Annotated in this window: 49 protein-coding genes (2 of these 49 only partly in view); 22 read left to right on the top strand and 27 right to left on the bottom strand. The window is 70.7% G+C overall.

Going from position 1 to position 55728, the window contains the following annotated elements; translation table 11 throughout:
• Positions 1-1071: the 3' portion of a PilT/PilU family type 4a pilus ATPase gene (locus NGK70_RS19680; protein ID WP_251970174.1), read on the top strand. The gene continues 66 nt to the left of window position 1, outside the view; the window shows 1071 of its 1137 coding nt (coding positions 67-1137); the start codon falls outside the window, past its left edge; it ends in the stop codon at positions 1069-1071.
• Positions 1072-1144: 73 nt separating this feature from the next.
• Positions 1145-2065 carry an NAD(P)-dependent oxidoreductase gene (locus NGK70_RS19675; RefSeq protein WP_251970173.1) on the top strand — a complete coding sequence of 307 codons (921 nt, stop codon included), beginning with the start codon at positions 1145-1147 and terminating at the stop codon, positions 2063-2065.
• Here the strand turns inward: NGK70_RS19675 and NGK70_RS19670 are convergent, their stop codons facing one another.
• The 3 genes from NGK70_RS19670 to NGK70_RS19660 all read right to left on the bottom strand — a co-directional run bounded on the left by NGK70_RS19670 (position 2066) and on the right by NGK70_RS19660 (position 3774).
• A complete protein-coding gene (locus NGK70_RS19670) occupies positions 2066-2725 on the bottom strand; it encodes a BON domain-containing protein (RefSeq protein WP_251970172.1) in 660 nt (219 codons plus the stop codon).
• A 2-nt stretch (positions 2726-2727) separates the two neighbouring features.
• Positions 2728-3315 carry an SIS domain-containing protein gene (locus NGK70_RS19665; RefSeq protein WP_251970171.1) on the bottom strand — a complete coding sequence of 196 codons (588 nt, stop codon included), beginning with the start codon at positions 3313-3315 and terminating at the stop codon, positions 2728-2730.
• A gap of 99 nt (positions 3316-3414) precedes the next feature.
• The gene (locus NGK70_RS19660; protein WP_251970170.1) at positions 3415-3774 is read right to left on the bottom strand and encodes a YraN family protein; all 360 of its coding nucleotides are present in this window, start codon (positions 3772-3774) and stop codon (positions 3415-3417) included.
• Between the two features lie 73 nt (positions 3775-3847).
• On the opposite strand from NGK70_RS19660, the gene rsmI reads away from it, so the two are divergent.
• From rsmI to NGK70_RS19635, 5 genes are all read left to right on the top strand, one after another.
• Positions 3848-4909 (top strand): 16S rRNA (cytidine(1402)-2'-O)-methyltransferase, encoded by a 1062-nt coding sequence (gene rsmI, locus NGK70_RS19655; RefSeq protein ID WP_428985536.1) that lies wholly within the window; start codon positions 3848-3850, stop codon positions 4907-4909.
• 238 nt (positions 4910-5147) lie between these two features.
• Complete coding sequence (locus tag NGK70_RS19650; protein WP_251970169.1) at positions 5148-6056, top strand: transporter substrate-binding domain-containing protein; 909 nt, start codon at positions 5148-5150, stop codon at positions 6054-6056.
• A 74-nt stretch (positions 6057-6130) separates the two neighbouring features.
• The gene (locus NGK70_RS19645; protein WP_251970168.1) at positions 6131-8404 is read left to right on the top strand and encodes a diguanylate cyclase domain-containing protein; all 2274 of its coding nucleotides are present in this window, start codon (positions 6131-6133) and stop codon (positions 8402-8404) included.
• A 165-nt stretch (positions 8405-8569) separates the two neighbouring features.
• On the top strand, positions 8570-10018 hold the full coding sequence (locus NGK70_RS19640) for a M16 family metallopeptidase (protein ID WP_251970167.1): 1449 nt from the start codon (positions 8570-8572) through the stop codon (positions 10016-10018).
• Positions 10018-11517: a M16 family metallopeptidase gene (locus tag NGK70_RS19635; RefSeq protein ID WP_251970166.1), complete on the top strand. Its 1500-nt coding sequence runs from the start codon at positions 10018-10020 to the stop codon at positions 11515-11517. Before NGK70_RS19640 ends, NGK70_RS19635 begins: the two co-directional genes overlap by 1 nt.
• A gap of 62 nt (positions 11518-11579) precedes the next feature.
• On the opposite strand, the gene NGK70_RS19630 is transcribed toward NGK70_RS19635, so the two are convergent.
• The 4 genes from NGK70_RS19630 to NGK70_RS19615 all read right to left on the bottom strand — a co-directional run bounded on the left by NGK70_RS19630 (position 11580) and on the right by NGK70_RS19615 (position 17727).
• Positions 11580-13655: a M3 family metallopeptidase gene (locus NGK70_RS19630; RefSeq protein ID WP_251970165.1), complete on the bottom strand. Its 2076-nt coding sequence runs from the start codon at positions 13653-13655 to the stop codon at positions 11580-11582.
• Complete coding sequence (gene folD / locus NGK70_RS19625) at positions 13652-14506, bottom strand: bifunctional methylenetetrahydrofolate dehydrogenase/methenyltetrahydrofolate cyclohydrolase FolD (protein ID WP_251970164.1); 855 nt, start codon at positions 14504-14506, stop codon at positions 13652-13654. Before folD ends, NGK70_RS19630 begins: the two co-directional genes overlap by 4 nt.
• A gap of 72 nt (positions 14507-14578) precedes the next feature.
• Positions 14579-15202 carry a response regulator transcription factor gene (locus NGK70_RS19620; RefSeq protein WP_251970163.1) on the bottom strand — a complete coding sequence of 208 codons (624 nt, stop codon included), beginning with the start codon at positions 15200-15202 and terminating at the stop codon, positions 14579-14581.
• Positions 15199-17727 (bottom strand): PAS domain S-box protein, encoded by a 2529-nt coding sequence (locus NGK70_RS19615; RefSeq protein WP_251970162.1) that lies wholly within the window; start codon positions 17725-17727, stop codon positions 15199-15201. The genes NGK70_RS19620 and NGK70_RS19615 overlap by 4 nt, the downstream gene beginning before the upstream one ends.
• A 260-nt stretch (positions 17728-17987) precedes the next feature.
• Between NGK70_RS19615 and aceE the strand changes: the two genes are divergently transcribed.
• From aceE to lpdA, 3 genes are read left to right on the top strand one after another with little or no spacing between them, the layout of a single operon-like run.
• Entirely contained in the window at positions 17988-20696 is a 2709-nt protein-coding gene (gene aceE, locus NGK70_RS19610; RefSeq protein ID WP_251970161.1) for a pyruvate dehydrogenase (acetyl-transferring), homodimeric type, read from the top strand.
• Between the two features lie 21 nt (positions 20697-20717).
• Positions 20718-22436 (top strand): dihydrolipoyllysine-residue acetyltransferase, encoded by a 1719-nt coding sequence (gene aceF, locus NGK70_RS19605; RefSeq protein ID WP_251970160.1) that lies wholly within the window; start codon positions 20718-20720, stop codon positions 22434-22436.
• 13 nt (positions 22437-22449) lie between these two features.
• Positions 22450-24321, top strand: a complete 1872-nt coding sequence (lpdA, locus tag NGK70_RS19590; RefSeq protein WP_256490695.1) for a dihydrolipoyl dehydrogenase — start codon at positions 22450-22452, stop codon at positions 24319-24321.
• Between the two features lie 92 nt (positions 24322-24413).
• Here lpdA and NGK70_RS19585 read toward each other — a convergent pair whose 3' ends face one another.
• The 4 genes from NGK70_RS19585 to NGK70_RS19570 all read right to left on the bottom strand — a co-directional run bounded on the left by NGK70_RS19585 (position 24414) and on the right by NGK70_RS19570 (position 28478).
• Entirely contained in the window at positions 24414-24821 is a 408-nt protein-coding gene (locus NGK70_RS19585) for a type II toxin-antitoxin system VapC family toxin (RefSeq protein WP_251970159.1), read from the bottom strand.
• Between the two features lie 38 nt (positions 24822-24859).
• Positions 24860-25108 (bottom strand): DUF2281 domain-containing protein, encoded by a 249-nt coding sequence (locus tag NGK70_RS19580; protein ID WP_251970158.1) that lies wholly within the window; start codon positions 25106-25108, stop codon positions 24860-24862.
• A gap of 109 nt (positions 25109-25217) precedes the next feature.
• Positions 25218-26180: a toll/interleukin-1 receptor domain-containing protein gene (locus NGK70_RS19575; protein WP_251970157.1), complete on the bottom strand. Its 963-nt coding sequence runs from the start codon at positions 26178-26180 to the stop codon at positions 25218-25220.
• A 9-nt stretch (positions 26181-26189) separates the two neighbouring features.
• A complete protein-coding gene (locus tag NGK70_RS19570) occupies positions 26190-28478 on the bottom strand; it encodes a tetratricopeptide repeat protein (protein WP_251970156.1) in 2289 nt (762 codons plus the stop codon).
• Positions 28479-28719: 241 nt separating this feature from the next.
• Here NGK70_RS19570 and NGK70_RS19565 point away from each other — a divergent pair, with 241 nt between their 5' ends.
• The 3 genes from NGK70_RS19565 to NGK70_RS19555 all read left to right on the top strand — a co-directional run bounded on the left by NGK70_RS19565 (position 28720) and on the right by NGK70_RS19555 (position 31495).
• Positions 28720-29355: a YbhB/YbcL family Raf kinase inhibitor-like protein gene (locus NGK70_RS19565; RefSeq protein WP_428985535.1), complete on the top strand. Its 636-nt coding sequence runs from the start codon at positions 28720-28722 to the stop codon at positions 29353-29355.
• A gap of 25 nt (positions 29356-29380) precedes the next feature.
• Positions 29381-29878, top strand: coding sequence for a rhodanese-like domain-containing protein (locus NGK70_RS19560; protein ID WP_251970155.1), 498 nt, complete (start codon positions 29381-29383; stop codon positions 29876-29878).
• Between the two features lie 108 nt (positions 29879-29986).
• Complete coding sequence (locus tag NGK70_RS19555) at positions 29987-31495, top strand: tetratricopeptide repeat protein (RefSeq protein ID WP_251970154.1); 1509 nt, start codon at positions 29987-29989, stop codon at positions 31493-31495.
• Positions 31496-31514: 19 nt separating this feature from the next.
• Here the strand turns inward: NGK70_RS19555 and NGK70_RS19550 are convergent, their stop codons facing one another.
• From NGK70_RS19550 to NGK70_RS19535, 4 genes are read right to left on the bottom strand one after another with little or no spacing between them, the layout of a single operon-like run.
• Positions 31515-32834: a hypothetical protein gene (locus NGK70_RS19550; protein ID WP_251970153.1), complete on the bottom strand. Its 1320-nt coding sequence runs from the start codon at positions 32832-32834 to the stop codon at positions 31515-31517.
• On the bottom strand, positions 32831-33661 hold the full coding sequence (locus NGK70_RS19545; RefSeq protein WP_428985534.1) for an outer membrane lipoprotein-sorting protein: 831 nt from the start codon (positions 33659-33661) through the stop codon (positions 32831-32833). Before NGK70_RS19545 ends, NGK70_RS19550 begins: the two co-directional genes overlap by 4 nt.
• Positions 33662-33670: 9 nt before the next feature.
• A complete protein-coding gene (locus tag NGK70_RS19540; protein WP_251970152.1) occupies positions 33671-35071 on the bottom strand; it encodes an ABC transporter permease in 1401 nt (466 codons plus the stop codon).
• Positions 35068-35799, bottom strand: a complete 732-nt coding sequence (locus NGK70_RS19535) for an ABC transporter ATP-binding protein (protein WP_251970151.1) — start codon at positions 35797-35799, stop codon at positions 35068-35070. The genes NGK70_RS19540 and NGK70_RS19535 overlap by 4 nt, the downstream gene beginning before the upstream one ends.
• Before the next feature lie 156 nt (positions 35800-35955).
• On the opposite strand from NGK70_RS19535, the gene NGK70_RS19530 reads away from it, so the two are divergent.
• Complete coding sequence (locus NGK70_RS19530; protein WP_251970150.1) at positions 35956-36864, top strand: helix-turn-helix domain-containing protein; 909 nt, start codon at positions 35956-35958, stop codon at positions 36862-36864.
• A 27-nt stretch (positions 36865-36891) separates the two neighbouring features.
• Here the strand turns inward: NGK70_RS19530 and NGK70_RS19525 are convergent, their stop codons facing one another.
• From NGK70_RS19525 to NGK70_RS19515, 3 genes are all read right to left on the bottom strand, one after another.
• On the bottom strand, positions 36892-37353 hold the full coding sequence (locus NGK70_RS19525; protein WP_251970149.1) for a DUF4231 domain-containing protein: 462 nt from the start codon (positions 37351-37353) through the stop codon (positions 36892-36894).
• Positions 37354-37478: 125 nt separating this feature from the next.
• A complete protein-coding gene (locus NGK70_RS19520) occupies positions 37479-37715 on the bottom strand; it encodes a hypothetical protein (protein WP_251970148.1) in 237 nt (78 codons plus the stop codon).
• Positions 37716-37800: 85 nt separating this feature from the next.
• A complete protein-coding gene (locus tag NGK70_RS19515) occupies positions 37801-38004 on the bottom strand; it encodes a hypothetical protein (protein ID WP_251970147.1) in 204 nt (67 codons plus the stop codon).
• A gap of 152 nt (positions 38005-38156) precedes the next feature.
• Here NGK70_RS19515 and NGK70_RS19510 point away from each other — a divergent pair, with 152 nt between their 5' ends.
• On the top strand, positions 38157-39254 hold the full coding sequence (locus tag NGK70_RS19510; protein ID WP_251970146.1) for a hypothetical protein: 1098 nt from the start codon (positions 38157-38159) through the stop codon (positions 39252-39254).
• Between the two features lie 33 nt (positions 39255-39287).
• Here the strand turns inward: NGK70_RS19510 and NGK70_RS19505 are convergent, their stop codons facing one another.
• From NGK70_RS19505 to NGK70_RS19490, 4 genes are all read right to left on the bottom strand, one after another.
• The gene (locus NGK70_RS19505; RefSeq protein WP_251970145.1) at positions 39288-39770 is read right to left on the bottom strand and encodes a glutathione peroxidase; all 483 of its coding nucleotides are present in this window, start codon (positions 39768-39770) and stop codon (positions 39288-39290) included.
• Positions 39771-39835: 65 nt separating this feature from the next.
• Positions 39836-40570, bottom strand: coding sequence for a PaeR7I family type II restriction endonuclease (locus NGK70_RS19500; protein WP_251970144.1), 735 nt, complete (start codon positions 40568-40570; stop codon positions 39836-39838).
• A gap of 44 nt (positions 40571-40614) precedes the next feature.
• On the bottom strand, positions 40615-42315 hold the full coding sequence (locus NGK70_RS19495) for an Eco57I restriction-modification methylase domain-containing protein (RefSeq protein WP_251970143.1): 1701 nt from the start codon (positions 42313-42315) through the stop codon (positions 40615-40617).
• A 139-nt stretch (positions 42316-42454) separates the two neighbouring features.
• A complete protein-coding gene (locus tag NGK70_RS19490; RefSeq protein ID WP_251970142.1) occupies positions 42455-43198 on the bottom strand; it encodes a hypothetical protein in 744 nt (247 codons plus the stop codon).
• A 220-nt stretch (positions 43199-43418) separates the two neighbouring features.
• Here NGK70_RS19490 and NGK70_RS19485 point away from each other — a divergent pair, with 220 nt between their 5' ends.
• The gene (locus tag NGK70_RS19485; RefSeq protein WP_251970141.1) at positions 43419-44441 is read left to right on the top strand and encodes a Bug family tripartite tricarboxylate transporter substrate binding protein; all 1023 of its coding nucleotides are present in this window, start codon (positions 43419-43421) and stop codon (positions 44439-44441) included.
• Between the two features lie 94 nt (positions 44442-44535).
• On the opposite strand, the gene NGK70_RS19480 is transcribed toward NGK70_RS19485, so the two are convergent.
• Together NGK70_RS19480 and NGK70_RS19475 are read right to left on the bottom strand one after the other, a co-directional pair.
• The gene (locus tag NGK70_RS19480; protein WP_251970140.1) at positions 44536-45498 is read right to left on the bottom strand and encodes a cation diffusion facilitator family transporter; all 963 of its coding nucleotides are present in this window, start codon (positions 45496-45498) and stop codon (positions 44536-44538) included.
• Between the two features lie 145 nt (positions 45499-45643).
• A complete protein-coding gene (locus NGK70_RS19475) occupies positions 45644-45925 on the bottom strand; it encodes a hypothetical protein (protein ID WP_251970139.1) in 282 nt (93 codons plus the stop codon).
• A 217-nt stretch (positions 45926-46142) separates the two neighbouring features.
• Here NGK70_RS19475 and NGK70_RS19470 point away from each other — a divergent pair, with 217 nt between their 5' ends.
• Both NGK70_RS19470 and NGK70_RS19465 read left to right on the top strand, forming a co-directional pair.
• Positions 46143-47153 carry a UDP-2,3-diacylglucosamine diphosphatase gene (locus NGK70_RS19470; RefSeq protein ID WP_251970138.1) on the top strand — a complete coding sequence of 337 codons (1011 nt, stop codon included), beginning with the start codon at positions 46143-46145 and terminating at the stop codon, positions 47151-47153.
• A gap of 14 nt (positions 47154-47167) precedes the next feature.
• Positions 47168-47845 (top strand): HD domain-containing protein, encoded by a 678-nt coding sequence (locus tag NGK70_RS19465; RefSeq protein WP_251970137.1) that lies wholly within the window; start codon positions 47168-47170, stop codon positions 47843-47845.
• A 57-nt stretch (positions 47846-47902) separates the two neighbouring features.
• Here the strand turns inward: NGK70_RS19465 and NGK70_RS19460 are convergent, their stop codons facing one another.
• Positions 47903-48547: a GNAT family N-acetyltransferase gene (locus NGK70_RS19460; RefSeq protein WP_251970136.1), complete on the bottom strand. Its 645-nt coding sequence runs from the start codon at positions 48545-48547 to the stop codon at positions 47903-47905.
• Between the two features lie 187 nt (positions 48548-48734).
• Here NGK70_RS19460 and lplT point away from each other — a divergent pair, with 187 nt between their 5' ends.
• A complete protein-coding gene (gene lplT / locus NGK70_RS19455) occupies positions 48735-49994 on the top strand; it encodes a lysophospholipid transporter LplT (RefSeq protein ID WP_251970135.1) in 1260 nt (419 codons plus the stop codon).
• Between the two features lie 6 nt (positions 49995-50000).
• Here lplT and NGK70_RS19450 read toward each other — a convergent pair whose 3' ends face one another.
• Positions 50001-51260, bottom strand: a complete 1260-nt coding sequence (locus tag NGK70_RS19450; RefSeq protein ID WP_251970134.1) for a glycosyltransferase family 4 protein — start codon at positions 51258-51260, stop codon at positions 50001-50003.
• 176 nt (positions 51261-51436) lie between these two features.
• On the opposite strand from NGK70_RS19450, the gene NGK70_RS19445 reads away from it, so the two are divergent.
• On the top strand, positions 51437-52063 hold the full coding sequence (locus NGK70_RS19445; RefSeq protein WP_251970133.1) for a hypothetical protein: 627 nt from the start codon (positions 51437-51439) through the stop codon (positions 52061-52063).
• 188 nt (positions 52064-52251) lie between these two features.
• On the opposite strand, the gene NGK70_RS19440 is transcribed toward NGK70_RS19445, so the two are convergent.
• Positions 52252-53904: an aminotransferase class III-fold pyridoxal phosphate-dependent enzyme gene (locus tag NGK70_RS19440; protein ID WP_251970132.1), complete on the bottom strand. Its 1653-nt coding sequence runs from the start codon at positions 53902-53904 to the stop codon at positions 52252-52254.
• 52 nt (positions 53905-53956) lie between these two features.
• Here NGK70_RS19440 and asd point away from each other — a divergent pair, with 52 nt between their 5' ends.
• Entirely contained in the window at positions 53957-54883 is a 927-nt protein-coding gene (asd, locus tag NGK70_RS19435; RefSeq protein WP_251970131.1) for an archaetidylserine decarboxylase, read from the top strand.
• A 212-nt stretch (positions 54884-55095) separates the two neighbouring features.
• A protein-coding gene (locus NGK70_RS19430) for a M1 family metallopeptidase (protein ID WP_251970130.1) crosses the window boundary here: on the top strand, positions 55096-55728 show its beginning. The gene runs 2082 nt beyond the window's last position; only the first 633 of its 2715 coding nucleotides appear in the window; it begins with the start codon at positions 55096-55098; the stop codon falls past the right edge of the window.

The raw sequence follows: 55728 nt of genomic DNA, 5'->3' as shown, positions 1-55728 counted from the left end.
TCGGACCTGTTCCTGACCTGTGACTTCCCGCCGGCGATCAAGGTGGACGGCAAGGTGACCAAGGTGTCGCCGCAGCCGCTGACCGGCCAGCACACGCTGGCGTTGGCCCGCTCGGTGATGAACGACAAGCAGGCGGCCGAGTTCGAGCGCACCAAGGAGTGCAATTTCGCCATCTCGCCGTCCGCGGTGGGGCGCTTCCGGGTCAATGCCTTCATGCAGCAGGGGCAGGTGGGCATGGTGTTCCGCACCATCCCGCGCGAGCTGCCGACGATCGACAAGCTCGGCCTGCCGACGGTGCTCAAGGACGTGACCATGTCCAAGCGCGGGCTGGTCATCATGGTGGGCGCCACCGGCTCGGGCAAGAGCACCTCGCTGGCGGCGATGGTGGACTACCGCAACGAAACCGCCTACGACCACATCATCACCATCGAGGATCCGGTCGAGTTCGTGCACCCGCACAAGAACTGCATCATCACTCAGCGCGAGGTCGGCATCGACACCCTGAACTGGGAGTCCGCGCTGAAGAACACCCTGCGCCAGGCGCCCGACGTGATCCTGATGGGCGAGATCCGCGACCGCGAGACGATGGAGCACGCGGTGGCCTTCGCCGAGACCGGTCACCTGTGCATGGCCACCCTGCATGCCAACAGCGCCAACCAGGCGCTGGACCGCATCGTCAACTTCTTTCCCGAAGAACGGCGCGACCAGCTGCTGATGGACCTGTCGTTGAACCTGCGCGCCATGATCTCGCAGCGCCTGCTGCCGCGCGAGGAAGGCGCCGGGCGCATCGCCGCGGTGGAGGTGCTGCTGAACACGCCGCTGGTGTCCGAGCTGATCTTCAAGGGTGAGGTCTCTGCCATCAAGGAGATCATGAAGAAGAGCCGCGAGCACGGCATGCAGACCTTCGACCAGTCGCTGTTCGACCTCTACGAAGGCCACTACATCGGCTACGCCGATGCCCTGCGCAACGCCGATTCGGTCAACGACCTGCGCCTGCAGATCAAGCTGCACAGCCGGCGCGCCCGCAACACCGACTTCGGCGCCGGTACCGAGCACCTGGCGATCGTCTGACCCTCGTCCGACCCGGGCCGCCCGGCCGGGACGCGCCTTGGTGACAATGCGCGGTCTTTCTTCGGAGCGAGCAATGAACACCAAGGTCTACGAACCCATCCCGGCGCGCCGCGTCGCCTTCCTCGGTCTGGGCGTGATGGGGGGGCCGATGGCGGGCCATCTGGCGCGTGCCGGCCACCAAGTCACGGTCTACAACCGCACGGCGGCCAAGGCGGCGCAGTGGGTGGCGCAGTACGGCGGCCAAGCGGCGGCCACGCCGCGCGAGGCGGCCCAGGGCGCGGAGTTCGTCTTCGCCTGCGTGGGCAACGACGACGACCTTCGTTCGGTCACGTTGGGTGCTGACCTGGGTGGCGGCCAGCGGGCCGCCGATGGCGCCTTCGCCGGCATGGCCGAAGGCGCGGTCTTCATCGACCACACCACCGCCTCGGCCGAGGTGGCGCGCGACCTGCACGCCGCCGCGCGTGAGCGGGGGCTGCACTTCGTCGATGCGCCGGTCTCCGGCGGCCAGGCCGGTGCCGTCAATGGCGTGCTGACGGTGATGTGCGGCGGCGATGCCGAGCCCTTCGCGGCGATGCAGCCGGTGGCGATGGCGTTCTCGCGTGCGGTGACGCTGCTGGGTGCCAGCGGGGCGGGTCAGCTGGCCAAGATGGTCAATCAGATCTGCATCGCCGGGCTGGTGCAGGGGCTATCGGAGGCCATCGCCTTCGGCCAGAAGGCCGGCCTGGACATGAAGCAGGTGCTGGACGTGATCGGCAAGGGCGCGGCGCAGAGCTGGCAGCTCGACAACCGCGGCCGGACGATGGTGGACGACCAGTTCAACTTCGGTTTCGCGGTCGACTGGATGCGCAAGGACCTGGGCCTGGTGATGGACGAGGCGCGCCGCAACGGTGCACGCCTGCCAGTCACCGCCCTGGTGGACCAGTTCTACGCCGATGTGCAGGCCGAGGGCGGCGGGCGCTGGGACACCTCCAGCCTCATCCGCCGCTTGCGGTGATCAACGTCCCTTGATGGCCGCGAGCTGCTCGGGCGTGATGATGTCGAGCACGCGCACCACCTTCTTCACGCCGGGCACGGTGCGCGCCACCTCGACGGCGATGCCGGCCTCTTCCTCGGTCACCTTGCCCATCAGGTAGACCACGCCCCGGTTGGTGACGACGCTGAAGGCGTTGGACTCCATGCCGCGGGTGTCGACGAACTTGGCCTTGACCTTGCTGGCCAGCATCAGGTCGCTGGACTGTTCGCCGCTGGTGCGCGGCCAGTCCACCACCAGCTCGTTGATGACCTTGACGTTGTCCAGCTTCGCCACGGCGGCTTCCACAGCGGCCCGGTCCTCTTCCTTGTGCACCTCGCCGGTGAGCAGGATCAGGCGGCTGTAGCTGTTGACGTTCACGCGCACGCGCTCGCCAACCGCCTCGCGGATGCGGTTGCCGGCCTTGACCTCCAGCGCCTGGTCGTCGAACTGGACGCCGGAGCTGCGCCGGTCCGTGACCACCAGCGCGCTGCCCAGTGCCGCGCCGCCGACGATCAACGGGGCGCAACCCGACAGTGCGGTGGCGCCAGCCACCAGGCCGAGCGCCAGGGCAAGCGCGCGCAGGGGGGCCGGGGTGGCAGGGGTGGCGGGGCGGGCGGTGGTGGGGGTGTTCGGCTGCGACATCTTCAGTGGTCTCCAAGCAATTGCAGATCGACGGTGTCGCACAGGCAGTGGATCACCAGCAGTTGGGCTTCGAGTACGCGCGCGGCCCGTTGGTTCGGCACGGCGATGCAGACATCGGTGTCCGTCAGCACGCCGGCCAGGTCGCCACCGGCTTCACCGGTGAGGGCGATCACGGCCATCTCCTTGTCATGCGCCACCTCGATGGCGGCAAGCACGTCCGGTGCGGAGTCGCCGGTGCTGATGGCCAGCAGCAGGTCGCCCGGGTGCCCCAGCGCCTGCACCTGGCGGGCCAGCATCTGCTCGCCCTGGCCGCTGCGTGCCAGCGCGTTCAACAGCGCTGCATCGGCGCCCAGCGCCACCGCGGCCAGCGAGGGCCGCTCGCGCTCGAACTGCCCAACCAGCTGCGCCGCCGCATGCTGGGCCAGCAGGACCGCGCCGCCGCTGCCGCAGGCCAGCACCTTGCCGCCCGAGGTGATGCAGCCCAGCAGGGCGTGGGCCGCATCGTGGATGGGCCGGCTGAGGACGTCCACCGCCGCGTACTTGAGGTCGGCGCTGTCGAAAAAATGCTGTTGAATGCGTTGTTCAAGCATGGGTCGATGATATTCGAGCCCCCTGGGTGTCCTGTTTCAGAGCCGTTTCTGCCAGATCCCGCGGCTTGCGGCGCGGGCCGCGGCGCGAGGGGGCGGGGTTCAGGCCGCGTCGAAGGCCGCTGGCAGCCACGCCAGCTCGTCGCCGTCGATGGCCACCACGTCGAAGCGGCAGGGCGGTAGCGGCCCGCGCCAGCGGGCGAGGTAGTGCTGCGCGGCGTAGACGATGCGCCGACGTTTGGCGGCGCCGATGCTGGCTGCGGCGCCACCCTGGCTGCGGCTGGCGCGCGCTCGCACCTCGACGAAGACCAGCGTGCCGTCGCCTGCGCGCATGATCAGGTCCACCTCGCCGCCGCGGGCGGACGGGCCGGCGGCCACTCGATAATTGCGCGTCAGCAGTCGCAGGCCCTGTGAGAGCAGGTGGGCCAGCGCCCGGGCCTCGCCGGCCTGGCCGGTTCGCATCCGCTGGGCCGCGGGGTCGTTGCCTGTCCCGTCCCGCTCGTTCCCCTTGTTCCCCTTGCCTTCGACCAAGCCCGTGAGTCTGGATACCACCGCCACCTCCCTCGTCCTGCAGCAAGCCGCCGCCCAGGTGGCCGGTGCGCAGCACCTGCCCCCGGGCACACTGTATGTGGTCGCCACGCCGATCGGCAACCTCGCCGACCTGACCCTGCGCGCGGTCCACGTGCTCGGCCAGGTCGATGCGGTGGCCTGCGAGGACACCCGCCTGAGCGGCACACTGCTGCAGCGCCTGGGCCTGCACCGGCCGCTGCTGGCGCTGCACGAGCACAACGAGGAGGCTGCCGCCGCCCAGGTGGTGCTGCGCCTGCAGCGTGGCGAGCGCATCGCTTACATCAGCGACGCCGGCACGCCCGCGGTGTCCGACCCCGGCGCCCGCCTGGTGGCCGCGGTGCAGGCCGCCGGCCTGCGTGCGGTGCCGGTGCCCGGTGCCAGCAGCGTGGTCACCGCACTGAGCGTGGCCGGCGATGCCCGCGCGGCGGGCTTCCGCTTCGAGGGTTTCCTGCCCCCGCAGGCCGCGGCGCGGCTGGCCCGGTTGGCCGAGCTGGCCGACGAGCGCGCCAGCGTGGTGCTGTTCGAGGCGCCCCACCGCATCGAGGCGCTGGCCGCCGCGCTGGCCGAGGCCCTGCCCGGGCGGCGCCTGACGGTCTGCCGCGAGTTGACGAAGCAGTTCGAGCAGGTGCAACCGCTGGACTGCGACGCGCTGCCCGGCTGGCTGGCGGCCGATGCCGACCACCGCCGCGGCGAGTTCGTGCTGGTGCTGCACGGGCGCAGCGCCGCCCAGGCCGACGAGGCCACCGGCGATGCCGCCACGGTGGGCGCGCGCCGGCTGCTGCACACGCTGCTGGCCGAGTTGCCGCTGAAGCAGGCGGTGGCGCTCACGGCCCAGGCCACCGGGCTGGCGCGCAACGCCCTGTACGAGCAGGCGCTGGCCTGGCGCGATGCCCAGGCGGGCGGTTCCGGCGAGCCGGGCGACCCTGTGCCGACGGCGCCCGCTGCGGCAGCGCCGCCAGCCGACTGGCCGGCCGACCCGCGGCGCGTTGCCGCCGCTGCCAAACCGGCTCGACGTCGGGGGCGCTGAACGCTTCACATCGGCGTCTGTGCGCCGACCCACGGGGGGTGGCTTGCCAAAGCGCGCCGGGCCCGCCATGCTTGGCGGCTGGATCCGGCCCGATCGACCGGGCGGGATTCGCCACTTTAAGTCTTCCCGGGGGACCTGCATGGCGATGTACGCGGCCTGCGACGGCGCACCCGACCGGCGAGATGCGGGGCGGCGGCTGAATCGCTGCGGCCCACCTCGGCCCCGGCCTTGGCTCGGCGTGGCTGGGTACGTTCCGTTCGCCGCCTTCGGCGCCTTGGCTGCCTGCGTCACCTTTGGCGCCTCGGGCGCCGAGGCGCCTGCGCTGCCGGTGGCTGCGGCCCAGCCCGCCACCGTCGTGCGCTTTGCTCCGGAGGCAGATTACGGCCCTTTCGTCTTTCGTGCCGAGGACGGCAGCATCCAGGGCCTGTCGATGGACCTGCTGCGGCGGCTCGCGCCTGCCACCGGCTGGCAGCTGGAGGTCCTGCCGGCGCGGCCGCTGGCCGAGCAGCTCGCGGCCGCCCAGCGTGGCGAGGTGGACCTGCTCTCCTCCCTACGACCGACCACGGAGCGGGCGGCCTACCTGGGCTTCACCTCGCCCTACCTGGTGGTGCCGGCGGTGCTGGTGCGCCGCGCCGGGCCGGGCAGCGATGACCTGTCGGCCTACACCGGCCAGCCGGTGGCGGTCGGTGCCGGCTACGCAGTGCAGGCCCATGTGCAGGCAGCGCACCCCCGCGTGCGCTGGCTCGCGGTGCCTGACGATGCCCGCGCGCTGAGGCTGCTGAGCGAGGGCCAGGTCGCCGGCGCGGTGATGGACGTGGCCAGTGCGCGCTTCCTGATGCGCCGGCTCGGACTGCCGGGGCTGCAGCTGGGGCCGCCAGTGGGCTTTGACTACCCGCTGAGCTTCGCCTGGCGGCGTGACCGGCCGGAGCTGGGCGCCACGTTGGAGCGTGCCCTGGCGGAGCTGCCGCTGGCCGAGCGCGATGCCCTGGTCGAGCGCTGGATGGCCGGCGGGCTGGCGGAGGCGCCCGATTCCCATCGGCAGCGCCTGGCCCGTGCCGGGGTCGTGGCCGTGTTGTTGGGGGCGGGCCTGTGGTCGTGGCTGCATTGGCGGCGCAGGCGACGCGCTCGCCCGGAGCTGCCGCGATGAGCCGCGTGCTGCCCTCGCCAGGGGATCCCGACCAGGCGCCAGCCACGGGGCAGGGAGGGAGACTGCACAGGGGCGTGCTCGAACCTGGGGCGCTGCCGCCACAGGTCCAATCCCGGTTCCAGCGTGGCGTGGTGCTGGAGGCGCGTGCCCTCGCCTGGCTGGCGCGCGCGCCGCTGCCGGCGCTGCTGCTGCAGTTCCTGGGCACCCTGGGGTTGGCCTGGCTGGCGCTGGAGCTGTCGCGTGCGCCCGGGCACATCGCGATGATGTGGTTCCCCAATGCCTGGGGCACCTGCTGGCTGCTGTTTGCCCCGCGGCGCTACTGGCCGGCCCTGCTGGTGCTGCAGGGCGCCGCGATCGGCCTGGCCAACGTCGGGCACGGTGATGGCTGGCTGGCCGCCTTTGCCTTCGTGCCGGCGAACGTGGCTGAATCGTGGGTGGCGGCCTGGGGGCTGTCGGCCAGCGGTGCCTACCGGCACATCGAGGCGGGCCCGCGGCGCTGCGGCCTGGTGCTGCTGCAGGGCGGGGTGCTGCCCGCGCTGGTCGGGGCGGTGCTGGGTTCGGCGGTGCTCTCGCTGCGGGGGCAGGGTGACTGGCTGGCCATCGGGCCGACCTGGTTCACCAGTTCGCTGCTGGGCAGCGTGTCGTTGCTGCCGCTCGGCCTGGCGCTGCTGGCGTCCACGGGCAGCGAGCTGCGCCGCCGGCTGCTGTCCTGGGAGCTGCTGCCGCTGGCGCTGCTCTCGGTGGGCACGGCGCTGGTGGCGCTGACGCAACTGCCCTTTCCCTTCGTCTACCTGGTGCTGCCGCTGGTGCTGGCGGCGCTGGCGCTGGACTTCGTCGCGGTGGCCGCGCTGGTGCTGCTGCTGTCCATGGCCGTGGGTGTGATGGTGGCCTTTGCGCTGCTGCCGCTGCCGGCCTGGACGGCGCAGTGGCAGGCAGTGCAGCTCTACCTGCCGCTGCTGGCCGCGCTGGTACCGCCGCTGCTGCTTTCGGCCGCCGTGGCCGAATCGCGTCGCCACAACGAGGTGCTCGACCGCAGCCGCAACCGCCTGCGCTCGCTCTACGAGGGCACCCCAGCGATGATGATGTCCTGCGAGCCCGATGGCCGCGTGCTGGGCGTCAGCGAGCTCTGGCTGGAGCGCCTGGACTGGCGGCGCGAGGAAGTGATCGGCCGGCGGGCCACGGATTTTTTCGATGAGCCCTCGCGCCAGCGGGCGATGCAGGTCCACTGGCCCGCCCTGCTGGCCAGCGGCGCCTGCCGCGACATCGAGTACGGGCTGTTGACCCGCGACGGGCGCCGGCTGGACGTGCTCTTCGCCGCCACCTGCGAGCGCGACGACGACGGCCAGGTGGTGCGCCTCCATGCGGTGCTGGAAGACGTGACGCGCAAGCGCCTGGCCGAGCAGCTGGCCCGCGAGCACGAGCGCAGCCGCGTCACGCTGGAGAGCGTGGCCGACGCGGTCATCACCACCGACGCCAGCGGGCGCATCGAGTACCTCAACCCGGTGGCCACGGTGATGACCGGCTGGCCGCCGGAGCTGGTGCGCGGCACGCTCTACGGCGAGGTGATGCTGCGCCGCGACGTCGACAGCGGCGCCGAGCTGCCCGACCCCGTGGCGCTGTGCCTGCACCTGCGCGATCGGCCGGCGCTGCCCCACACCGTGATGCTGCGCGACCGCCATGGCGGCGAGCACCCGATCCACGAATCGGTGGCGCCGATGATCGATGCCGCGGGCGGGCTGATCGGCGCGGTGGCCACCTTCCAGGACGTCTCCCAGGCCCACGCGCTGGCGGTGCAGCTGGCCCACCAGGCCCAGCACGACGGCCTCACCGGCCTGCCCAACCGCCTGCTGCTGCGCGACCGCCTGCAGCAGTGCCTGCAGATGGCGCGGCGCAACGGCCACCTCTTTGCGCTGCTGTTCATGGACCTGGACCACTTCAAGCAGGTCAACGACCGGCTCGGCCACGCCTGCGGCGACGAGCTGCTGCGCCAGGTGGCACAGCGCATCACCAGCACGCTGCGCGCCAGCGACACCGCCTGCCGCCTGGGGGGAGACGAGTTCGTCGTGCTGTTGCCGCAGATCGATCGCATCGACGACGCGGGTGGGGCTGCCCGTCACGTGCTGCGCGAGGTGGTGCGCCCCTACGAGATCGGCGGCCAGTGGCTGAGTGCCAGCTTCAGCATCGGCGTCGCCGTCTACCCGCACGATGGCGATGACGACGAGGCGCTGATGCGCCACGCCGATGCGGCGATGTACCGGGCCAAGCAGGGGGGGCGCAACCAGTACCGCTTCCACGGCGGGGCCAGCGCGGCCATGGGGGCAGTCGACGAAGGCGAGGCGCCGGCCTGACCGTGCGGGGGGTGAGCGGCACGGCGTGAGCGGCGGCTGGGGCTTGCTGCTACGCTGGTGGCCGTTCTCCTGCCGCACCCTCGACCCATGCCGTTGCCCTTGCCCTTGCCTGAGCCGAGACCATTCCCGAAACGGTTCCCCGACCCCTCTGCCGCATTGCCTCGGTTGGCGCGGCGGCACTGGCTCGCCCTCGCAGGCGCCTCGCTGTGGCCGGCCTGGGCTGGCGCTGCGCCCGGGCGGGTGCCGCTGCTGGCCGTGCCGCCCCTGGCGCTGCAGCAGCGCCGCCTCGGCAATGGCTTGGCGCTGGTGCTGCTGCCGGAGTCCGGCGGAGCGCAGGCCGCGGGCAGGGGCCGGCCCGGCAGTGGCACGGTGAGCGTGCAGGTCTGGTACCAGGTCGGGGGCAAGGACGATCCGGTGGGCCGCAGCGGCTTCGCGCACCTGTTCGAGCACATGATGTTCAAGGGGGCGCGCCACCTGGCCAACGAGCAGTTCGACCGCCTCACCGAAGACGTCGGTGGCGCCAACAACGCCTTCACGGCCGAGGACGTCACGGTCTACCACGCTGAGGTGCCGGCCAACCACCTGGAGCGCCTGCTCTGGGCCGAGGCCGAGCGCATGGCGCACCTCAACGTCGACCAGGCCAACTTCGACAGCGAGCGTGCGGTGGTGAAGGAGGAGTTCCGCGAGCGCGTGCTGGCCGATCCCTATGGGCGGCTCTTCAACGGGTTGCCTGCGGCCTTCTGGCAGCGCCATCCCTACCGACGCCCGGTGATCGGCAGCATCGAGGACCTGGAGGCGGCCACGCTGGACGACGTGCGGCGCTTCCACGCCACCTACTATCGGCCCGACAACGCGGTGCTGATCGTGGCTGGCGACTTCGATCCCGCGCAGGCGCAGGCCTGGGTGGACCGCTACTTCGGCGTGCTGGCACGGCCAGCCGCGCCACTGCCGCGGGTGCAGGTGCGCGAGCCGCGGCGCGAGCGCAGCGAGCACCTGCGCCTGCAGGGGCCGCGCGTGCCGCTGCCGGCCCTGGCGCTGATGTGGCAAGGCCCGGGTGCCGGGCATGTGGATGCGGCGGCACTGCACGTGGCGGCTGCGCTGCTGGCCAGCGGTGAGTCGGCACGGCTGAACGAGGCGCTCGTCTACCGCCAGCGCATCGCCCAATCGGCGGGCTTCTCGGCCGATTTGCTCGCCGATGGCGGCATGCTGGTGGCCTGGGCAATTGCGGCGGGTGAGCCTGCTGCAGCGGCCGCCGCAGCGCCCGGGGCCGTGCTGGACCGGCTGGAGCGCAGCCTGCGGCGCGAGATCGCCCGGCTCGCCGACGCGCCGATCGCCACGGCCGAGCTGGACAAGGTGCGCACCGGGCTGGTGACCCAGGCGATCGCCGGGCGGCAGACGCCCGAGGGCCGGGCCACCGCGGTGGGCTGGGCGATCGTGCAGCGCGGCGATGCCGCTGCGGCCGACCGCGAGCTGGCCGAGCTGCAGGCCGTGCGCGCCGAGGATGTGCAGCGCGTGCTGCGCCGGTACGTCGGCCAGGGCCATGCGGTGCGCCTCGACTACCGCCAGGAGGCCGACCCGGCGAAGGGGCCTGCCGTGACGAAGGAGGGCCGCTGATGCACCCCGCCCCGCTCAGGGCCGCGCGCCGGCCCGGGTTCCCGCGGTGGACCTTGGCCGCGCTGTTGCTCGCGGGCCTGGCCCGCGTGGTCGTGGCGGGCACGCCCGGTGTCGACCTGCCACCGCTGCCCGGCCCGACACCGCCAGTGGCGGTGCCGCAGGTCCATGAGGAGCGCCTGCCCAACGGCCTGACGCTGATCGTCGTGCCCCGCCCGGGCGTGCCGCTGGTGAGTGCACGCCTGCTGCTGCGTGGCGGTGCGCTGGCCGACCCGCCCCAGCGCGCCGGGCTGGCCGAGCTGACCGCCAACCTGCTGGGCAAGGGTGCCTGGCGCGGCGGGAGGCGGGTCGATGCGGCCACGCTGGCACGCCAGGCCGAGGCGCTGGGTGGCAACCTGGACACTGGCGCGGGTGCCGTCTCGCTCGGCGTGGCGATGACGGTGACCACGCCGCACCTGGACGAGGCGCTGGCGCTGATCGCCGACGTGGTGCGCCGGCCGCTGCTGGCGGCCAACGAGCTGGAGCGCAGCCGCGCCCAGATGGCCGATGGCCTGCGCCTGGCGCTGGCCGACCCCTCCGCGCTGGCCTCGATGGTGGCGCGGCGCGTGCACTGGGGCGCCAGCCCCGAGGGGGTGGTCACCACCCCGGCCAGCCTGGCGCGGCTGACCTCCGGCGACGTGCGCGCCTTCCACCGCCGCTGGGCGCGGCCCGACCAGGCTGCACTGCTGCTCAGCGGTGACGTGGACCTGCCGCGGGCGCGCCGGCTGGCGCAGCGCTGGTTCGGGTCCTGGCCGCAGCCGCGCGGGCCTGCGCCGGTGGTGATGGCCCGGGAGCCGGTGTCGCAGGCCGCGTCGACGGTGCTCCTGCAGCTGCCCGGGGCAGGGCAGTCCAGCGTGGCGCTGGTCGGTGGCTTCAGCGCCCAGGGGGATGACGACCGGCGCATCGGCCAGGTGGCCAACGCGGTGCTGGGTGGCGGCTACTCGTCGCGCCTGAACCAGGAGGTGCGCATCCGCCGTGGCCTGGCCTACGGTGCCGGCAGCCGGGGTGAGGCCACCGAGCGCGGCGGCATGTGGCTGGCCAGGACCCAGACCGACCACCGCAACGCGGCGCAGGTGCTGCAGCTCATGCGCGCCGAGGTGGTCAGGTTGGCCGAGCAGCCGCCGGGTGCGGAGGAACTGGCGGCGCGAAAGGCCAGCCTGATTGGCGGTTTTGCGCGCCAGCTCGAAACCACGTCGGGCCTGGGCGGCGCCCATGGTGACCTGTGGGTGCAACGTCGGCCGCTGCACACGCTGTCAGAGCTGCCCGCGCAGATCGAAGCGGTGCAGGCCAGCCAGGTAGCGGACTACGCCCGGCGACGCTGGGCGGCGGCGACGCTGCGGGCCGTGGTGGTGGGTGACTTGGCCGAGGTGGCGCCAGAACCTGGTTTCGACCCCCAGGCCCTGCGCCTGAACGCGGCCGAGCTCGACCTGGACCAGCCTGGCCTGCGCTCGCCGCGGCGCTGAACCTGCCGCGGCACGAGCACAACCGGCGGGTCCGTGCCCGCCAGCCGGCCATGCCGCCAGGCTCAGTCCGCCATGCCCTGGTGGCGCAGCAGGGCGTCGATGGTCGGCGCGCGGCCGCGGAAGGCCTTGAAGTTGTCGATCGCGTCACGCGCGCCGCCGGCTTCGAGGATGCACTGGCGGTAGCGCAGGCCGGTCTCGGGGTTGAGCACGCCTTCTTCCTCGAAGGCGCTCCAGGCATCGGCGCTCAGCACCTCGGCCCACTTGTAGCTGTAGTAGCCCGCCGCATAGCCGCCGGCAAAGATGTGCGAGAAGGTGTGCTGGAAGCGGTTGAAGGCCGGCGGCACCAGCACCGCCACCTCGCGGCGCACCTCGTCGATGACCTGCTGCACCCTGGCCTCGGAGCCCGGCTCGCTGTGCAGGCGCATGTCGAAGAGCGCGAACTCCACCTGGCGCAGCGTCATCAGCCCGCTCTGGAAGTTCTTGGCCGCGATCATCTTGTCGAACAGCCCGCGCGGCAGCGCCGCAGCCGTGTCGACGTGGGCGGTCATGTGCCGCAGCACCTCCCACTCCCAGCAGAAGTTCTCCATGAACTGGCTGGGCAGCTCCACCGCGTCCCACTCGACGCCGGAGATGCCGGACACGCCCAGCTCGTCCACCTGCGTGAGCATGTGGTGCAGGCCGTGGCCGAACTCGTGGAACAGCGTCTGCACCTCGTCGTGCGTCAGCAGCGCGGGGCGGCCGTCCACCGGGGCGGAGAAGTTGCACACCAGGTGCGCCACGGGGGTCTGCAGCCGGTTCGTGTCCGGGCGCTGCCAGCGGCTGCGCACATCGTCCATCCAGGCGCCAGGGCGCTTGCCGGGGCGGGCGTAGGGGTCGAGGTAGAAGCGGCCGACCACGGTGGGCACGCCATCGGGCTGCGGGCAGGGGCGCTCGATGCGGAAGAAGCGCACGCTCTCGTGCCAGACCGCCGCCTTCTCGGGGCGGATGCGCACGTCGAACAGCGTCTCGATGATGCGGAACAGCCCGTCGAGCACCTTGGGCTCGGTGAAGTACTGCTTGAGTTCCAGGTCGCTGAAGGCGTAGCGCGCCTCCTTGAGCTTCTCGCTGGCGTAGGGCACGTCCCAGGCCTGCAGGTCGACCAGGCCGAGTTCCTTCGCGGCGAACTCGCGCAGCTCGGCCAGGTCCCGCTCCGCGTAGGGGCGCGCCCGCGTGGCCAGGTCGCGCAGGAAGTGCAGCACCTCGGCGGCATCGCTCGCCATCTTGGGCACCAGCGAGACCTCGGCGTAATGGGCGTGGCCGAGCAGCTTCGCTTCCTCCTGGCGCAGGCGCAGGATGTCGGCCATCAGCGCGCTGTTGTCGCGCTCGCTGGGGCCGGCCTCGCAGGCGCGGGTCACGTAGGCGGTGTAGAGCCGCTCGCGCAGCGCGCGGTTCTCGGCGTACTGCATCACCGGCAGGTAGACCGGCATGTGCAGCGTGAGCTTGTGACCACCTTCGGTCTGGGTCGCGCTGAGCACATCGGCGGGCACGCCCGCCAGTTCGTCGGCCTGGGCGATGTAGGCAAAGCCATCGGTGGCGTCCAGCACGTGCTCGGAGAACTGCTGCGACAAGCGTGCCAGCTCCTCCTGGATCTGCGCGTAGCGCACCTTGTCCTCGCCCTGCAGCTCGGCGCCGGAGAGCACGAAGTCGCGCAGCCAGTGCGCCAGCGCCTGACGGCGCGCCGGCTTCAGCGTGGCCGCGGCCGGGCTGGCGGCGATGGTCTTGTACTTGGCGTACAGCCGCTCATCGGCGCCCTGGCGGGTGTAGAACTCGGTGACGGCCGGCAGGTTCTCGTTGTAGGCCGCGCGCAGTTCGGGCGTGTCCTTGACGCTCTTGAGGTGGCTGACGGCGCCCCAGGCGCGCCCGAGCCGTTCGGTGGCCACCGACAGCGTGCGCGAGAGCGCGTCGTAATCCGCCGGTGTCGCCTCGCTCACCGCGGCTTCCAACGCTGCGTTGGCGGCGGCCAGCAGGGCGCTGATGGCCGGCGTGACGTGCTCGGGCTGGATCGCGTCGAAGGCCGGCAGGTCGGTGGCCGCCAGCAGCGGGTTGGCCTGCGGGCGGGCGAGCAGGCTGGACGGGGTGTTCAGGGCGGGGGACTTCATGCAGCGCAGCGCTCGGCAGCCTCGATCGTGTTGACCAGCAACATTGTGATGGTCATGGGCCCGACCCCGCCTGGCACGGGGGTGATCCAGCCGGCGACTTCCTTCACGCCGGCGAAGTCCACGTCGCCGCAGAGCTTGCCTTCGTCGTTGCGGTTCATGCCGACGTCGATCACCACCGCGCCGGGCTTGACCATGTCGGCGGTCAGCACGTTGCGCTTGCCCACCGCGGCCACCACCACGTCGGCCTGGCGCGTCATCGCGCCCAGGTCGGCGGTGCCGCTGTGGCAGACGGTGACGGTGGCGTTGGCCGCCAGCAGCATCATCGCCATCGGCTTGCCGACGATGTTGCTGCGCCCGATCACCACCGCATGCTTGCCGCGCAGGTCCTTCATGCCGATGCTTTCCAGCATCTTCATGCAGCCATAGGGCGTGCAGGCCTTGAAGCCGACCTCGCCCACCATCAGCGCGCCGGCCGACGAGACGTGGAAGCCGTCCACGTCCTTGGCTGGGGAGATCGCCTCGATCACCTGGTGATCGTCGATGTGCTTGGGCAGTGGCAGCTGCACCAGGATGCCGTGGATGGCCGGGTCGCGGTTGAGCGCGTCGATGCGCGCGAGCAGCTCGGCCTCGGTCAGCGCGGCGTCGTACTTTTCGAGCACCGAGTGCAGACCGCTGTCCTCGCAGGCCTTGACCTTGTTGCGCACGTAGACCTGGCTGGCCGGGTTGTCGCCCACCAGGATCACCGCCAGCCCCGGCTTGACGCCGCGGGCCGTCAGCGCCGCCGCGCGCTGCGCCACCTCGGCGCGGATCTGTTTGGAGAGGGCGTTGCCGTCGATGAGCTGCGCGGTCATGGTCGGGTTCCTAGGGCAGGCGGAAAAACAAAAGGCCGCTGAATGCAGCGGCCTGGGTGAAGAGGGGGGCGATCAGGTCTTGGCCTGCGCGCCGAGGGCGATCTTCAGCAGATCGGCCACGGTATTGGCGTTGAGCTTTTCCATGATGTTGGCGCGGTGCGCCTCCACCGTCTTGATGCTGATGCCCAGGTCGTCGGCGATCTGCTTGTTCAGCCGGCCGGCGACGATGCGCTCCAGTACCTGGGCCTCACGCGTGGTCAGGCGTGCCAGCAGCGCGTCGCGGCTGACCTGCTCCTGGTGGTGCGAGAAGGCAGAGCGGGCGCGCTCCAGCATGCGTTCGACCAGGGCGACCAGCTCTTCTTCCTTGAAGGGCTTCTCGATGAAGTCCTCGGCGCCCTTCTTCATCGTGGTCACCGCCATTGGCACGTCGCCGTGACCGGTGATGAAGACGATCGGCAGAGGGCTCTTGCGCTCCAGCAGGCGGTCCTGCAGTTCCAGGCCGGTCATGCCGTCCATGCGGATGTCGGCGATCAGGCAGGCGACCTCGCGGGGGTCGAAACGCGACAGGAAGGCTTCAGCGGAGTCGAAGCACTTGACGCGGTAGTCCTTGCCTTCGAGCAACCACTGCAGCGAGTCCCTCACCGCTTCGTCGTCGTCCACCACGTACACCGTGCCGCGCTTGGGAATCAGGCTCATAGATGCTCTGCGAACTGGGAGGGCTCCGAGGCACCCAGGTTGCCGACGGGCAACCAGACGGTGAAACGGCAGCCGCTGATGTGTGTTCCATTGTAGAGGTTCTCCGCCCGGATCCGGCCGTGGTGCGACTCGACGATGGAGCGGCACAACGACAGCCCGATCCCCAGGCCATCGGTCTTGGTGGAGAAGAAGGCCTCGTAGAGCCGGCTGATGACTTCCTCTTTCAGACCGGGGCCGGTGTCGGTGACGGTGAACTCGATCACGCCGCCGATCTCGGGGGTGTGGCGCGGCACCACGCGCAGCTCGATGGTGCGCCGCTGGGGTGGCCGCTGCGCCTGGTCGATCGCCTCGGCGGCGTTCTTGATCAGGTTGAGCAGCACCTGCTCGATCAGGATCGGGTCGACCATCAGCTGCGGCAGCCGCTGGGCCACATAGCTGTGGATCGCCACGTTGTGCCGGCGCAGCACGATGCCGGCCAGCTCCAGGGTGTCCTCGACGAGGTCGGCCGCACGCGACGGCGTGCGCTGCGGCTCGCTGCGCTTCACGAAGTTGCGGATGCGGTGGATGATCTGGCCGGCGCGGTGCGCCTGGCGCGAGGTCTTCTCCAGCGCCATCAGCAGGTCCTCCTGCTGCAGCGTGCCCGCCTTGGCGCGCGAGATCATGCCGTTGCAGTAGTTGGCGATGGCCGCCAGCGGCTGGTTCAGCTCGTGCGCGACCGACGAGGCCATCTCGCCCATCGTCACCAGCCGGCTGGTCACCTGGGCGCGCTCGGCCTGCTGCGAGGCCTGCTCCTCCATGCGGCGGCGGGCGGTGATGTCGGTGGCGATCAGCATCTGCGCGAGCCGGCCGTCGGTCCACTGCAGGTAGCGCGCACGCACGTCGAACCACTTCTGCAGCGTGTCGACGAAGACCTCGCGCGCATCGGCGCCCAGCTCCGTCAGTTCGGCGGTGGGCAGGCCGGAGAGGTTGTCCACCGCGTCGTCGCGATCGCCGCGGGAGGTTGCCGAGGGTTCGCCCGCCAGCTGCGCATGCCAGCGCGCATCGCTGCCGAACCAGAGCTTGTAGGAGCGGTTGGCGAACAGCAGTTCGCCGTTCTGCACCGACAGCACCGACACCGCCGCGTCCAGCCCCTCCAGCACGGTGGTGAAGCGCTCGTGCGAGGCGGTGAGCTGGTCGCGCACGCGCTTGGCCTCGGTGATGTTGGTCATCGAGGTCATCCAGCCAGTCTGGTGGCCGCGCGCGTCGATCAGCGGCGAGACGTACATGCGCGCGTCGAAGCGCGTGCCGTCCTTGCGCATCACCCGCACCTCGAAGCCGCCGGCCGGGCTCAGGCCGGCCAATTCCTGGCGCAGCAGCCGGGCGCTTTCATCGAGCAGTTCCGGGGCCCAGTGCGGGTAGGGCGGCAGCCGCCCGATCAGCTCGGCCTCGGTGAAGCCCGTCATCGCGCTGAAGGCCGGATTCACGTAGCTGATGCGGCCCTCCATGTCCATGGCGCGCATGCCGGTGAGCATGGAGTTCTCCATGGCCCGGCGGAAGTTGGTCTCCTGCACCAAGGCGCCCTGGATCTGCGAGCGCCGCCGCATGTGCCGCCAGGTGCCCAGCAGCATCCACACCGTCAGCACCGACAGGGCCAGCACCATCCAGAACAGCGTGTTGCCGATCAGTCCGAAGGAGGTGCGGTAGCCCTCGCCACGCAGCATCACGCCGTGGTCCACCGGCGAGAAGGGCACGCTGTAGACCAGCGTGGGGGCGGCGCGCCCGCGCTGGGGCGTTACCGTGCTGGCGAGCATCTCCTCGTCCTCATCGACCAGGCTCACGACGTGCCGGCGCGACACCTCGGCGGGCACGAAATAGCGCAGCATCGATTCCAGCGAGTACTCGGCCACCAGCGTGCCTGCGAAGGCGCCCTGCTCGATCAGCGGCACATGCACCTGGAAGACCACCAGGTGCGGGTTCTGCCGGAAGGGGCGCGAATAGATTGGCTGGCGCAGGTCGCGTGCGTCCTTGAAGGCGTCGGTCGTCTCTTTCGGGCGCGGGGCCTCGCTGCTGGCCTCCGAGGCGGCCAGGTCGCGTGGCATCGCCTCCACGAGGTTGGCCGTGACGTGTCGTGCCAGCACCTGCTGGCGGGGATTGAGCCAGGAGATGGCGATCATCTCCGGCCGATTGCGCACCATGCCTTCGGCCTGGGCGAGGAACTGCGCACGGTCGATGGCGTGGGTGCCCACCTCGCGTGCCAGCCGGATCAGCTGCTCCTGGTTCTCGATCAGGCGCAGGCGGATCTGCTGCTGCACCAGCTCGGCATCGCGCTTGACGGACTCGACCTCGCGCTCGACCTCCTCGTTGCGCAGGTACCAGAAAGCCGCAACGATGGCGGCCAGGAACAGCAGCACCGACGCCAGCGGAGCGAGCGTGGCGACCCGGTCCTGTCGGGCCGGTGACTGGCGTCGCCACCAGGACCAGAACCAGCGCTTCGGGCGTGAACGGTGGGCCTGGCTCACGAGGTGCTCCGGGGGACTCAGCTGCATGCCCGGATTATCCGCGGGCCCTGCCGGCATGGCCCGCCCTCAGCGGGGCGGCGAGCGTGCTTGCTGCAGTGCAGCAGGTCCGGATCGGAGGTTTCATCGAACGATCGTGCATTTATTTCACATAATGAAATTGAAAAGCACCATTTGAAATTTGACGAATGATGTGCGAGACTTCGCCCCGCGCCTGAAGCACCGGGGCGCTTTCTGCGCCCACCACCCGAGGCGCCCAACCGCATCTTTGTGCAGCAAGAGGAGACACCATGTCTGCAATGCCGTCGAGCCAGCCGAGCTCGGCCCCCCAGGACAGCGACAGCCAGGAAACCCGCGAGTGGCTGGATGCCCTCAGTGCGGTCATCGGCACTGAAGGTGGCGAACGCGCGCACTACCTGCTGGAGCAGGTGCTGGAGCACGCGCGCCAGAGCGGCATCGACCTGCCCTTCTCGGCCAACACCGCCTACGTCAACACGATCCCGACCGACCAGGAAGAGCGCTGCCCCGGCAACATCGAGATCGAAGAGCGCCTGCGCGCCTACATGCGCTGGAACGCCATGGCGATGGTGGTCAAGGCCAACCGCCACAACCCCGAGGATGGGGGTGACCTGGGCGGCCACATCGGTTCCTTCGCCTCGCTGGCGCACCTGTTCGGAGCCGGCTTCAACCACTTCTGGCACGCCGAGGATGCCGGGCACGGCGGCGACTGCATCTACATCCAGGGCCACGTGGCGCCGGGGGTGTATGCGCGTGCCTTCCTGGAGGGCCGTCTGACCGAGGAACAGCTGCTGCATTTCCGACAGGAAGTCGACGGCAAGGGCCTGTCGAGCTACCCGCACCCCAAGCTGATGCCCGAGTTCTGGCAGTTCCCCACCGTCAGCATGGGCCTGGGCCCGCTGATGGCGATCTACCAGGCGCGCTTCCTGAAGTACCTGCATGCCCGCGGCATTGCCGACACGTCCAACCGCAAGGTCTGGGTGTTCTGCGGCGACGGTGAGATGGACGAGGTGGAGTCGCTGGGTGCCATCGGCCTGGCCGCGCGCGAGAAGCTGGACAACCTGATCTTCGTCATCAACTGCAACCTGCAGCGCCTGGACGGCCCGGTGCGCGGCAACGGCAAGATCATCCAGGAGCTCGAAGGCGAGTTCCGCGGCTCGGGCTGGAACGTCATCAAGCTGCTGTGGGGCAGCAACTGGGATCCGCTGCTGGCGCGCGACAAGGACGGCGCCCTGCGCAAGGTCATGATGGAGACGCTGGACGGCGACTACCAGTCCTTCAAGGCCAACGATGGCGCCTACGTGCGCAAGCACTTCTTCGGCCGTGACCCGCGCACCCTGGAGATGGTTGCCAAGATGAGCGACGACGACATCTGGAACCTGCGCCGCGGCGGCCACGACCCGCAGAAGGTCTACGCGGCCTTCCACCGCGCGGTCAACCACGTCGGCCAGCCCAGCGTGCTGCTGGTCAAGACCGTCAAGGGCTTCGGCATGGGCAAGGCGGGCGAGGGCAAGAACACCGTCCACCAGACCAAGAAGCTGACCGACGACGACATCAAGTACTTCCGCGACCGCTTCAACATTCCCATCCCCGACAGCGAGCTGCCGAAGATCCCCTTCTACAAGCCGGCCGACGACACGCCGGAGATGCGCTACCTGCACGAGCGCCGCCAGGCCATGGGCGGCTACCTGCCCAAGCGCCGCGTGAAGGCCGAAGAGAGCTTCACCGTGCCCTCGCTGGAGACCTTCAAGGCCATCCTGGAGCCCACCGTCGAGGGCCGCGAGATCTCCACCACCCAGGCCTATGTGCGCTTCCTGACGCAGCTGCTGCGCGACCAGGCGCTGGGCCCGCGCGTGGTGCCCATCCTGGTGGACGAGGCGCGCACCTTCGGCATGGAAGGCCTGTTCCGCCAGGTCGGCATCTACAACCCCGAAGGGCAGAAGTACACCCCGGTCGACAAGGACCAGGTGATGTACTACCGCGAGGCCGAGAACGGCCAGATCCTGCAGGAAGGCATCAACGAGGCCGGCGGCATGGCCAGCTGGATCGCCGCGGCCACGAGCTACAGCACGAGCAACCGCATCATGGTGCCGTTCTACGTGTACTACTCGATGTTCGGCTTCCAGCGCATCGGCGACCTCGCCTGGGCGGCCGGCGACATGCAGGCGCGCGGCTTCCTGTTGGGTGGCACCTCCGGGCGCACCACGCTGAACGGCGAAGGCCTGCAGCACGAGGACGGCCACAGCCACATCCTGGCCGGCACCATCCCCAACTGCGTGAGCTACGACCCCAGCTTCGCGCACGAGGTGGCGGTGATCATGCAGCACGGCCTCAAGCGCATGGTCGAGAAGCAGGAAAACGTCTTCTACTACCTGACGCTGCTCAACGAGAACTACGCCATGCCCGGCCTGCGCGCCGGCACCGAGGAGCAGATCCTCAAGGGCATGTACCTGCTGGAAGAAGCACCGGCGGGCACCCCCCTGCAGGTCAACCTGCTGGGCTCGGGCACCATCCTGCGCGAGTCGATGGCCGCGCGCACCCTGCTGGCTGCCGACTGGGGCGTGTCCGCAAACGTCTGGAGCTGCCCGAGCTTCAACGAGCTGGCACGTGACGGCCAGGCCGCCGAGCGCTGGAACCTGCTGCACCCGACCGACGCGCAGAAGGTCTCCTTCGTGGCCGAGCAGCTGGCACCGCACGCTGGCCCGGTGATCGCCTCGACCGACTACATGAAGAACTACGCGGAGCAGATCCGCCCCTTCATCCCGGCCGGCCGCGCCTTCAAGGTGTTGGGCACCGACGGCTTCGGGCGCAGCGACTTCCGCGGCAAGCTGCGTGAGCACTTCGAGATCAACCGCCACTACATCGTCGTGGCCGCACTCAAGGCCCTGGCCGACGAGGGCAAGGTCCCGGCCGCCAAGGTGGCCGAGGCGATCACGAAGTACGGCATCAAGGCCGACAAGATCAACCCGCTGTACGCCTGAGCGACGCAGGAGACAAACACCATGGCATTGGTTGAAGTGAAGGTCCCCGACATCGGGGACTTCAAGGAAGTGGCCATCATCGAGGTGCTGGTCAAGCCCGGCGACAGCATCAAGGCCGAGCAGAGCCTGATCACCGTCGAGAGCGACAAGGCCTCGATGGAGATCCCCAGCTCGCACGCCGGCGTGGTCAAGGAGCTGAAGGTCGGCCTGGGCGACAAGGTCGGCGAGGGCTCGCTGGTGCTGCTGCTGGAGACGGCTGGCGAGGCCGCTGCGCCTGCGGCCCCGTCTTCCTCCCTCCCCCTGGCAGGGGGAGGGTCGGGGAGGGAGTCGAGCAATGAGGCACCCGCAGTGCCATCGGGCTCGACTCCTCCCCAGCCCTCCCCTGCCAGGGGAGGGGGTGAAACCGGCCCGATCCAGGTGCTGGTCCCCGACATCGGCGACTTCAAGGACGTCGCGGTGATCGAGTTGCTGGTCAAGGTCGGTGACACGGTGAAGGTCGAGCAGAGCCTGATCACGGTGGAATCGGACAAGGCGTCGATGGAGATCCCGTCGAGCCACGCCGGCGTGGTCAAGGAGATCAAGGTTGCCCTGGGCGACAAGGTCAACATCGGCTCGCTGATCGCGGTCATCGAAGGTGTGGGCGCACCCGCTGCCGTCGCACCGGCACCTGCGGCAACTGCAACTGCAGCCGCTCCGGCTGCCGCGGCACCCGCCGCCGCAACGGCCAGCGCCCCCGCACCGGTGGCAGCTGCTGCCGCACTGCCCGCCCACAACCCCGGCACCCCGAGCGCCAGCCTGCCGCACGCCAGCCCGAGCATCCGCAAGTTCGCCCGCGAACTCGGCGTGCCGCTGGCCGAGGTGAGCGGCTCCGGGCCCAAGGGCCGCATCACACAGACCGACATCGAGTCCTTCGTCAAGGGCGTGATGGCCGGCGCGGTGCAGACCGCCGCGCAGAAGGCCAAGGCGCCCGCACCTGCCGCTGCCGCTGCGGCCGGCGGCGAAGCCTTCCCCGGCCTGCTGCCCTGGCCGAAGGTGGACTTCAGCAAGTTCGGCCCGGTCGAGCGCAAGGACCTCTCGCGCATCAAGAAGATCTCCGGCGCCAACCTGCACCGCAACTGGGTCGTCATCCCGCACGTCACCAACCACGACGACGCGGACATCACCGACCTGGAAGCCTTCCGCGTGGCGACCAACAAGGAGAACGAGAAGTCGGGCGTCAAGGTCACGATGCTCGCCTTCATGATCAAGGCGGCCGTCGCGGCGCTGAAGAAGTTCCCCGAGTTCAACGCCAGCCTGGATGGCGACCAGCTCGTCTACAAGAACTACTTCCACATCGGCTTTGCGGCGGACACGCCGAACGGCCTCGTGGTGCCGGTGATCAAGGACGCCGACAAGAAGGGCATCTTCCAGATCAGCCAGGAAATGGGCGAGCTGGCCAAGAAGGCGCGCGACGGCAAGTTGGGGCCCGCCGACATGAGCGGCGGCTGCTTCAGCATCAGCTCGCTGGGCGGCATCGGCGGGCGCTACTTCACCCCCATCATCAACGCGCCGGAAGTCGCGATCATGGGCGTGTGCAAGAGCAGCATGGAACCGCGCTGGGACGGCAAGCAGTTCGTGCCGCGCCTGATCCTGCCGCTGTCGCTGAGCTGGGACCACCGCGTCATCGACGGCGCGGCCGCAGCCCGCTTCAACGTCTACTTCGCATCCCTGCTGGCGGACTTCCGCCGCATCGTGCTGTGACCGGGAGCACGACATGGCATTGATCGAAGTGCAAGTGCCGGACATCGGCGACTTCAAGGACGTCGGCGTCATCGAGATCCTGGTCAAGCCGGGCGACACGGTGAAGGCCGAGCAGAGCCTGATCACCGTCGAGTCCGACAAGGCCTCGATGGAGATCCCGTCCTCGGCCGCCGGCGTGGTCAAGGAACTGCGGGTTGCGCTGGGCGACAAGGTCAACCAGGGCAGCGTGATCCTGACGCTGGAAGCGGCCGGAGCTGCGGCAGCCTCTTCCTCCCTCCCCCTGGCAGGGGGAGGGTCGGGGAGGGAGTCGAGCAATGAGGCGCCAGTGGCTCTTGCAGGCTCGACTCCACCCCAACCCTCCCCTGCCAGGGGAGGGAGTGAAACCGCTCCCGCATCCACCTACAGCGGCCCGGCCGATGTCGAGTGCGACGTGCTCGTGCTCGGCGCCGGCCCCGGCGGCTACTCGGCGGCCTTCCGCGCCGCCGACCTGGGCCTGAAGGTCGTCATCGTCGAGCGCTACGCGACGCTGGGCGGCGTGTGCCTGAACGTGGGCTGCATCCCGTCCAAGGCGCTGCTGCACGTCGCAGCAGTGATGGACGAGGTCAGCCACCTCGGTGACCTGGGCGTGAGCTTCGGTGCCCCGCAGGTGGACATCGACAAGCTGCGCGGCCACAAGGAAAAGGTCATCGGCAAGCTGACCGGCGGCCTGGCGGCGATGGCCAAGATGCGCAAGGTCACCACCGTGCGCGGCTACGGCGCCTTCCTCGACCCGTACCACGTCCAGGTCGAAGAGACCACCGGCACGGGCCAGGACAAGACCGGCACGACCAAGGTCGTCAAGTTCAGGAACGCCATCATCGCCGCCGGCTCCCAGGCGGTGCGCCTGCCGTTCTTCCCCGATGACGAACGCATCGTCGAATCGACCGGCGCCCTGGCGCTCAAGTCGGTGCCGAAGAAGATGCTCATCGTCGGCGGCGGCATCATCGGCCTGGAAATGGGCACGGTGTACTCGACACTGGGCGCACGCCTGGACGTGGTCGAAATGCTCGACGGCCTGATGCAGGGCGCCGACCGCGACCTCGTCAAGGTCTGGCAGAAGATGAACGCCCACCGCTTCGACAACATCCTGTTGAAGACCAAGACCGTGGGCGCCGAGGCCACGCCGGACGGCATCAAGGTGCAGTTCGAAGGCCTGGATGGCACGAAGAGCGAAGGCGTGTACGACCTGGTGCTGCAGGCCGTGGGCCGCACGCCCAACGGCAAGAAGATCGCTGCCGACAAGGCGGGCGTGGCCGTGACCGACCGCGGCTTCATCCCGGTGGACGTGCAGATGCGCACCAACGTGCCGAACATCTTCGCCATCGGTGACCTGGTCGGCCAGCCCATGCTCGCCCACAAGGCGGTGCACGAGGCGCACGTGGCGGCGGAAGTCATCGCCGGCGAGATCAAGGGTGACGCCGCCCTGGCCAAGGCCCAGTTCGACGCCCGTGTGATCCCGAGCGTGGCCTACACCGATCCGGAAGTGGCCTGGGTCGGCCTGACCGAGGACCAAGCCAAGGCGCAGGGCATCAAGGTCAAGAAGGGCCTGTTCCCCTGGACGGCCTCGGGCCGCGCCATCGCCAACGGCCGCGACGAAGGCTTCACCAAGCTGCTCTTCGACGATTCCCCCGAGGCCCACGGCCACGGCCGCATCCTGGGTGGCGGCATCGTCGGCACCCATGCCGGCGACATGATCGGCGAGATTGCGCTGGCCATCGAGATGGGCGCCGACGCCGTGGACATCGGCAAGACCATCCACCCGCACCCCACGCTGGGCGAGAGCATCGGCATGGCCGCGGAAGTGGCGCATGGCTCGTGCACGGATTTGCCGCCGCAGAAGAGGTGAGCTGAACCTGTCATACCCGCAAAGGCGGGTATCCAGGCAATGAAAAGCCCGATCGGCGCGAGCCGGTCGGGCTTTTCTCGCGTTTCAGCCCCTCAGCCGTCGATCCAGTTCTCCAGCCGCAACGACGGAACGCGCTCGAACTCACGCAGGTTGCGCGTGACCACCGTCAGGTCATGAGCCAGCGCAATGGCGGCAATCTGCAGGTCGTAAGGGCCGATCGGTGTACCCGCCGCAGCCAGGTGCGCACGCAGGTCGCCACATCGCCGGGTTGCCTCGCCAGCAAACGGCAGTGACGGCAGCCACTCAAGCAGCGTGACCAGCTTCTGCCGGTTGTGCTCCTGCCGCTGCGGATCACTGCGCGCCACGCCGAACCAGAGCTCGGCCTCGACCGGCGCACACAGCGCCAATTGGGCCGGATCGAGCGTCCGGATGCGGTCGACCACAGCGGCTTGACCCTTCATGAAGGCAATCACCGTGTTGGTGTCGAGCAGGAACTGCATGGCTTCTGCCTGGGTGTCGCTGGTAGGTCGCGCCGCCGTCAGATCTCGTCCCGCAGCGCATCCTGAGCCAAGTCGGCATCGTCGATGTCATCCGGAACGTCCGGCCCCCATCCGCCCGCCACCGCCTGGATCAGCGCCGCCGAATCCCGGTGGGTAGCGGAATAACCGGCCGCCGAAGGCGTCGTGCCGTAGCGCTGGAGCAGGAAGTCGATGAAGTCCAGCGCCTCACGCGCCGCCGGATCGGGAAGGGACAGGCTGCGGCGGTAGATCGCATCGGCGTAGTTCATGCGGGCTCCTGCGGAAGTGGTGTGCTGCGCAGAAAGATAGCGCAGAAACGCGGTAACCCGTCGGCGGTCGCAGGAGCATCGGGCGGGGCGGTGCTCTTCGCTCCTCTCATCAGGGGCAGACCTCCCGCGTCGTCGTGCTGCGCAGCTCCAGCGCGCAGGTCACCTGACCGTCGAAGCCACAGCGCCAGGCCCCGTCGCTGCGCCGCTCGCAGCGCACCCCGGCCGGGTCGGCCTGGCTGCCGAGCAGGCGGTGGCGCTCCGGGTCCTTGGCGTAGGGCGCACAGGCGCGCTGGGCCTCGTCGGCCAGAACGGGCGCCAGCGCAGCGCGGGCCGCCGCCTCGGTCGCGCCCCGCTCGGCCGGTACGGCCAGCGGCAGGCGGTCGTCCTGGCGCTGCCAGCTCACCACCGGCTCGTCGCGGCAGGCGGCGAAGCGTTTGCGGGCCTCGTCGGCGTGGCGGCCCTGGCCGAAGCGCTGCAGATAGCCCTGCCAGTCTGCACGCTGCAGAGCCTGACCAGCGGCTTCCTTGCCAACCAGCGCCTGCCAGGCCGCGCCCTCGGCGGGATCAGCCCGCTGCTGCCATCCAAGCCCTGCTGCCAGGGCCAACGCCATGCCGCCCGCCGCCGCCCAGCGTGGCCAACGTGCACGGGACGGTGGAGGCGGTGGGGGCGGCGGTGCTCTGCCCTCGACCACCGCCCGCACCTGTGCCAGCAGCCGCTCCCAGCGCGGATCAGCGAGGTCGCCCCTCCAGCCCACCAGATCCAGCACCTGCCGCCCGGCAAAGCCGAAGGGCGCCTCCACGGCATCGATGCGGACCGGCAGCAGCACGCCCCGCGCCTTGGCCCGCTCGGCCTCCTCCAGCACCCACTCGGAAGCGACCGACGCCTCGCTCCAGCACACCAGCACGCAACGGGCCTCGTCCAGCTCCGCCTCGATCGTCCGCCGCCACAGCGCCCCGCCCGGCGTGTCCCGGTCCCACCACACGCTCAACCCGGCCGCAAGCAACCCGTCCAGCAGCGGCTGAATGCGCGGCTTGTCGTCGGACTTGTGGCTGAGGAAGACGTCAGCGGCCATGTCCCTGATTCACTTCTCAGCGTCGGCCATCTTCTTCAAAGTGGTCAGGAGTTGCTGGTCACTCGGTGCGAGGACGCCGTCATTCTTCATCGCTTGTATCGCCTGGTATGCATCCTTCCACCGCACGCTTGAGCCAGGAACCAGAGCCAACTTCACCAGAGACGCCACCACCTCGCGCCGGGCCTCGGCCGAGCTGGGGTTGTCAGTGGCCAGACGCTGGCGGATCTGGAAGCTTTCGGTGTAACTGGCGCGTGCGCCTGCAAAGTCTGCCGAGGCAAGCTGCACATTGCCAAGCTTGTTCAGGCTGGCCGCAACGTCGCGCCTAGCTTTGGCCGAGCTGGGGTTGTCGGCGGCCAGGCGCTGGCGGATCTGCAGGCTTTCGGCGTAGCTGGCGCGTGCACCGGCCAGGTCACCGGCGGCTTGCTGCACGTCGCCGAGATTCTCCAGGCTGAACGAGACGTCGCGTCGTGCCTCGGCCGAGCTGGGGTTGTCGGCGGCCAGGCGCTGGCGGATCTGGAGGCTTTCGGCGTAGCTGGCGCGCGCGCCGGCCAAGTCGCCGGCAATTCTCTGCATGTTGCCGATATTGTTTAGGCTGACCGAGATGTCGCGATTTGCCTCGGCCGAGCTGGGGTTGTCGGCGGCCAGGCGCTGGCGGATCTGCAGGCTTTCGGCGTAGCTGGTGCGCGCGGCGGCCAGATCACCGGCGGTTTGCTGCACCTCGCCCAGCCTGTCCAGGCTGACCGAGACGGCGCGCTGGGCCTCGGCCGAGCTGGGGTTGTCGGCGACCAGGCGCTGGCGGATCTGCAGGCTCTCGATGTAACTGGCGCGCGCGCCGGCCAGGTCGCCGGCGACTTGTTGCACGTCGCCGAGCCTTTCCAGGCTGACCGAGACGGCGCTCTGGGCCCACGCCGACCCGGGGTCGTCGGAGGCTAGGCGCCGGTCGATCTGGAGGCATTCGGCATAGTGGGCGCGCGCGCCCGACAAGTCGCCGGCAGCTTGTTGTACGTCGCCGATCTTCATCAAACTGACCGAGAGGTCGCGCCGGGCCTGGGCTGAGCTAGGTTTGTCGGCGGCCAGACGCTGAAGGATCTGGTGGCTTTCGGTGTAGCTGGCGTGCGCGCCGGCTAGGTCGCCGGCGGCTTGCTGGAGGTTGCCGAGCATGCTCAGACTGACCGAAACGTCGCGGCGAGCCTCGGTTGAGCTGGGGTTATCGGCGGCCAGGCGCTGGCTGATCCGCAGGCTCTCGATGCAACTGGCACGCGCGCCGGCCAGGTCGCCGGCGGCCTGCTGCACGTCGGCGAGTTCCTTCAAGCTGAGCGAGACGTCGCGCTGGGCCACTTCCGAGCTGGGATTGTCGGCGGCCCGGCGTTGGCGAATCTGCAGGCTTTCGGCGTAGCTGGTGCGCGCGCCGGCCAGGTCGCCAGCGGCTTGCTGGATGTTGCCCAGATCAGAGGCTGCCCAGGCGCGCTCGCGGTCGGTGGTGGCTGCGGCGCGTGCGCGCTGGGCGGACTCGAGCGCCGGCTGGGTGCGGCCCGCTTCCTGCCGCAGCCGGGTGAGGTAGATCCAGGTCTCGAAATGCGCCGGGTCGCGCTCGGCGGCCGCTTCCCATTCCTCCAGCACCGTCAGCGTGGTGACGCCCGGGTCGGCGCGGTCCTTCATGTCGGCGGCGAGGGCGGCCTGCTCGCGGTGGCGGGCGGCGGCGCGCAGCTTCACGGCCTTTTCGCCGGCCGCTTCTTCGATGCGGGTGAGTTCCTTCAGCGTGGCGAAGGCGCCGCTGCGGTCGCCGTCGGCGTAGCGCTCCAGCGCGGCGCGGCGCTCGGGGTTGGGGGAGTTGGCCAGCTCGGCGACTAGGCGGCGGTACTCGGCCAGTTCGGCCTGGAAGGCGCGGTCGCGGCCGGTCAGCTCGGTCACCAGGCGTTCCCGCTCGGCGGTGACACCGGCCAGCTCGGTGCGCAGCTGAGCCATCTGGGTGGATCCGGCCTGGGCGGCGGCCAGGCTGCGGCGCAGCTGGCGGTCCTTGCGTTCGAGTTGGTCGAGCAGGTCCTGCTCGCGCTCGTCGGCCTTGCGCTGCGCCCGGGCCAGCGAAGCAGCGCGGTCGAGCACCAGGCGCTGGACAAGTTCGGTGGCTTTGGCGTCGAGGTCGGCGGAGGCGGCGGTCAACACCGCGGGGTTGGCGGGCGGCGCGGCGGGCCACGCTGTTGGCGATGCCAGTGCCAACCCCAGCGCGGCCAGCATCGGCCAGCCCCTGCTCGACGTGCCCTGGCGCCCCTTGGGCGCCTCCCTCCAGTGGTTTGTCATCGCCATCCCCTCGTGCAGCGCAGCCGCTCAGCCGCACCCTGCGGCCTGACTGATTGCCTGAAAATGGAAGATAGCGCAGAACGGTGGCTTTCACGGCCACCGATCGACCGCCGCTGAATCGGCTCCGCCCCGGGTTTGCGTGCACTGGCCGAACCCGCCGCCTTTGGCAAGATTGAAACGTCCGATCCGCCGGCGTGGCCGGTGCCTGGATCGTGCGGCTCACTTTCTGGAGGATCTCCCCATGAACCCACTGCCCCTGCTTCGTTCGACCGCCGCGGCCTGCGGCCTGGCGGCTGCCGCGCTGATGGCGGGCTGCGCCGGCACGCCCTCGGTGGGCGGCGCGGCGGCCTTCACGCTCAGCAGCCCGGACATCGCCGCTGGCAGCACGATCGACAACGCCTACGTGCTCAACGGCTTTGGCTGCAAGGGACAGAACCTGTCGCCGGCGCTGGTCTGGTCGAACGTGCCGGCGGGCACGAAGTCGTTTGCGGTGCAGGTGTACGACCCCGACGCGCCCACCGGCAGCGGCTTCTGGCACTGGGCGGTCTACAACATCCCGGCCAACGTCACCTCGTTGGCGCGCGGCGCGGGCAATGCACCGGCCGGTCTGCCGGCGGGGGCGAACGGCGGCCACAGCGATTTCTTCGATACCGGCGCCACCGGCGCCAACGGCAACTGGGGCGGCCCCTGTCCGCCGGTGGGGGACAAGCCTCACCGCTATGTCTTCACCGTCTTCGCGCTGGGCGTGGACAACCTGCACGCCGCGGCGGGCATCCCGAAGACGGGCTCGGCGGCGCTGCACGGCTTTGTGCTGAACAAGGGGCTGGGTGCCGGGCTGCTGGGCAAGGCGTCGTTCACGGCCTACTACGGGCGCTGAACGACATGCGGGCTGGAGTGGTGCCATGACGATGACGACAAACGACGAGCAGCCGCCCCGCCGCTACGCCGACCTGCTTGCCGACGCCCGCACCCGCGTGCGCGAGATCAAGCCCTGGGACCTGGCGGCGCGGCTGCAGCAGCCCGGCCCGGCGCCGCTGCTGGTGGACGTGCGCGAGCCGGCGGAGTTCGCCGCAGCGCGCATCGCTGGTGCGGTCAATGTGCCGCGCGGGGTACTGGAGCAGGCCTGCGAGTGGGACTACGACGAGACCGAGCCCGCGCTCGCCGCGGCCCGGGACCAGGAGGTGGTGGTGGTCTGCCGCTCCGGCAACCGCTCGCTGCTCGCGGGTGATGTGCTGCAGCAGCTGGGTTTCAGCCGGGTGGTGTCGCTGGCCACCGGGATGCGCGGCTGGAACGACTTCGACCAGCCGGTGGTGGATGGCAGCGGTGCGCCGGTGGATGGCGACGAGGCCGAGCAACGCCTCGCGGCCCGGGTGCGGCCGGACCAACGGCGCCCCAGGTAGCTTCAGGCGCCGATTGACGCGGCCCCGGGAGGGGTCGAAGATGCATTGCAGACCGGTTCTTTCAGATCGAACCGGGCGCTTCGTCTCCGACATTCCAGGAGGGTCCGCATGAGCACATCCACTTCCAGCGACGACCGCCAATCGCCGCTGCCGGCCGACCGCATGCAGGAGCTGGAGCGCACCTGCTTTGTCATCATGCCCTTCGGCAAGAAGAAGGTGGGTGACCGGGAGGTCGACTTCACCGCGCTGTACAAGGAGGTCTTCGAGCCGGCGATCGAGTCGACCCAGACGCCTGAGGGCAAGAAGCTGATCGCCGCGCGCACCGACATGGACGCCTTCTCGGGCTCCATCAACCAGGAGATGTTCGAGTACATCATGTACAGCCGCATGGCCTTTGCGGACATCAGCGGCTTCAACCCGAACGTGTTCTACGAGATCGGCGTGCGCCACAGCTCGCAGGAGTCGGGCACGGTGCTGTTCCGGCAGAAGGGGCACGCGATCCCCTTCGACATCACGACGATCAAGGTCTTCGAGTACGACGATGCGGCGCCGCAGCAGGAGGCGTCGCGCGACTTCATCGGCAAGGTGCTGGGCGACTCGCTCAAGCGCAACCGCCTCGACAGCCCCGTGCGGCTGGCGCTGCGGGCGCAGTATGGCGGTGGTGGCAGCGGTGGCAGCGGTGGCCGGGCGACCGGCGCGGTGCCGGCTCCCGCATCGGCATCTGCCGTGGCAACGGCCGGTACACCCGAGCCGGCCCCCGGCCCGAGCGCCGACGACTGGCGTCGCCAGGAGGTGGAGCGCTTCATGCGCGATGCCGAGGACGCGCTGCGCTTCAACGACCTCGCGCAGGCTGGCATGCACTACTGGGGCGCGCTTCGCTTCGCCCCGATGAACCTCATCGCCCGCATGCGCCTGGGGCTGATCCTCAAGCGCCAGGGGCGCATGCACGAGGCGCTGGAGGAGTTCGTGACGCTCACCAAGCTGGCGCCCAGCTACGCCGAGGCCTGGAAGGAAAAGGGCGTGGTCGAAGGCCTGATCGCCCGTGCCTTCAAGGCCGACAAGCGGCCCCTCTGGCTGCCCGATGGCGTGGCTTCGCTCACCCGTGCGCGCGACCTGAACCAGGAGGACTTCGACACCTGGTCCTCGCTCGGCGGCGTGATGAAGAACGTGCGCAAGGACAGCGCCCAGGCGCTGGCGATGTATCGCCGCGCGGCGCAGATTTCCGACGACCATCCCTACCCGCTGCTCAACGCCTTGCGCCTGCAGGCCCAGGCCGACGGCGGGCTTGACCTGACCGTGCCCGCCGTGCAGGCCTCGCTCGCCAAGGCCCGCCAGCTGCGGCTGGGCCAGACCCAGGCCGAGCCGCCGGCCGACACGCCTTGGTGCTTCTTCGATCTGGCCGAGATCGCGCTCTACCAAGGCGATGTGGCGGGTTTCACGGACGCCGTCGACGCCGGCATCCGCGCCAGCGTGCAGGGCTGGCAGCTCGACACCTTCCTGCAATCCCTGCAGGGGCTGGCAGGCAACGCCGGCATCAAGGGCCTGTCGCGCGAGGCGCTGGCCAATGGGATCGCACAGCTGGAGGCGGCGAAGGCGGCTCAGGCAGCAAAGGCCTGAGCGTCGGCGGCGAAGGGCGTCACAGGTAGCGCCGCAGGCTCAGTTGCCAGACCTGTGACCGAGTCGCGGCGGCAAAGTCGCTCAGCGGCGTGCCGCTGGCGCGCTGCCATTGCAGGGCGAGGTCGACGCGCTCGCCGTGCCGGCGCAGTTCCAGCCAGTGCAGGCGGCTGCGGTCGTCGGGGTTGACGCGCAGCATGGCGCTCAGGTCGAGGTGCTGGGCGAGGGCATCCGGCCAGCTCGCGTAGACGGCCCAGAGCCGACGGGTGGTCAGCTCCTGGGCGTTGGCCGTCCAGCCGCGGTAGGCGGCGTAGGCGAGGGGGGATCCCTGCTGCAGCGCCTGCCAGGCGGTAGCAGTGGGCGCGGCGCGGTTGTGTGCGATCTCCAGCGTCAGCGAGAGCTTGTGCGGCGACGTCCAGGTCAGTCCGCTGCTCAGGCGCTGGTGGAAGCGCGGCGTTTCCGACGCACCCAGCGCCTGGGCGAGCTGGCTGCGGCTGCGCCCGCCGGTCCATTCGGCGAAGGCGGTGGTGGCGTCGCCGAGCAGGGCCGACAGGTTCAGTCCGGCCTGCGGGGCCTGGCCTTCCTGCGCGAGCAGCAGGGCCTGAGCGCTGAAGCGCTCCTTCCAGTGGCCGTCGAGGTTGGGGCTCCAGGCCAGCAGCGCGCGGTGGCGGGCGTTGCTGGCGCCGGTGTCGAGCGAGAAGGGCGCGTCGCTGGGTTGCGGGTGGGCCGACAGGCGCGGCGAGAGTACCCAGGTCATCGCGCCGGCATCGCCGAGGTGGCGGCCGCGCAGCATCACGGCGCCCTGCCGGTTGCGCTTCAGGCTGTTCGGGTCGGCCGAGACCTGCGATCGCAGCGAACCGGCGCGGAACACATCGGTGGGGTTGTAGCCGGTGGCCACGCCGAAGTGGGCGCGCACGCGGCCGAGGTCGAGGGTCTGCGCTGCATCGATCTGCCCGCTGGCGTAGGCCTCCTGCAGGGTGTGGAGGGCGTTCTGCTCCTTGCCTGGCTGCGCCGGCCAATCCAGGTCGAGCCGGTTGGCGGCCACGAAGCGCCAGCCGGGCGCCAGCGCAGTGTCGAGCTGCAGGGCCAGGCTCAGGCGCTGGGTGCCCAATGTCCCGCCGCCCGCCCAGGTCGCCCGCCGGGCCTGGCCGGCCGCCGCTTCGATGTGGCCCTGCCAATCGCGCGCCGGGGCCGCGGCGGGCGCAGGCGTGCGATCGGCGAGCTGCAGGGCGTCGAGGTCGCTGGGGGCATCGGTCTGCGCGGTGGCTGCCGAGCCCCACCCAGCGAGAGCCGCGAGCAGCAGAGCGCGCAGCCGCGGCGTGAGGATCAGGGGCGGCCTCACGGTTTGAATTGAGGGAGGAACTCGCGCTGCAGCCAGGCATCCGGCACTTCGCGCTGCACCCAGTCCGTGTAGCGCATCACCGTGACCCAGCCGGGGTCGAGGCCGTCGATGATCACCGTCTCGGTCGGGCGCTCCTGGCCGAGCTGGCGCTGCCAGCGGCGGAAGTAGGCCGTCTTGAGCAGCTGGCCGCTGGCGGCGAGGTAGCGGGCCTTGAGCGGCTGGCTGGTCCCCGTGTCCACCCAGAGCTCGATGAGCGGGTAGCTGGCCTCGGCCACCGTGGCCTGCAGGCGGAGCTTGTGGCAGCGGCGCGGCCGACGCTCGCCGTCGGTGATCTCCTCCTCGGCGACCCATTCGGCGCGGTGCTCGCGTGAGAGGTTGACGGTCACCACGTCGCCATTGGAGGCTTGGCCGAGCAGGCGCTGCTGCGGCGACAGGCGGATGCTGGCCTTGCTGGCGGGGTCGAAGAACCAGAGGTCGCGTCCGGCGTAGAGCATCAGCTTGCCGGCGTCACGCGCCGGGGCGACGAAGCGCACCAGGCTACGGAAGGGCCCGCGCTCCGGGTCGGCCTTGGCGACGATCGCCAGCGTCAGGCTGTCGGTCTGCTGGCCGTTGCGGTACTCGGTGAGGGTGTTGGTCAGGCCGAACGGGACCTCCGGATTGCGCACCGCATCGCTGGCGGCCAGGATGGCCTGGGCGCTGGGTGCGGCGGATGCGGCGAATGCGATCGACAGGGTCGAGGCCAGCGGCAGCACGGGCCAGACGGCGAGCCCGCGCAGGACGTGGCGGCGAGGCAGGGACGAAGCAGGCAGCATGGTCATGGCAGTCATGGCATCTCCTCAGGCATGCCGCAGCGCGTCGACGATCTGCAGCCGCGCCGCGCGCCGCGCCGGCCACCAGGCGGACAGGCCGGCCACCGCGACCAGCCCGGCGGCGCTGCCGGCCAGCATCGACCAGGCGCCCCAGACGCGCACCTGCAGCGGGTAGGCGTAGACGTAGCCGGGCGGTGTCCAGGTCAGCCCGCTGCGGTTGATCAGCCAGCCCCACCCCAGCGCGGCCAGCGTGCCGAGCACCGTGCCAGCCAAGCCGAGCAGCAGGCCCTCGGCGACGAAGAGCCGGCGGATGCCGCTCTGGCGCTGGCCGATGGCGCGCAGCGTGCCGATCTCGGTGGTGCGCTCCAGCACCGCCATGCTCATGGTGTTGCCCACTGTGAAGAGCACGATCACGCCGATCAGCGTGGCCATGAAGCCGAACACCGAGTCGAAGAACTCGATGGTCTGGCCGTACACCGGCGCCAGGGTCTGGAAGTCCACCACCGCCAGGTCGCGCCCCTGCCACTCGCCGTCCAGCAGCTGCTGCAGCCGCGCGCGCGCCGCTGGCATCTGCGCGGTGTGATGCAGCTGCAGCTGGATCGCGGTGACCTGCGCCTCGGCCGCGCCGTAGACCAGCCGCTGGGCCTGCGCCAGGTGCAGGATGGTGAAGCTGTCGTCGAACTCCTTGAGGCCGAAGTTCTCCGCCTTCACCACGTTCAGGTCCACCACGTTGGGCGCGCCCTGGACGGTGGCGGCCAGCATCTCGATGCGGGTGGCGTGGTTGACGTCACTGGCCGCGGCCGGTCGGGCCTCCTGGGCAGACAGCGCCGCGAGGTCCTCCGGCAGGGCCGGGCCCGAGGCGGCTGGGGCCACGCGGGCGGGCGCCGGGCAGGGCTGCACGCCCAGCGCCTGGCAGAGCTGGAGCTTGCGCGCCACGCCGGTGCCGATCACCACCGAGTCGGCGGGCGTGCCCAGCAGCGACATCGGCGGGGTGTAGCTGGCCGCGCCGTAGTCGTCCCACTGGCGCAGCACGGCCTGCTCCGGTGCGATCACGCCCACGGAGGCGACGTTGGTGGACAGCGCGGCCGAGAAGTGCCCGGCGATGCCGCCGAGCTGCAGCTTGGGCGTCACCATGGTGAGCAGCGGCGCCAGCACCGGGTCGCGGCGGATCTGCTCGATCAGGCGTGGGTAGTCGGCGATGCCGTAGGCCGCCGGGTTGCCGCTGCCGTAAAGGAAGTAGTCGCGCCGCTGCAGCTGCAGGTGGCCGTGCAGCTGTACGTAGCCGGTCTCCATCGCGTACATCGTGTTGCCGGCGTAGCCGCCGAACAGCAGCGTGGCGCACAGGCCGATCACCATCGCCAGCAGCGTGGCCAGCGAGCGGCGGCGGTTGCGCAGCAGGTTGCGCAGAGCGAGGTCGATGGTGTTCATGCCGACACCTCCTCGAGCGTTTCGGAGGCACCTGCGGCACGTTCCACCGCGGTGATGCGCCCGTCGCGCAGGAAGACCCGGTCGTCCGCCGCCGCCAGCACCTGCGGGTCGTGCGAGGAGAACACGAAGGACACCTGCTGCTCGCGCTGCATGCGCCGCATCAGCGCGATGATGGCCGCGCCGGTGGCACTGTCGAGGTTGGCGGTGGGCTCGTCGGCCAGCACCAGCGCCGGGGCACAGGCCAGCGCGCGGGCGATGGCCACGCGCTGGCGCTGCCCGCCGGAGAGCTGGCCGGGGCGGCGGTCGCCCAGCTCGGCCAGACCCACCGCGGCCAGCAGCTCGCGAACCCGCTCGCGCCGCCGCTGCGGGCTTGCGCCGGTGAGCCGCAGCGGGTACTCGATGTTCTCCGCCGCGGTCAGCACCGGCAGCAGGTTGAAGTTCTGGAACACGAAGCCCAGGTGGCGGGCGCGGAAGTCCGCCAGCGCGTCGTCGCTCAGCGAGCGCAGCGGCTGGCCGGCGACGATGACCTCGCCGGCACCCACACCAGCATCGGGCCGGTCGATGCCGCCGATCAGGTTCAGCAGCGTGGTCTTGCCGCTGCCCGAGGGGCCGCTGATGACGGTGAAGCAGTCGGCGCGGATCGTGAGGTCGATGTCGCGCAGGGCGGGCACGCCCACGCTGTCGAGGGAGTAGGTGCGGCAGACCTGCCGCAGGAGGACGGGATCCATGGATGGGGGGGGGCGGGAGGGCGAGTAGAGTGGCTGTGTGTGTGCGCCAGTGTGGCGAGCAGCGGCCGGCCGGTATTGAATGATTCCGACATCGCCGCTTGGCCGCTTCGCCCGCCGTCCCGCTGTCCTGGCGATTCGATCCCTTCCTTCCCGGCCATGTTCACCCCGCTCATCGACCGCGCCCTGGCGGCCCCGGCTGCGTCGGCCGCCCCTGCTGCCTTCCACGAGCCCCGCAGCGTGATGCTGCCGCCGCGGCTGTCGCTGGCCTCCTGCGTGCGTGGCCACATCGTGCGCCGCACGGTGGGTCTCCCGCTGGCGCCCGAGCAGCGTGCCAACCACTTCCCGGCCTCGCTGCTCTGCGCCATCCACTGGTTCTTCGAAGGCGAGGCCGAGGTGCTGCGGCGCGGCGACCAGGCCGTGCGGGAGTCCACCCCGCGGCTGTGCGTGATCGGCCCGCACCGCGTGCCGGTGGTCAGCCACAACCCCGGCGCGGTGGATGCGCTGATGGTGGCGCTGACGCCGATGGCGGTGGAGGCGCTCACCGGCGTGTCGATGGCCGACCTGGTTGACCGCGTGCTGCCCTTCGAGCAGGTCTTCGACGCCGAGTGGCAGGCCATGGCGCGCGCGGTGTTCGACGCGCCCGATGACGCCGACCGCATCCGCGTGGTGGAGGACTTTCTGGAACCCCGCTGGCTGGGCCTGCGCGACCAGTCGATTCCGCGCGCCACGCGCTACCGCTTCTGGGCCGAGAACCTGGCGCTGCGCGCCGCACAGTCCGGCGTGGGCAGCAGCCTGCGGCAGGTGGAGCGACGCATCAAGCGCTGGACCGGCCAGCCGCCGCGCGACCTGCGGCGCATGCTGCGCGCCGAGGAGTCCTTCTACCGCTGCGTGGCGGCCTACCAGCGCGGCGAAGTGGACTGGGCCACCGCAGCGCTGGACAGCGGCTACGCCGACCAGGCGCACCTGTGCCGCGAGGTGCGCCGCATCACCGGCCTGAGCCCGGCGGCGCTGCTGGCCGCCATCGAGCGCGAAGAGAGCTTCTGGATCTACCGGCTGGACCCGTAGCGGCACCGCCGTCCGGCGCAGCGCCGGTTACGGCTGCCCGTTCGGGCCAGCGCCGCCAGCCGGCGCGGCCTGCTTGGTTTCGGTCGCCCAGGTGGAGGTTTCCGACGCGAGCAGCGCCTCGACCCGATCCACCAGGGTGCGGAAGCGCTCGTCGCTGGCCATGTTGGCGTACGGGCCGCTGCCGCTGAGGTAGCGGAACTTCTCCTGCTTGAGCTGCTCAGCGGTGCCGCGGTAGCGGATCCAGTTCTCGTGGAACTTGAACAGCGACTGCGCACCGGTGGACAGCGCGATCGCCATGCCCAGCGCGCCGATGATCCAGTTGCCCTGCGGCACCTTCTCGCCCAGCCCGGTGAGGAAGGGGATCAGCGCCGCCGCGCTGATGTCGAGCATGCGCAGCCGGTTGAACCAGCTGCGGTTGTTGGCGCTCTTGGCGGAATACCACTTCAGCTGGTCGTCCAGCCGCTGATCCAGATACTCGCTGTCGGTCATCGTGCTTGCTCCTGCGCACCGGGCGGTGGTGAGCCGATGCCCACCTCATCCGTCCCGATCTGGAAGATATCGCAGCTTCAGCCAGGTGCAAGCGCCACGCCCGCCCGGCCCGCGCAATGCGCGTCTCAGCGCTGGCTGCGGCCCTTGCGGGGTTCCAGCTCCGCCAGCTGCGCCTTCAGCAGAATCAGCAGCGAGCGCGCATCCTTCTCGCTCAGGCTGATGATGGTACCGAGCGTGGCGTCCCCGTCACCGCCACGGGGCTTCGGGCTGGGCAGCACGAGGGCGTCAACATTCAGGTCCAGGCTGCCGTGGTCGTGGGTGATCGACTTGAGGCGCTGGATCTCGATCTGGTAGGTCTTCATCGTCGGTTCGGTGCACGGGCCTGCGAGGCCGGAACAAAGCGGGAGTGTCGCAGGTTGGCACGCAGCCGGTCCCCGTGCGCTGCGTTCAGCGGTGGTGGGGCGAGAGCGAGGCGTCCGGCAGCTCGTCGGTGGTGCTGTGGCGCACCGCTGCCGGTGGCAGGGGACGCAGCATGCCGATCAGCCGGGCGGCACGCGCAGCGGAGTGGGCATTGAGCGGCAGGGCCGGGGCGGCGTCCGGCTGTGCCTGGGGCGCGATCGGGTGCGGCAAGGTGGGGTTCCAGAATCTCATCGCCGCATTGGAGCCCGCCGGCGCGGCCCAGACGTCGCCTGGCGTGAACGGCGGTAAGCATCGGTCAGCGCCCCACGGCGCACCGATACGCCTGCTCACCGCTGGATATCGCTGGACACTGCGCAGAGGCGCGTGGCGGGACAGACTCCACCATGGTCGATCCCGATTCCCCCCTCTCCGATGCCTGCGCCCGGCGGCGCACCCTGCTGCTGGGCAGCCTCTCCGGCCTGTGGCTGGCGGCCTGCGGGGGCGGCGCTGCCGAGGATCCTTCGCCAGCTCCCTCGCCGTCCCCCGCCCCATCACCCGCCCCGGCCCCGCTGCCGGCCGGGCGGCAGTACGGCCAGTTCAGCGCCGCGAGCCTGGGCGCCAACGCCGACCTGAATGGCGCCCAAGCCTTCCCGGCCGACAACGCCTGGAACACCGACATCTCCACCGCCGAGGTGGACCCGGACTCGGACGCCCTGATCGCCAGCATCGGCCTCGCCACCGGCCTGCACCCCGACTTCGGCTCCGGCACCTGGGCCGGCGCGCCCATCGGCATTCCCTACGTCGTCGTGGCGGGCAGCCAGGCGCCCGTGTCGATCCGCTTCACCGCCTACGGTGACGAGAGCGACCCCGGCCCCTATCCGGTGCCAGCCGACGCGCCGGTGGAAGGCGGCTCGGCCGCGACCGGCGACCGCCACGTGCTGGTGATCGACCGGGACCATCACCGCCTCTACGAGCTCTACCGCGCCTTTGTGCAGCCTGATGGCAGCTGGGCAGCCGACTCCGGCGCGGTGTTCCACCTCGACAGCAACACTGTGCGCCCCGGTGGCCAGCCTGGCTGGACCAGCGCGGACGCCGCCGGGCTGCCCATCTTCCCCGGGCTGGCACGCTGGCAGGAAGCCGCCGCCGGGCCGGGCGGCATCCGCCACGCGCTGCGCTTCACCGTGGCGCGCACCCGCAGCGCCTACCTGGCGCCGGCCACGCACTGGGCCAGCAGCGACGCCTCCGCCAACCTGCCGCCCATGGGCATGCGCGTGCGCCTGAAGGCCGGCTATGTGATCCCGGCCGGCTTCAGCACCGCCACCCGCGCGCTGCTGAGCGCCATGAAGACCTACGGGATGATCGTGGCCGACAACGGCAGCAGCTGGTACGTCAGCGGCGCACCCGATCCACGCTGGGACAACGACGCGCTGGTCAGCGAGCTGGCCCAGGTCAAGGGCAGCGACTTCGAGGTGGTGCGCATGAGCGGCGTGGTGAGCGCCTGAGCCTGCGACCTGTGCGCGAGCGCTGTGCGGCGATCAGCGCGACAGCAGTGCCTCGATCTCGCCAGCCAGGCTCTCCGGCTTGTCGGTGGGGGCATGGCGTGACACCACCTGACCCTGCGCATCGACCAGGAACTTGGTGAAGTTCCACTTGATGCCCTCGGTGCCCAGCAGGCCGGGCGCCGCCTTCTTCAGCTGCTGGAACAGCGGGTGCGTGCCGCTGCCGATGACCTCCACCTTGGCGAACATCGGGAAGGTCACGTCGTAGGTCAGGCTGCAGAAGCTGCTGATCTCGGCCTCGTCGCCCGGCTCCTGGTGGCCGAACTGGTCGCAGGGAAAGCCCAGCACCGCAAAACCCCGGTCCCGGTAGCGCCGGTACAGCGCCTCCAGCCCCGCGTACTGCGGCGTGAAGCCGCACTTGCTGGCCACGTTGACGATCAGCAGCACCTGGCCGGCGTACTCCGCCAGCGTCTGCAGCTTGCCGTCGATGCGGCGGACTTCGGTGTCGTGGATCGTCATGGCAGATGGGTTGAGTGATGCCGCGTGGGCAGGGGGTGAGGGGAGAGCCGCTGCAGTTTGGCGCACTACCGTGCGGCCTCTGCAGCAACATGGCCAGCCAGCGAGGCGACGAAGGATCGCAAGCCCGTCATGGTGGACAGTTCGCGATAGGCGCCGTCGGCCTGGGCGGATCGAGGTGTGGCGAGCACCGCTGCAGCCGAATAGAGCTGCTCCTGGACCAGCTTCCTGCACAGGATCTCGTAGCGTTGCAGGTACGACGAGCCGGCGAATTCTTGGAACACAGGGAAGTGCGCGGACGCATCCCGAACCGCTGCGTTGGACCTCGGCGCATCTTCCACCACCATCAGCCAGCCCACGAAGGGCCGCTCTTGCTGGCCGAATGCACCATCCCGGTAGGCCGTCCACAAATCGTGCGAGGTCCCGATGGCCTCTTCGGTGCGATTGTTGAAATTGTTACCGAATGACGGGCCGACGTGGCTCTTGAACTCCAGCGCCGCGACCAGCCGCCCCTGGTGGATCACCAGCAGGTCCCACAGTTTGGTCGGCCGAAAGAAACCGGGGAGTGTCAGGACAGCGCGCTGACGGTGGATCTGCGCGTTCGGCAAGCCATTGGCTCTGACCAGATCGCTCACCAGATCGGCGAAGCGGTCCAGGTTCTTGCCGCCGGTGACCCCGGCGCGTTCTCCCTGGTCGGATTTGCCCGACTCCCGCTGTTTGCGTTTGGCGTCATCGCGAGACTGCCAGAACGAGCGCATGGCGGCCTGCGCTTTGGCCTCGAAGTCACACAGATCCAGCGCCATGCAGCCTGTCTCCTGTCAGATGGGTTGGTCGTCGCTGGAAATGTTCAAGAACCCAGCGACGCAGCCTCATCCGCGCTGAGCCTGTAGAGTTCGCGAGCAGCTGCGTTGCAGGCGGCCAGATCGAGTGCCGTCGCTGCGCTGGCAAGCCGCTGGCGCATGCCTTTGGGCACCTCGGCCCAGCGTGGCAGGCGGATGCGGCGCAGGTACTGGGCTTGGAAGCGTAGGAAACCGCCTCGCATCGTCGTGGAGTAAGCGGCGACGAACTGCCGCGCCACGTCCGACAGCAGCACCGCCTGCAGGGCGCGCAGGTCCCACTCGTCAGACACCACGTGATAGAGGTTGTGGTGCGGGTACAGCTCCCCGCGCTCGAAAACCACATGCGCCGAACCCTTGATGTCGGGGATCAGCAGCTTGGGTCGGCTGGCCAGTGCAGGGGTGATGCGATCGATGGTCCGATACCAGTTCGCCGGGTTCTTCCGCGCGACGTGGCGGCCGGCGATCGCCTCGCGGTGCCTTGTCAGGTGGGCACGCAGCCTCGGATAGTGCGCCAGATCGGCGAGGCGACCATCGTCCTCGAACGGGTTGACCACGCCAAGGCCCTGCCAGCGTACCTCCCCACTGGCAATGTCACGGGTCATGGCCAGCGGCAGCTTGCGCGAGGGCTCTACGTCCAGCTCGGCCATGGGGGCAATGAAGGCCCTGTCGGCGCCCGTGGCCACACCGATGCCAACCTTGCAACCGGCCTCTTCCAACGTGGGGAACTCGGCCTCCAGGCGTCGCAGCAGGCCACGCCGGCTGGAGGAGCCCAGCACCCAGGGTTCGGCCCCGAGCCCGGCCTGCTCCACCATCGATACCGCCGCAGCCACGTCGGGCTGCCCATTGCGCAGCACGCCGGCCAACTGCGACAAGGCCGGCGCGGTGAGGTTCGGTGGCTTCGCCACCAGGGTGGGTCCCGGCGTGGCCCGCTCGATCAGGGTGATGGCCGGGTAGGCGATCACGTCCGTTTCGAAAGCGGGGGTGTCCACCATGTCCACGTAGGCCTTGAGATGGAACGCCTTGGCCACCATGGCGCGCAGCGGGCCGCCATAGCGGTTCTTCGTCCACCGATCGGCGCAGATGAACGAGAACTGCCCGCCCTGCGCCAGCAGGCCGAGCGACCGCTCGATGAAGGGCACGTACAGGTCTGCGCGGTCATAGAGCGAAGCGTAGCGGCGCCGGTACTCTGCCAGCAGCGCCGCGGGGATCAGCTCCTGGCGCACATAGGGCGGGTTGCCGACGACGACGTCGAAGGGGCCGGGCAGATCGCAAAGCAGGAAGTCGCCGTGTAGCAGCCAGGCGTCGGCCAGCCTGCGTGCTTCGCGGGGATCGAAGCCGGCTCGTTCGAGCCGTTCAATCGTGCGGGCCTTTGTCCGCACGAACGTGCTGGCGTGCAGTTCCACGCCGCGGATGCAACCGGCCAGATCGGCGTCGTGGCTCCCGGCAGACCGGACCGAGGCAACCAGACGCTCCACGGCCGCCAGCAGGAACTCGCCCGAGCCGAAGGACGGTTCGAGCAGCCGCAGGCCGTGCAGCCGCCGATCCGCGGTGTAGCCTGCCAGGTCGAGCATGAAGTCCACCACCTCGCCACGGGTGAAGACGGCACCTCGCTCGTTGTGGTCGGAGCCGTGTGCCAGGCGTTCCACCGCAGCGGCGATGGGGCACATGCCCGGGAGGCCGGGTTGTTCGAGGGACAGGGTGAGCGCCATGGCGTCGTGGAGGTTGAGCCGGATTATCCGGCCGGGCCGCTTGCTTCGGCGTCAGCGGCTGGAGATGACGCGCTGGGGCCGCGGGCCATGGCAGGGGCGCCGCAAGCGTGTCCAACACGCCTGGGGTCATCGCTCTCGGTCATCGCCCTCGTTCGTCGCCATCGTTCGTCGCATAAGGCAGCAGCGCCTTCGCCGCCTCGATGCGCAGCGCCAGCGCCACCTGCTCGTCACGCATCACGTCGAGCAGGAAGGCCTGCGGATCCCGCGGGCGCGGCGCTGAAGGAGGCGCCACGCTGCCTGCTGGCACGGGGGCGGGGGGTGCCGCTGCGTCGGGGAGGGCCTCGGCGGGCTCCAGCTTGGCCATCGCTTCGTCGAAGGCCGCCGGCTCGATGCTCGCCAGCCGCGCCAGCAGTTCGGCCTGGCCGTCCGGGTTGGGCGGGATGTCCAGCCAGGGCTCGTCCTCGAACATCGGTGCCAGGTCGGCGGCGACAAAGGCGGACCAGCGTTCGCCGTCTGGCTGCAGCGCGGGCACGGGACCGGGCTGCGGCTCGATGCGGGCGGCGTCGGCCTGTTCGCCCAGGTAGCGCCGGCACAGCGCGGCGAGGAAGGCGTCGGCCTGCGCCGCGGGCCGGGCCTGCGCGAGCGAGAACCAGAGCTGGTAGCCGCGCTGTCCGTCCACCGCAATGGCCGGAGCGGGCAGGCCCAGGTCGGCCTGGACGCCCTGCCAGAGGCTGGCCAGCGCCGCCGACCCGCCCGGTCGGGCCAGGCCCAGCACCATGGCGCGCACCTGGCCTTGGTCATCCGCCAGGGCGGGCCAGAGCTCAGAGCCCGTGCCGGGCACACAGGCAAACAGGCGGTGCCATTGGATCGGGAGGCGACTCATCGGGGATCGGGCAGGGAGCCAAGAGAAGCGGTGGACGCTACCACTCTACGGGCAGTTGCCCGCCCTTCGCCGGGGTGAGGCCTCCGGCGCGCCCGGCGTGGGCCGTATCGACAGTGGGCGTTCGCCGGACTGACAGCGCCTTGACGGCTGAGTGACAGCTGTGAAAGCCGCCCTCGGGCAAGATCCTGCCTGTTGCATTCCCATACAGCGGAGACACCGCATGCACCCCCCGACCTCGTTCCCGTTCGCCGCCGATCTCGACCGCCGCCGCCTGCTCCAGCTGGGCGTGGCCACCACCGCCGGCTTCGGCGCCGGCCTGGCCTCGCCGCTGCTGCACGCCCAGCCGGCCTGGCCCAACCGGGCGATCCGCTTCGTCGTGCCCTTCGCGCCCGGCGGCAGCAGCGAGATCGTCGCTCGCACCACCGCGGTGGAGATGTCCAAGGTGCTCGGCCAGTCCGTGTACGTCGAGAACAAGCCCGGCGGCGCCGGCAACGTGGCGATGCAGGAGGTGGCCCGGGCCGACGACCAGCACACCGTCATCCTCGGCCACATCGGCACGCTCGCGGTCAACCCGTACATCTTCGACAAGCTGCCCTACGACGCCAACCGGGACTTCCGCCCGATCTCCCTGCTCGCCAAGGTGCCCAGCCTCTACCTGGTGCGCCCGGACCTGCCAGTGAAGAACCTGAAGGAGTTCATCGAGTACGCGCGCAGGAACCCCGGCAAGCTCAACTACGGCTCGGCCGGCAACGGCAGCGCCGGGCACCTGGCGATGGAGTACCTGAAGATGGCCACCGGCACCTTCATCCTCCACGTGCCCTACCGCGGCTCCGGCCCGCAGCTGACCGACCTGCTGGCCGGGCGGCTCGACGCCGCCTCGGTGGGCGCTCCGGCGGTGATGCAGTTCATCAAGACCGGCAAGCTGCGCTGCATCGCCACCGGCACGACCCAGCGCATCGCGCAGCTGCCCGACGTGCCCACCGTGGCCGAACAGGGCTTCCCCGGCTTCGAGATGACGCAGTGGTACGGCCTGCTGGCTCCGGCGTCACTGCCGCAGGCGGCGGCCGACAAGCTCGCCGCGGCCGCCGCCGCTGCGGTCAAGCAGCCCTCGGCCAGCGAGAAGCTCAGCGGCGATGCGGCCATCGCCGTGGGCGGCAGCCCGGCCGAGTTCGCGAAGTTCATCGCCGCCGAGCAGCAGCGCTGGAAGGCGGTGGTGGCGCGGGCGAAGATCAAGCCGGATTGACCGGCTGCGTCGTCTCACGCAGCGCCTGCGTCACCCGCAGTCCGGCGACGCGGCCCTGGCCGGTGCACCGAAGAGGGCGGCTCTGCGCATGCCTTCAGTGGGCAGCCACCCGCTGCGCCACCGCCGAGTGATCCAGGTCCGGCCGCTGCCAGGGGTCCACGTGGCTCATCAGGTTGAGCACGCGGTGGCGCTGCATCACGCGGGTGCGGGCCTCGACGGCGATGTGGTGGCCCTCTTCGACGCTGAGGGCGGCATCGACCTCGATGTGGGCGTCCACCACGATCATGTCGCCCATCTTGCGGGTGCGGATGTCGTGCACGCCCTGGATGCCGGGGGTGCCCTCCAGGGTGCTGCGGATGGCGGCGACCTCGGCCTCGTCGATGGCGCGGTCCATCAGGTCGTGCAGGGCGTCCCAGCCGAACTCCCAGCCCATCTTGGTGACCATGAAGCCGACGATGGCCGCGGCGATCGGGTCCAGGATGGGGTAGCCGGCCAGGTTGCCGGCGATGCCCACGCCCACGACGAGCGATGAGGCGGCGTCCGAGCGGGCATGCCAGGCGTTGGCCACCAGCATGCTGGACTTGACGCGCTTGGCCACCGCCAGCATGTAGCGAAACAGCCCCTCCTTGGCGATCAGCGCGCCACCGGCCACCCAGAGGGCCGCGGCGTGGACGGTCTGGACGCTGTCGGGCTGCTCCAGTTTCAGGAAGGCGGACCAGAGCATGCCCAGCCCCACCGCCAGCAGCAGCGCGCCGAGCACGAGGCTCGCGGCCGTCTCGAAGCGGTGGTGGCCGTACGGGTGGTCGGCGTCCGCGTCCTTCTGGCTGTGGTGGTTGGCGAAGAGCACGACGAAGTCGGCCACCAGGTCGGACAGCGAGTGGATGCCATCGGCCACCAGGCCCTGGGACTTGGTGAGCAGGCCGGCTGCGATCTGGGCGGTGGTCAGGACCAGGTTGACCGCGACGCTGACCCAGGTGCTGCGCGAGGCCGCTGCCGCGCGTTCCGCGGGGCTGTGGATGGGGTCGTCGGTGTCGTCCGGCGGGGGCGGGAAGGGCATGGCGGGGTGTGACGGGGCGCGTTGGTGGAGGCCGGCACGAGCGACCTCTTCACCCGCGAGCCTAGCGCGTCCGCCTGATGCGGCGATGACGGCGCTGCCCGCACCCGCACCCGGTGCAGCGGACGCCGGCCTGCCGGCCCGCCGCTCAGTTCGGCAGGGCCAGCGCCAGCTCGCCCCAGGTGGAGCTGGGTGCGTCGTCCGCGAGGTCGTCGACCAGTTCCACCAGGCCCTGCGAGGCCAGCCGCTCCACCACGCCGAGCAGCCACTGCGGGTCATGCTGCGGGTCGAGCAGACGCGACAGCGGCGTGAAGCCGGTCAGCCGCATCAGGATCCTTGCCTGCTCGGACGGTTGCACGTCGCAGTCCCACAGCAGCGCCTGGCCGGCGTTGCTGCGCTGGAAAACCTGGGTGAGACGGAGCAGGCTCATGGCGTTTTCCCCTATACACATCGACGGGGTCGATTCTGAGGCTGGATCCAGGGGTTCGGGCCATCCGATGCCTGCGCGCATCAGGAGCCGCAGGGGCGCGCTCGGGTTTCATCGGCCTGTCACGGGGGTCTGGCAGTGCTCCCGGGCGGCTCGCCCTGCCATGGAGTCTTCATGCTTCCTTCAAGCCCATGTCACGCGAGTCGCTCAGCATGGGTTCATGAATCGAGCCAACCTGACCGAGCTGGGCCGGCTTGCCGAGGCGGTGGCCGACGCGCATGCCGAGGCCACCCCGGGTGTCCCCACCGACGTTCCCCCGGAGGACGCCTCGACGCCGCTGCGCGTGCGCACCGTCTTCATCTCCGATGTCCACCTGGGCACGCCCGGCTGCCAGGCCGAGGCGCTGCTGGACTTCCTGCGCGTGGTCGAGTGCGAGCGCCTGTACCTGGTGGGCGACATCATCGACGGCTGGCAACTGCGCCGGCGCTGGTTCTGGCCGCAGGCGCACAACGACGTGGTGCAGAAGATCCTGCGCAAGGCGCGCAAGGGCACCCACGTGGTCTATGTGCCGGGCAACCACGACGAGTTCGCCCGGCGCTACCTGCAGCACAGCTTCGGCGGCGTCGAGGTGGTGGAGGACTGCATCCACGTCACGGCCGACGGCCGGCGCCTGTGGGTGATGCACGGCGATCTCTACGACGGCGTGGTGCAGTGCGCGCGCTGGCTGGCGCTGCTGGGCGACCACCTTTACGAGTTCACGCTCGAACTCAACCGCCACCTGAACTCGCTGCGCGCGCGCGTCGGGTTGCCGTACTGGTCGCTGTCGCGCTACCTCAAGCTCAAGGTCAAGCGGGCGGTGAGCTTCATCAGCGACTTCGAGGTGGCGGTGGCACGCGAGGCGCGCAAGCGCGGCGTCGATGGCGTGGTCTGCGGCCACATCCACCACGCCGAGCTGCGCGAGATCGACGGCCTGACCTATGCCAACGACGGCGACTGGGTGGAGAGCCTGACCGCGCTGGTCGAGCACGCCGACGGGCGGCTGGAGATCCTCGACTGGAGCGAACGGCTGCGCGAGCGTGCCGCGGCGGCCGTCGGCGTGGACCTGCCCATCGGCGTGGACCTACCGGTGCCCGTGGCGCCGGTCGCGGTGGCCGCAGCGGTCAAGGGGGTGACGGCCGTCGCCACGGCTGCCCGGGCCGCCGCCGGGTCATCGGCGCGTCACGCCGCCTGAGCAGCATTGGGGGCATGACGCCCCACCAGACCCTCGACCTGATTGCCGAACTGTTCCTGACCGAGGGCCACCGTCGCTACGACGCCCCCGAGGCGCGCCCCGACCTGCGCGGCGTCGACGTGCTGTCGCACTCGCTGCAGTGCGCCCAGCTGGCCGAATGGGCCCATGCCGATGCCGAGCTGGTCGCCGCTGCCCTGCTGCATGACCTGGGCCACCTGCTCGATGCGCGGCGCTGGGGGCTGGGCTGGCGCGATGACCTGCACCGCGCTGCTGCGGGCGGTGGCAGGGGAGGGGAGGAGGCCAGCCACGCGACCCGCGCGGTGCACCTGCTGCGCCAGGCCTTCCCGGACGAGGTCACCGAGCCGGTGCGCCTGCACGTGCAGGCCAAGCGCTACCTGGTGGGCTTCGATCGCCACTACCTGGAGGCGCTGTCGCCTGCGGCGCTGCACGGCCTGTCGCTGCAGGGTGGGCCGATGACCGCGATGGAGATGCGCCGCTTCGAGCTGGATGCGCACGCCGCGGCAGCGATCAAGCTGCGCATCTGGGATGACCTGGCGCAGCACCCGGGCAAGGCCACGCCGCCGCTGTCGCAGTACCTCGGCCTGCTCGAAGACCTGGTGCTGCAGACCGAGCGTCAGCGTGCCCGCCAGACCGTACGCAGCCTGCAACTGGCAATCCGCTTGATGGCCTGAAGGCCGGAGGGACAGACGGCCCGACGGCCCGACGGCTCGACGGCTCGACGGCCTGGCTCAGCCCGACGCGTCCGGCGCGGGTGGCAGGTCGAGCCGACGGCCGTGGCGGCTGTGGACCAGGTGCTCCAGGAAGCTGCGCCGCTGTGTCGCGGCCAGCGTGCCCCGGCCGGCCTTGCGCCGGGGGGCCAGGGCGAGCTTGCTCGCACCGGCCTCGCGAGCCAGGCCGGTGGCCAGCGTGATCAGGCGCCGCGGGATGGCGAGGTGGTGGGCGCCGGGGTGCACCACCAGGTCGTCCACCCAGCCGCTGCGGCTGCCGCCTTCGAGCAGCAGCGGCAGAAGGTACAGGGTGAGCGCGCCCAGCAGCTCGCCCTCGCACTCGGCCAGCCAGACCTGGGCACCGGCCGCTTCCATGGCCGCCCAGGCCCGCTCCAGCGTGGGGGCTGGGGTGCCGGCGCTGGCATCGTCGTTGTAGCCATCGGGCGGCGACCGGCCGTCCAGCCCGGTGGCGCGGTGCAGGACGGCCAGGGCGGGCAGGTCTGCCACGGTGGCGCGGCGCAGTTGCACGTTGGCACGGGCATCGGTGCGGCGCTCGTGGGCGGCCTTGAGCTTGCGCACCGCCTCCAGCGCGCGCTGCGGGTGCAGGGCCTGCACCGTGGCAGCGCCCAGCGCCTGGATCTTGCCGGGGGGACGGGGTGGCTTCATGGCAGGCTCGGGCAGTGAGGCGGCTGGGCCGCAGGGGCGGTTCTGCGCATCTTGCGCGCCGGATTTGACGCGGGCGTGAAGGCCGCCTTCACGGCGGTTTCACGGCGCTGTCAGCAGGCTGTCTTGCCGGCTGCCCACACTGCGGGGCTCTTTCTGCGCGGCCGCCCGGGCGCGCCAACGAGCTCCGATGCCGCCTGGTTTCCACGTCCTGATCGCCGCGCAGTTCGCTTCCGCGCTGGCCGACAACGCCCTGCTGATCGTCACCATCGCGCTGCTGCAGCAGCAGGGCCAGCCGCCCTGGCTGGCGCCGCTGCTGAAGTTCGGCTTCATGCTGTCCTATGTGGTGTTCGCGCCCTTCGTCGGGCCGCTGGCCGATGCCGTTCCCAAGGCGCGGCTGATGGCGGTGATGAACGGCGTCAAGGTGATCGGCGTGCTCGGGCTGTTGCTGGGCTGGCACCCGGTGCTGGCCTTCACGGTGGTGGGCTTTGGCGCGGCGGCCTACGCGCCAGCCAAGTACGGCCTGCTCACCGAGATCGTGCCGCCGCGCCAGCTGGTGGCGGCCAACGGCTGGGTGGAGGTGTCGGTGGTCTGCGCCGCGCTGCTGGGCACCGTGCTCGGCGGGCTGCTGGTGAGCCCCTGGCTGCTCGGCCTGGCGGCTGGCGCCGATGGGTGGCTGCCGGGCTGGGCCATTGCAGCGGGATCAACCGGGCCGGCCGGGCGCCTGACGCTATCGCTGGCGGCGCTGCTGGCGCTCTATGCGCTGGCGGGCGGGCTCAACATCGGCGTGCCCGCCAGCGGGGCGCGCTACCCGGCTTCCAGCATCCACCCGCTGCAGGTGCTGCGCGACTTCCGCCGCGCCAACCGCCTGCTGTGGCGCGATGCCGAGGGCGGGCTGTCGCTGGCCGTGACGACGATCTTCTGGGGTGTGGGCGCCACGCTGCAGTTCGCGGTGCTGCGCTGGGCCGCCGACGTGCTGCACCTGCCGCTGGACCAGGCCGCCTACCTGCAGGCGGCGGTGGCGGTGGGCGTGATCGCCGGGGCCGCGGCGGCGGCGCACCGGGTGCCGCTGGAGCGGGCCTGGCGCATGCTGCCGGCCGGCGTGCTGCTGGGGCTGATGATTCCCGTGGTGGCCAGCGCGGACCGGCTCGCCTGGGCGCTGCCCTGGCTGGTGGCGGTGGGCGTGGTGGGAGGCCTGCTGGTGGTGCCGCTGAACGCGCTGCTGCAGCACCGCGGCTGCACGCTGCTCAGCGCCGGCCGCTCGATCGCCGTGCAGGGCTACAACGAGAACGCCAGCGTGCTGGGCATGCTGGCGGTGTACGCCGCGCTGCTGTGGCTGGAGGTGCCGATCGTGCCGCTGATGTGGGGCTTCGGGCTGATGATCGCCGCCGCCATGGCGGGGCTGATGGCGCGGGAGCGGCGCCGTCGGCTCGCCAGCACCATGGCCTGAAAGGGTTCAGGCGCCGCTGCGCACCGCAGCCGGCAGGGCGGAGTCCGCGTTGCCGACATTCGCGCCGCGGCGCAGCACCACCTGGTGCAGCAGCGCCTCGAAGCGCGCCACCACCTCGTCCCAGCCCTGGTTGCGCATCGACTCGCGGGCCTGCCGGCCCATGGCCTGGCGGCGCTGCGGGTGGTCGAGCAACTCCGCCAGCGCGCGGCAGAAGGCCAGCGCGTCGCCAGGCGGAACGAGCAGGCCGTTCTCGCCGTGGCGCACCAGCTGCGACGCCGCGGCCTGGTCGAAGGCCACCAGCGCCAGGCCGCTGGCCATGGCCTCGGGGGTGACATTGCCGTAGGTCTCGGTCAGGCTGGGGAAGGCGAAGAGGTCGGCCGAGGCGTAGTGCGCCGCCAGGTCCTCCCCGCTGCGCTGGCCGGCAAAGACCGCCTGCGGGCAGCGCACCCGCAGCTCCTCGCGCAGCGGTCCGTCGCCCACCAGCACGAGGCGCGCGCGCGGGTGGCAGGCCTGCAGGGTGCGGAAGGCGCTCACCAGCGCCAGCAGGTTCTTCTCCGCCGCCAGCCGGCCCACGCACAGCAGCACGGGGTCGCCAGGCTGGGCGCCCCAGCTGGCGCGCAGGGCCTGGCTGCGCCGCTGCGGCGTGAACAGCGTGGTGTCCACGCCGCGCCCCACCACGCTCAGGTCAGTGAAGCCCTGGGCGGCCAGCTCGCGCCGCAGGGCGTCGGTGGGCACCATCGTGCCGTCGGTGCGGCGGTGGAAGGCGCGCAGGTAGTTCAGCACGATGCCCTGCAGCCAGCCGATGCGGTAGTGCCGGCTGTAGGCGTGGAAGTTGGTGCGGAAGTCCGAGGTCACCGGCAGGCCCAGGCGGCGCGCCGCGCGCAGGGCGGCCCAGGCCAGCGGGCCTTCGGTGGCCACGTGCACGAGGTCCGGCTGCCACTGCTGCCACTGCCGCTGCAGGGTGCCAGCGCGCGACCAGCCCATGCGCAGCTGAGGGTAGAACGGCAGCGGGCAGCCCGGCACGAGCTGTTCTTCCAGTCCGGCCAGGCCCGCGCCTTCCTGCCGGTTCGCCATGCGTTCGCCCTCGCCCTGGTGCGGGCGCAGCAGCTGGACGCGGTGGCCGCGCTGCAGCAGTCCCTGCACGAAGCGCGCGGCGGACAGCGCCACCCCGTTCACCTCGGGCGGCCAGGTCTCGGTCACGTAGGCGATGCGCAGCGGGCGCGGCGGGGCGCCGGACGGGCCGGCAGGGTCGGGCAGGGCGTCCATGCGCACATGGTGGCCGCCGGTCGCAACAGTTCGATGACAGTGGGGCCCGCGCTGCCGGCGCACTGCAGCAACTGACATGGGCCGGTCACGGTGGCTTCATGCGCGGTCGTCACGCTTGCGTCACGCGCCGCTGCAGCCGCAGTGGGGCGCCTGCCGTTCATCCATCGAGGTAACCCGTGTCCACCGTGCCCACTGTTTCCACCTTCCTGCAAACCCTGGCCACCCAGCGCTGGGACGACCACCGCTACTACCACCAGAGCCGCATCAACCAGACGCTGCACCTGGTCAGCGCCTGCTCCTTCCTGGTGGCCTATGTGCTGCTGTTCACCGACCCGGCGATGGCCGCGATCGTCGGCTGGGGCGTCTCGATGGTCACGCGCCAGTCGGGCCACTTCTTCTTCGAGCCGCGCGGTTTCGACCAGGTCAACCAGGTCACCGACGAGTACAAGGAGGAGGTCAAGGTCGGCTTCAACATGCAGCGCAAGTCGGTGCTGCTGGGCGTGTGGGCAGCGATCCCGCTGCTGCTGTGGCTGCAGCCCGCGCTGTTCGGCCTGATCGAGCCGGGCGTCGGCTTCGAGGGCTGGCTGCATGACGTGGGCATTGCCTGGCTGGCGCTGGCCGTCACCGGCATCGGCTTTCGCGTGCTGCAGCTGAGCCTGCAGGGCCGGCCGCTGCAGGGGCTGATCTGGGTGACCAAGATCCTCACCGACCCCTTCCACGACATCGTGCTGTACCACCGTGCGCCGCTGGCTCTGCTGCGCGGCGAGCGCCTGGACCCGATGGTGCATGTGCGGCCGCACTGACGGGACCCACCCCCTACGCGCTTCGCGCGCCCCCTCAAGGGGGCAACGCCAGCGGCCCGGCAAAGCCGGTTCCGCGGCGTTCGCTGGCCGTGGCTCGTTTCATGGGCCGCGGGTGTTGCCTGGCGTCGTGGAGAACTGAAGTGCTCGTTGGGCCTCCCCGGCTGCAGGCCCATTCTCCGGGCGGGAGATCAGAACCGATGGCTCAGCAGCTCGCGCAGCAGGCTGCGGCGGATCGAGCGGTTGGTCTGCTCCGGCGCCTGCCACCACCATCCGTCGGCCTGCATGGCCTGTGCCGCAGCGACGAAGCGCTCGCACACCGACTCGAACGCCGCATCGTCGTGGTTGAGGCTGAAGATCAGCCGGCCGCTGCCCACCCAGCTCAGCAGCAGGCCCTCGGCGCGCAGGTAGAACTGCAGCATCCAGTTGTAGCGCGAGGGCTGGGTGTACAGCACCGTCCAGATGGTCGAGAGGTTGGCCACGCGCACCGGCAGGCCCACCGCTTCGAGCCGGGCATTCAGCGCCGCGGCGCGCGCGTTCCAGCGCTCGTCCAGGCCGTCGTAGAGCTGGCGCACCGCCGGGCTGTCCAGCCGCTCCAGGAAGGCCTGCATCGCCCCCATCACGTAGGGGTGGGCGTTGAAGGTGCCGCGGGCGAAGCAGATGTCGGCGGGGCGCTCGTCGCGCCAGCGCTTCATCAGGTCGCGCCGCCCGCAGACCACGCCCACCGGCAGGCCGCCGCCGAGCGTCTTGCCGTAGGTGACCATGTCGGCCTGCACGCCAAAGTAGGCCTGCGCCCCGCCCGGTGCGAGGCGAAAGCCCACGAACACCTCGTCGAAGATCAGCACGATGCCGCGCTCGCTGCACACCGCGCGCAGGCGCTGCAGCCAGGCCGCGTAGGCGGCGCGGTCGAAGTGGGCGCGCCGGCCGCTGTCGACAAGGCTGGAGTCGCCGGGCGCCGCACTGTTGGGGTGCAGCGCCTGCAGCGGGTTGACCAGCACGCAGGCCACGTCGTTGCGCTGGCGCAGCACCTGCAGGCTGCGCTCGCTCAGGTCCTGCAGCGTGTAGGTCTCGCGCGGGGGCAGCGGGTTGCCCGGGCCGGGCTGCACGTCCTCCCACCAGCCGTGGTACGCGCCGCAGAAGCGCACCAGGTACTTGCGCCGGGTGTGGTAACGCGCCAGGCGCACCGCCTGCATCACCGCCTCGGTGCCGGACATGTGGAAACTCACCTCGTCCAGCCCCGAGATCGCCTTGAGCCGCTCGGCATTGGCCAGCACCGCCGGGTGGTAGGCGCCCAGCACCGGGCCGAGTGCGGCAGCGCGCGCCGCGCCCTCGGCGATGCAGACCTTGTAGAAGTCGTAGCCGAAGACGTTGACGCCATACGAGCCGGTCAGGTCGTGGAAGCGGTTGCCGTCCAGGTCCTCCACCTCCAGGCCGCCCGAGGCCTGCAGGAAGTTGCCCAGCTTGAGGTGCTCGCGCAGGTAGGGGCTGAACTGGAAGGGCACCCGGTAGCGGCCGGTGAACTGCAGGTCCGAGATGGATTCGCGCGCCCGTGCCGTCATCTGCGCGCTGCGCGGCCAGCGCTGCTCGTACAGCGCGGCCAGGCGCTCGAAGCCGGCGCGGCGCTGCGCGGCCACCTCCGGGGGCGCGTCGTCGGCGGCGAAGAAGCGCGCCTCGTCGTAGGCGTAGCCGGGGATCAGCCGCGCGACGCGCTGCGCCATGCGCGAGTGCCCCGTCAGCGAGCGGTGCTTGGCGCGCGAGAGCGACAGGCGCCGGTGCAGGCGCGGCAAACCGGTGGCGGCCAGCACCGCCAGCGAGACAGCAGAGAGAGAAAGAGTTGTTTCCATGGGTCCAGGCAAGGTCTGACCCGTCTGTTTAGCCACCCCGATTGACATCCCGATGAAAACCCACGTTCCACCGTCATTGAGTTCCCCGGGCACTCCCCAGAGCGTTCCCCTGCGAGCGCTGCGAAGCCTGCGCGACCGCCTGCTGCTGCAGGAGGACCTCAACTTCCTGCTCACCAACCGCGTGCCGCGCATCGCGCTGACGCGCTTCATGGGCTGGTTCAGCCAGATCCGCAGCCCGGCGCTGGCGGCGCTGTCCATCCGCATCTGGCGCCTGTTCACCGACCTGGACCTGAGCGAAGCGAAGCCACGCCGCTACGCCAGCCTGCACGAGTGCTTCACCCGCGAGCTGGTCGAGGGTGCGCGCCCGGTCGATGCGCGCGAGGACGTGCTCACCAGCCCGAGCGACGGCATCGTCGGCGCCTGCGGCCCGGTGGTGGACGGCCAGCTCTTCCAGGCCAAGGGCTTTCCGTACCGCATCGAGGAGCTGTTCGGCCCCAGCCAGGACACGAGCGCCTTCCGCAACGGCAGCTTCGTCACACTGCGGCTCACCTCGGCGATGTACCACCGCTTCCACGCCCCGGCGGACGCGACGCTGCAGCACGTCACCTACCTCAGCGGCGACACCTGGAACGTCAACCCAATCGCGCTCAAGCGGGTGGAGCGGCTGTTCTGCCGCAACGAGCGCGCGGTGCTCAACCTGCGCCTGGCGCGCGGCGGCCACCCGCTGGCGCTGGTGCCGGTGGCGGCCATCCTGGTGGCCAGCCTGCGCCTGCACGCGCTGGATGTGCTGCTGCACCTGCGCTGGCGCGGCCCCAACGAGATCCCCGCCAACGTGCCGGTCACCAAGGGTGAGGAGCTCGGCTGGTTCCAGCACGGCTCCACCATCATCGTCTTCGCCCCGCCGGGCTTTGCGCTGTGCGAGGGGATCGAGGCCGGGGCGCGCGTGCGCATGGGGCAGGCGCTGATGACGATGCCCTGAGGCGGGCAGCCTCACCCGGCTCCCTCACCCTGCCTCTTCCCCGGCGCGCGCCACCGGGTTCGCCACGGGTTGCCGAGTGCGGGCCGTGCCGACATCATCTTGTGCACTTCGGGCCGTGCCGGTGGCACGGCCTGCCTTCACCGGAACCGCCGATGACCGCCCTCGCTGCTCCCCGCGCATGTCCTGTCACCGCTCGTCGACCCCGCCTGCTCATGACGGCGGGGGTCCTGGCAGCCGTCCTGGCGCTGGCAGGGCAGGCGGTGGCCGGGGCGCCGCCCGAGCGCTTCCGCTACGAGACCACGCCCAGCGTGCTCGACAAGGCGGTGCGACCGCTGCACTACCGGCTGGCGCTGGAGCTGGACCCGGCGCGTGACGACTTCCGGGGCGAGGTGACGATCACGCTGCAGCTGCGCCAGGCCCGGCCGCTGATCGAGCTGCACGCGCATGAGCTCACCGCGCTGGCGGCCTCCCTGCAGGGCCCGCGCGGCGAGCCGCGGGCGCTGGAGGTGCGCCCGGATGCCGAGCGCCAGACCTGGCGGCTCGTGCCGCGCGACGGCCGCCCGGTGCCCGCCGGCCGCCAGCGCCTGACGCTGCGCTACAGCGGCCCCGTGCACGCCCAGGGCCACGGCCTGTACCACGCGACGGTGCCCGGCAGCCAGCCCCCCCAGCGCATGCTGGCCACCAAGCTGGAGGCCGTGCATGCGCGCACGCTCTTCCCCGGCTTCGACGAGCCGCTGTTCCGCGCCGCCTTCGAGCTGAGCGTGCGCACGCCGGCGGGGCTGGAGGCGCTGTCAAACATGCCGCGCCAGCGCAGCGTCACGCTGGCCGATGGCCACCTGCAGCAT

The sequence above is a fragment of the Sphaerotilus microaerophilus genome (assembly GCF_023734135.1).
Lineage (GTDB): Bacteria > Pseudomonadota > Gammaproteobacteria > Burkholderiales > Burkholderiaceae_C > Sphaerotilus > Sphaerotilus microaerophilus.
The sequence above is the reverse complement of the archived record's forward strand: the minus strand, read 5'-3'. Positions and strand labels throughout refer to the sequence as shown.

Bases quoted from the DNA above. Each gene is read 5' to 3' on its own strand.
- NGK70_RS19675 (WP_251970173.1), top strand. From the start codon at position 1,145: ATGAACACCAAGGTCTACGAACCCATCCCGGCGCGCCGCGTCGCCTTC.
- NGK70_RS19670 (WP_251970172.1), bottom strand. From the start codon at position 2,725: ATGTCGCAGCCGAACACCCCCACCACCGCCCGCCCCGCCACCCCTGCC.
- NGK70_RS19665 (WP_251970171.1), bottom strand. From the start codon at position 3,315: ATGCTTGAACAACGCATTCAACAGCATTTTTTCGACAGCGCCGACCTC.
- NGK70_RS19660 (WP_251970170.1), bottom strand. From the start codon at position 3,774: ATGCGAACCGGCCAGGCCGGCGAGGCCCGGGCGCTGGCCCACCTGCTC.
- NGK70_RS19635 (WP_251970166.1), top strand. From the start codon at position 10,018: ATGCACCCCGCCCCGCTCAGGGCCGCGCGCCGGCCCGGGTTCCCGCGG.
- NGK70_RS19630 (WP_251970165.1), bottom strand. From the start codon at position 13,655: ATGAAGTCCCCCGCCCTGAACACCCCGTCCAGCCTGCTCGCCCGCCCG.
- folD (WP_251970164.1), bottom strand. From the start codon at position 14,506: ATGACCGCGCAGCTCATCGACGGCAACGCCCTCTCCAAACAGATCCGC.
- NGK70_RS19620 (WP_251970163.1), bottom strand. From the start codon at position 15,202: ATGAGCCTGATTCCCAAGCGCGGCACGGTGTACGTGGTGGACGACGAC.
- NGK70_RS19615 (WP_251970162.1), bottom strand. From the start codon at position 17,727: ATGCAGCTGAGTCCCCCGGAGCACCTCGTGAGCCAGGCCCACCGTTCA.
- aceE (WP_251970161.1), top strand. From the start codon at position 17,988: ATGTCTGCAATGCCGTCGAGCCAGCCGAGCTCGGCCCCCCAGGACAGC.
- aceF (WP_251970160.1), top strand. From the start codon at position 20,718: ATGGCATTGGTTGAAGTGAAGGTCCCCGACATCGGGGACTTCAAGGAA.
- lpdA (WP_256490695.1), top strand. From the start codon at position 22,450: ATGGCATTGATCGAAGTGCAAGTGCCGGACATCGGCGACTTCAAGGAC.
- NGK70_RS19585 (WP_251970159.1), bottom strand. From the start codon at position 24,821: ATGCAGTTCCTGCTCGACACCAACACGGTGATTGCCTTCATGAAGGGT.
- NGK70_RS19580 (WP_251970158.1), bottom strand. From the start codon at position 25,108: ATGAACTACGCCGATGCGATCTACCGCCGCAGCCTGTCCCTTCCCGAT.
- NGK70_RS19575 (WP_251970157.1), bottom strand. From the start codon at position 26,180: ATGGCCGCTGACGTCTTCCTCAGCCACAAGTCCGACGACAAGCCGCGC.
- NGK70_RS19570 (WP_251970156.1), bottom strand. From the start codon at position 28,478: ATGACAAACCACTGGAGGGAGGCGCCCAAGGGGCGCCAGGGCACGTCG.
- NGK70_RS19565 (WP_428985535.1), top strand. From the start codon at position 28,720: ATGAACCCACTGCCCCTGCTTCGTTCGACCGCCGCGGCCTGCGGCCTG.
- NGK70_RS19560 (WP_251970155.1), top strand. From the start codon at position 29,381: ATGACGATGACGACAAACGACGAGCAGCCGCCCCGCCGCTACGCCGAC.
- NGK70_RS19555 (WP_251970154.1), top strand. From the start codon at position 29,987: ATGAGCACATCCACTTCCAGCGACGACCGCCAATCGCCGCTGCCGGCC.
- NGK70_RS19545 (WP_428985534.1), bottom strand. From the start codon at position 33,661: ATGACTGCCATGACCATGCTGCCTGCTTCGTCCCTGCCTCGCCGCCAC.
- NGK70_RS19540 (WP_251970152.1), bottom strand. From the start codon at position 35,071: ATGAACACCATCGACCTCGCTCTGCGCAACCTGCTGCGCAACCGCCGC.
- NGK70_RS19535 (WP_251970151.1), bottom strand. From the start codon at position 35,799: ATGGATCCCGTCCTCCTGCGGCAGGTCTGCCGCACCTACTCCCTCGAC.
- NGK70_RS19530 (WP_251970150.1), top strand. From the start codon at position 35,956: ATGTTCACCCCGCTCATCGACCGCGCCCTGGCGGCCCCGGCTGCGTCG.
- NGK70_RS19525 (WP_251970149.1), bottom strand. From the start codon at position 37,353: ATGACCGACAGCGAGTATCTGGATCAGCGGCTGGACGACCAGCTGAAG.
- NGK70_RS19520 (WP_251970148.1), bottom strand. From the start codon at position 37,715: ATGAAGACCTACCAGATCGAGATCCAGCGCCTCAAGTCGATCACCCAC.
- NGK70_RS19515 (WP_251970147.1), bottom strand. From the start codon at position 38,004: ATGAGATTCTGGAACCCCACCTTGCCGCACCCGATCGCGCCCCAGGCA.
- NGK70_RS19510 (WP_251970146.1), top strand. From the start codon at position 38,157: ATGGTCGATCCCGATTCCCCCCTCTCCGATGCCTGCGCCCGGCGGCGC.
- NGK70_RS19505 (WP_251970145.1), bottom strand. From the start codon at position 39,770: ATGACGATCCACGACACCGAAGTCCGCCGCATCGACGGCAAGCTGCAG.
- NGK70_RS19500 (WP_251970144.1), bottom strand. From the start codon at position 40,570: ATGGCGCTGGATCTGTGTGACTTCGAGGCCAAAGCGCAGGCCGCCATG.
- NGK70_RS19495 (WP_251970143.1), bottom strand. From the start codon at position 42,315: ATGGCGCTCACCCTGTCCCTCGAACAACCCGGCCTCCCGGGCATGTGC.
- NGK70_RS19490 (WP_251970142.1), bottom strand. From the start codon at position 43,198: ATGAGTCGCCTCCCGATCCAATGGCACCGCCTGTTTGCCTGTGTGCCC.
- NGK70_RS19485 (WP_251970141.1), top strand. From the start codon at position 43,419: ATGCACCCCCCGACCTCGTTCCCGTTCGCCGCCGATCTCGACCGCCGC.
- NGK70_RS19480 (WP_251970140.1), bottom strand. From the start codon at position 45,498: ATGCCCTTCCCGCCCCCGCCGGACGACACCGACGACCCCATCCACAGC.
- NGK70_RS19475 (WP_251970139.1), bottom strand. From the start codon at position 45,925: ATGAGCCTGCTCCGTCTCACCCAGGTTTTCCAGCGCAGCAACGCCGGC.
- NGK70_RS19470 (WP_251970138.1), top strand. From the start codon at position 46,143: ATGAATCGAGCCAACCTGACCGAGCTGGGCCGGCTTGCCGAGGCGGTG.
- NGK70_RS19465 (WP_251970137.1), top strand. From the start codon at position 47,168: ATGACGCCCCACCAGACCCTCGACCTGATTGCCGAACTGTTCCTGACC.
- NGK70_RS19460 (WP_251970136.1), bottom strand. From the start codon at position 48,547: ATGAAGCCACCCCGTCCCCCCGGCAAGATCCAGGCGCTGGGCGCTGCC.
- lplT (WP_251970135.1), top strand. From the start codon at position 48,735: ATGCCGCCTGGTTTCCACGTCCTGATCGCCGCGCAGTTCGCTTCCGCG.
- NGK70_RS19450 (WP_251970134.1), bottom strand. From the start codon at position 51,260: ATGGACGCCCTGCCCGACCCTGCCGGCCCGTCCGGCGCCCCGCCGCGC.
- NGK70_RS19440 (WP_251970132.1), bottom strand. From the start codon at position 53,904: ATGGAAACAACTCTTTCTCTCTCTGCTGTCTCGCTGGCGGTGCTGGCC.
- asd (WP_251970131.1), top strand. From the start codon at position 53,957: ATGAAAACCCACGTTCCACCGTCATTGAGTTCCCCGGGCACTCCCCAG.